Here is a 56363-nt window from a genome sequence, read left to right as displayed (position 1 = left end):
GGAACCGGTTCGCCGTCCATCGCGCGGTGCCCCATCGTGCGCGACGTCGAGAAGCCGAGCGCGCCGGCTTCGATCGCCTCACGCACCAGACGGCCCATCGCCTCGATGTCGTCGGGCGTGGCGGGCTGGTTGCGGGCGCCCCGGTCGCCCATCGCGTAGGCGCGGATGGCGCCGTGGGCGACCTGGCTGCCCACGTCGACGGCGAATGTGTGCTTGCCGATCGCGTCGAGGTACTCGGGGTAGGTCTCCCAGCCCCAGGTGATGCCCTCGGTCAGCGCGGTGCCGGGGATGTCCTCGACGCCCTCCATCAGCTCGATCAGCCATTGCTCGGTGCCCGGCCGCACCGGGGCGAAGCCGACGCCGCAGTTGCCGGTCACGATCGTCGTGACGCCATGCCCGCTGGACGGCTCCAGCAAGCTGTCCCAGGTCACCTGGCCGTCGTAGTGGGTGTGGATGTCGACGAATCCGGGGGCCACCACATGTCCTGTCGCATCGATGGTTTCGGCCGCTTCCCCGCCCAAGGCGGGGCCGTCAGCGGAGCGTCGGACGACGTCGACGATCTTGCCGTCCTTGATGCCGATGTCGGCGCGGTAGCGCTCGGCGCCCGTCCCGTCGACGACGGTTCCACCGGTGATCTTCAGGTCAAACATGAGACTCCTCTTCGCCGCCGCGGGCTGTGTCGGAGGGCTGAGCAGAAGGCGCGCAGCATTTCGCTACGGTAGGTAGCGTAACTCTTGGTGCGCCGAAGGCAATAGCTTCAGCCGAATTCGCGAGGCTTAGAGGGAACTCTTCAGGGCGGCGACGGTTTCCAGATCGTCGAGCGCGGCGACGCCCCGCCGCAGGCCCTCCATGGCGATGTCTTCGACCTGCATTCCGCCCATCCCGGTGGTGATCAGCGGGGCGACATAGGCGTACAGCGCGCCCTGGCGGAACCGCAACCACAAGTCGTCGCGGTCCAGCTCGGGGCCGCCGGCGGCCACCAGCGCCCGCCGGTAGTCGTCGAGCAGGTCGCGTTGGCTGGCCTGCCGGTCCTGCGGGGTCAGGCTGGTGATCAGGGTGTAGGCCAGCTCGCGGCTGGGGTGCCCGCGTCGGACCGCCTGCCAGTCCAGCAGTCCGGCCTTGCCGCCGTGGAAGTACATGTTGCCCGGATGGGCATCGCCGTGCATGACGGTGTGCGGGGGAGTGTCGATGAGCGCGGCGACGGCGCGGTAGTTGTCGGCGATGAAGGTGCCCTTCTCCACCGGAATCGTCGTGCGTGCGGCAAGGCGCTTGATCGAGGTGTGCATCAGCGAGCCGGTCAACAGGGACGTCACGTCGCCCGACGGCGTGTAAAGCCAGCCAAGGGGCCCACGCCCGTCGCGCGGCAACCGGCCCCAGAACGTGGCGTGCAGGTCGGCCAGCAGTTCGACGATGAGGCTGGCCTGGTCGGTCGACAGCGGGTGCAAGGTGTCCGGGAACTCGTACGACTCCGCCGGGAGATCCTCCAGCACCAGCAGGTACCGGCCCGTCCACGGATCGAACGTCGCGCCGTAGCAGTAGGGGACGCCGATGACCTGCGGCGCGAGCTGGCGGTAGAAGCGCACCTCGGTGTGCCCCAGGCGGCCGAGTTCACCCATCAGGCGGGTGGCGGCGCTCTCCGCCGCGACCTTGACGAACACCGACTCCGGGACGTCCTTGCCGGTCAGCACCAGCCGGCCGCGCGAGGATGTACCGGCGTCCCTGCTCAGCACGCGGACTGACCGGACGGTGGTTCCCATGACGCGGGAAAGGACCGCGGGGTCGATGTCTTCGACCGTCCGCGGCAACCCGAGCCGGCCGCCCACCACCGCATCGGTGGCCACCCGCCCGGCGCCCCGGCCGAGGTGAGCGGCCAGCCCAATGAAGGAGAAGGCTTGTCCCACAGGAGTTTTCATGTCCATCCATCCCGGTTTGCAGGCCGGCGACGCTGCAGTGTTCTCAGCACCAACGCCGTCGGAGAAAACCATTCGAACGTCTGGACATCAGACAATATACGATTATTGTCTGATCTGTGGAACCAGGGCCCTCACGACGAGCTGTTCGACGAATTCGCGTTTGTCGGCTAACGGGCGGTATCGCCACGAGGGGGCAAGCAGAAACATCGTCGCGGTGTGCAACCACTGGACGATCGACCGGAACTCGACATCGGGGTAGAGCAGCCCCGCCGCCTTCCAGCGGTCCAGCAGTGGCCCGTAATGCCGCAGTAGCAGCTCGACGATCGGTTCGGAGCCCTTTTCGAGCGCCGCGGCCACCGCGGTGCTCTCGGCGGCGAACAGCGCTTCGTTCAACGGGTTGCCCTCCACCGATTGCACCCGCGCCAGCACCATCTCGGGCACCGATCGAACGGGGTCGTCGGGCGCGGGCAGCGAGCGCACCAGTTCGCCGAGCGCGGTGTCCACACGCGTCAGCATCAGTCCCAGCAGCACATCGTCGCGGCCGGGAAAGTAGCGGTACACCGTCGAGCGCGACACTTCAGCCTCGTCGGCGACCTCGCCCATCCGGAACTGGGTGTTTCCGCGCCGCACGATGCAGCGTCCCGCCGCATCCACGATGCGTCTGCGGGCCTCCTCGTCGTCGAGGATCGCGCGGTCGTCGCCCCACCGCCGGCTCGGTTCCATGGCGGCGATGTTACGGGATGCGTTGTGCTGCTTCGATATCGGATATGCCAGCCCGGACCGATCGGAGTCCGACGATGAATCACCTTGCAGCGCAGGGAGAAAACCTAGCCAGAAAGGCCGTTTGATGGCGTATTCCGCCGCGGACGAAGCGTTCACCCACCAGCTCCCGACCACCTTCGACCAGGTGCACGACCCGGACCCGACGTGGTCGGATCGGTGCTACTTCTTCGCCGCATCACCGGACGGCACCATGTTGCTGGCCAGCGGCTACGGCAACAACCCGAACACCGGCAGCGGGCTGGGTTACGTGAAGGTCAGCCTCGCCGACGGCCGGCACTGGGACCTGCTGTCGGGGCGGCCGGTCACCGGGGACGACCGCGGCGAGTTGAGCGCCGGACCGATGCGCTGGACCTGCGTCGAGCCGCTGAAGAAGTGGCGATTGGACGTCGAGCCCAACAACTCCGGAATCGAGTGGGAGCTCTACTACGAGCCCACCGCCCCGATGTGGGAGCTGTTGCCCATGAAAGTGCGAGGCAAGGACGGCCAGATGTTGGCCGACATGTACCACATGAAAGAACCCGGGCGATGGAGCGGCTGGGTGAAGATCGACGGCGAACGCGTCAGCGTCGACGGCTTTCACGGCGGCCGCGACCGCACCTTCGGCGTGCGGGTCTCGGACAAAATCGACTTCTGGTTGTGGCTCGACGCCGGGTTCGACGACCATGCCATCGAAGCGTGGATCATCGAATCCTCGGACGGCACAGTTAATTACGTCGACGGAGGCATCACCTACGGCGACGGGACATTATCGAAACGATTCGTCAAGATCGAGCACGAGGTCGAATTCGACGGCGACCGCAAGCGGCCCAGCCGCGCGGTGCTCGTGTTCACCGACGAAGACGGCGAGGCGCACCGCGTGATCGCCGAGGCAACCCACCAGCAGGTCAACGCCTACTATGGGCTGCCCATGGCGCACTGCCAATACGAAGACTTGGGTGGCGGTGCTTACTTCATCCACTTCACTTGGGACAGCACCGATCTCGAGCAGCTGTCCGAGACCGAGGGCAATTCGATGGCGCTCGACCAATTGATGCGGTTCGAGTTTGACGGCGAGACCGGTTGGGGCATTTTCGAATTGCTCCTCGGAGGCCAGGGCTATGCCCGCTACCCCAACTGGACGGCGATGGATATGTCCGCGTTCACCCAGGACAAGACCCCAGTTGATCGCTTGCAGGACGACCACGACGGGGTTGGGCAGTGACCTTGGACGCCGATATGGAACGACGGTTGAGCGACTGGGTGCGCGCCCAGCTGCCCGATGCCGACGACGTCCGTCTCGAGGGCATCGACCGGGTGAGCTTCGGGCACTCAGCGGAGATGATGACGTCGAGCGTCATCACCCGGCGCGGCGGTCGCGACGACCGGCAAGACGTGGTGTTGCGGCTGCGACCCCAACCACCCGCACTGCTGGAGCCCTACGACCTTGCGCGCCAGTTCGCCATCCTGCGCGCGCTGGCGGACACTGCGGTCCGGGTCCCGCGGGCGCTGTGGCTCGAACACACCGGCGAGGTACTCGGTAGGCCGTTCTTCGTGATGGAACGGGTCGCCGGCGAGGTGTACGAAATGGAGGCGCCGGCCGGTGCCGCCGACCAGACGGTGGTTCGGATGTGCCAGAGCCTGATCGAACAGCTGGCCGCAATCCATACCGTCGACCTCGCCCGGACCGGGCTGGACACCCTGGACGTCGGCACCAACCACCTGGACCGCGAATTGGGCCACTGGGCCGCGGAGATGAACCGGGTCAAGCGCGGCCGCCTACCCGCCCTCGAGCGCCTCCATCGGGCCCTGCTCGCCGACAAGCCCGAGCCGTGCCCAACGGTCACGCTGGTGCACGGCGACGCGAAACCGGGCAACTTCGCCTTCACCGCCGGCGAGGTGAGCGCGGTCTTCGATTGGGAGATGACGACCATCGGCGACCCGCTCACCGACATCGGCTAGCTCGAGATGCTGTGGATGCAGCCGGTCGGAATCAACAGCCACCCCGCGGCGCTGTCCATCGACGCCCTGCTGTCGCACTACGAGTCGACCAGCGGGATCAACGTCACCAACCGGCCTTGGTACCGGGCCTTCAACGCCTACAAGATGGCCGTCATCTGCCTCATCGGCGCGATGCTGGTCGAGGACGGCCACAGCGACGACCAAAAGCTCGTGCTCGCCGCCTACGGCACCTCGCTGATGACCAGAGCCGGGCTCACCGACCTCGGAATCGACGAACCTCTCGACGACGGCCCGGTGCTGCCGCGCGAAGAACGCATCGCGCAGGTGCTGGCCGGGTAGGCGGGGCGTTCAGACGTGGCAGGCCCGGACGGTCAGGTCGGTCCAGGTCAACATGACGCGGGTGCCCTGCGGAGTGTGATCGATGACCGCTTCGTCGGCAAGCGCCTCCATCAACGGGATACCGCGGCCGCGCAACTGCTGCCGGCCATGCACCGGTGCCCTCTGCCGCCAGCGGCCGCGATCGGCGACCGTCACCGCGAGGGTGTCGGCGTCGCCGTCATAGGCCGCTCGCACATCGACCGTCCCGCGCCGCGCCGCGTCGACGTAAGCAAACTCCGCGGCGTTGGCGATCGCTTCGTTCACCGCCAGGAGCACATCGCTGAAGCGGTCGGCGCACAGCGAGAAATGCCGGTTCAGCCACGCTCCGAACTCGGCGCGGGTCCGGGCGGCGCTGCGCGCGTCGGCCGACACGCGCGTTCGCAGGAAGCGGGTCCGGTCTTCGATGTTCGACACGTTATGAGGCTGATCGGCTCATTCACCGGCGATGTCGCTCAGCGCGCCGTCCAGGCTGTTGTAAAGCGCGAGCACGCTGTCAATCCCCATCAACTTGATCGGCCTGCTGGTGGCCGAGCCGTTGGCGACGACGGCGAACTTCGTCGGCGGTTCGACCTCGCCGTGCGCGGTCACCAGCACGGTCATCCCGGCCGAGGCCAAGAAACCGACCTTTGACAGATCGACGATCAGCGCCGCGGGCTGGGTGGCCAGCGCGGTCTGGATGGCGTCGGCCAGCTGCGGCGAGCTGAGCATGTCCACTTCACCCGAGACGGTCAGCACGACCGCCCCATCTACCTGGTGTCTGCCGACTTCAAAAGCGGTTGGATCGACGACGTCGCCGGATTGTTCGCCCATGGTCTATCACTCACATTCGGTCCCGTGCGGGACACCGTTAGCTCTCATACAGCCACTGCCATATCCGGGGGCTGCTGATTCAACCCCTCGGGAACACGCATGCCTACGGACGAGATGCGCCCCGTCGATCTGCGCTGCTAAGTGCAGATACAGCTACAAGTGTTTGGTCAATGGTAAGACATGCGGCAATCGCGGCGACGGGTGACGCGGTGCCGGGCAATCCGGCGGCCCGGCGGAGCCGCGCCCAGGTGTTCGTTTTTCGGCGGATCGAATCGGCGGCGGCCGTATCGCCGCAGCCAGGCCAAGCGTGGGGTGGAGCCCCGGACTGACGGCCTGCCTGCCCCGGCCGGCGCTGGCCGAATATGATCGGCACGATTCAGGCTTGAGCGCGCGCGGTCTCTGCGGCCGGGCGTGCCCATTACGAGGGAGTGAAGAGTTCAATGTCGAACCAGCAGCAAGCGGACCGGATGACGTCGGGCAAGGGGTTCATCGCGGCGCTCGACCAAAGCGGCGGCTCGACGCCCAAGGCGCTGCGCCTGTACGGCATCGAGGACAGCGCGTATTCCTCCGACAAGGAGATGTTCGACCTCATCCACGAGATGCGTTCGCGGATCATCACCGCCCCGTCGTTCACCGGTGACCGGGTGCTGGCGGCGATCCTGTTCGAACAGACCATGGACCGTGAGATCGAGGGCAAGCCGTCAACCACCTACCTGTGGGAGACCAAGGGCGTGGTGCCGATCCTCAAGATCGACAAGGGCCTGGCGGACGCGTCCAACGACGTCCAGCTGATGAAGCCGATGCCGGGGCTCGACGACCTGCTGGAGCGCGCCGTGGGCAAGGGTGTGTTCGGCACCAAGGAGCGGTCGGTGATCGGCGGCGCCAACGCCGAGGGCATCGCCGCGGTGGTCGCCCAACAATTCGAGGTCGCCCGCCAGGTGCTCTCGCACGGGCTGGTGCCGATCATCGAGCCGGAGGTCACCATCTCGATCTCGGACAAGGCCGAGGCCGAGGCCATCCTGCGCGACGAGATCACCAAGCAACTCGACACCGTGCCCGAGGGGCAGCGCGTGATGCTCAAGCTCAGCCTGCCCACCGAGGCCAACTACTACCGTCCGCTGATCGAGCACCCGAAGGTGATGCGAGTGGTCGCGCTCTCCGGTGGCTACTCGCGCGAGGAGGCCAACGAACTGCTGGCCAAGAACAGCGGCCTGATCGCCAGCTTCAGCCGCGCGCTCACCGAGGGGCTCTCGGTCGACCAGTCCGACGAGCAGTTCAACACCACGCTGGACAAGGCGATCCAGTCGATCTACGACGCTTCGGTCGCCGGCTGAGTTAGTAGCGGTGTCGGGCCATACGGGGCGGCCCCTGTCCGCCGTCGCCGTCGTCCGAGACCAACGCGGGCACCATTTCGCTGGTCACCAAGCCGTCGCAGCTGGTCAATTCGTCGATGACATCGAAGGATTCGGCGATGTTGGCCGGGGTGTCGATGACGATGGTGACGACGGGCACCCGGCGGCTCAGTGAGAGCAGCTTGTCACCGTGGGGTTGGTGGTCCCCGTGAAAACCCCAGACTCCGCGCAGCACGGTCGCGCCGTCGACGGCCTTGCCCTGGCGCAGCCGCTGGACGATCGCGCGGTGAATCGGCATGCCGCCGTGATGCGCCGACTCGGAGGTGTAGATCGTCAACTGCTGAAACAGCGGCAGGCCGCGCTCGTCGACCCCGGGCAGGGCGTGCGGTCGCTCCAGCAGTTCGCCGTCGCGCTTGCACACGCGGACCCGTTCGAGGGTGAACAGGGGTTTGCGCAGCAGCCCAGCGATTTCCGGCAACACCCGACCGATGCGCTCGCCGGAACCGACGACCACGATCATCATCGGAACATCGGCGTTGCGGCCAAAGAAGTTGGCGCGCTGGCGTTCTCCGTGCGCGACGCCGTCCACGCCCAGCAGCACCGTGGCACCGGCGAGGCCGCGCCGGTGCATCAAATCGCACAGCGCGATGTAGGCCGGCGTTCCGTTGACGCGTTGCTTGCGGCCAACGTAGATCGTCAATTTGACGGCGTCGCGCAGATCCTCGGGTAACTGCGGGGATCCGATGTCGTCGTGCAGGAGTCGCGCGCGCTCCAAGGTGACCAGGCCGCGTTGTTTGATCTTCAGCACCGGATCGAGCAGCGCCTCGATCGTCGTTCTGGTGTCGACCGCGATGATCGCGACGGGCGGATCCTCGGACAACGTCAGGGACGCATCGGTGCGCAGATGGTGTCCGGTGCCGAAACCGCCGATACCGCGAAGCAGCACGCCACAGGCGACACGATGCTGGGCGTACAGGCCGAGCAGCACATCGGAGACAAAGCCATCCCCGGTCCGCCTCCGCTCGGCCAGATAGGTGGTGAGCTTCAGGCAATCGTCGTCCACGGCCGCTCCCGTCGCCTTGCCGGAGAGCCTACCGTTCGCAGACGTCAAGCGTCACAGGGACGTTCGAAGCGGTCGGTCAGCTCATCGCAGCGGTTCGGTCGGTACCCCGTAGCGGTCCTGATAGGTGCCTACCCGCTCCCGGACCTCACCGGCGTCGAGCCCGGTGTCCGACCAGGTATACCGGCTGTGCCCGCCGTCGGAGGGATGGGACGCGAGGAACTCGCGCATCTTCTGCTCGGTGTCGGGCCGCAACTCACGGTCCAGCCGCTGGTAGATGTCTTTGATCGTGGTCCACGGATCGGTCATGAAGTCGGCGAACTGCACGTCGATGACGCGCCCCGCGGGCACCGCGCCACTGTCCCGCAACGCCATTTCGCGCTCCAGCCCGACGACGATCTCCTCGTAGGACTGGGCCGCACACTCGGTGATGCAGGATTGGTCGCTGCACATCCGGCGCAGGTGATGGGTGAGCGCGGCGATCGACGAGATGACGTTGACCGGATCGCGGTGCGTTTGCACGATCAACGCGTCCGGGTATTCGGCCAGCAAACCGTCCAGCTGCCACAGGTGCGCCGGAGACTTCAGCAACCACTGGCCGGGCACGCCGGACTGTAAGTGTTGCAAGAATATTCGGTGAAAACGATATGCGCCCGCGTGGTCCGCCTCGTACAGCAGCCAGCGGTAGTAGCCCGGCAGCCGATACTGCACCGAAAAGATCATGCTGACGAACTCGGCCGCGGTGATGCGCACGCACTCCTGCCCGACCAGGGCGCCCATCGGATGAAAAGCCAAGAACCCGGGCATGATCTGTTCCGACATGTCGATGCTGGCCTGTATCTGGGCGATGCGCGGATCGTCGTGATAGGTATCGGGCTGCGGGACCGGGCAGGGCTCGTCGACCTCCCAGGTCAGCGGGGCGCGCAGCTGGGGATCCTGGGCGAGCAGGTCGTAGAGGATCGTGGTCCCCGTACGCGGCTGGCCGACGATGAAGATCGGCGCCGTGACCGCCTGGCCGGCAACCTCGGGATGCTGCTTGCGCCAAGCGGTTACGCCGAGCCGGTTCTTCAACGCACGCATGATGTCGAGGTGAGCGATCTCGACGCCGATGCCGGATAGCCGCGCATCGTTGATCAGCCCGTCGGTCAGACGGTGCAGGCCGGGACGCCAGCCCTCGGCGCCGAAGTCGTCGCTCCCGACTTCCTCGCAGGCGGCCGCTATCAGTCGTTCCGGGGCGAAGCGGTCCCGCAGTGGCATTACCGCTCCTGTCCTTGGCGCACCGTTACCGTGACTTCGGGTGGGCTCGGATTGTCCAGCCAGCGCACGATGACGAAGCCGCGATGCCGGCCCCCGGTGTCGAGCCAATGGCCAAACCCGAAGTCTTGCGCGGAGATTGCGATCCGCACGCGCCCGTCGGCATCGGGTCGAACGCCGCGATTCGTCAGCGAGCTGTGGCGACGGCGGGGCTCCAGGCATTCGTGCCAGATGCTTTCCAGCGTGACGTTCCAGTACCGCGTGTCGGGCGGCACGATGTCGAGGACGAGGGCCTGGCCGGGCTCGAGGCGAAAGGTCCCCATCATGTAGAGGTTGTCGGGCGTCGTGTCGGCCGCGCCCAGATCCGCGGCCAGGGCCGTCATCAAGGTGTTCGGGCTTTCCAGGAGTTCCGGCTTGATAGTGCGGTGCAGGGTCGTGAGCTTCATCAGGGACCACGCCATGGCGGTGAACTGGTCGGCGAGCTCGTCGTCGGTCAGCGTCCTCAGCGGCCCCGGGTCGAGCGCCTCGATGCCCAGCGTCGCCAATTCCTCGCCGGCCCGGTCACCGATGTACTCCCGGACCACCACCGACGACGCGTCGGCGGGGATTTGCACCCACTGCGCGCCGGCCACATCGGGCGGTTCGTCGGCGGAAAGCACGAGCGCGAATTCGCCCGAGTCCTTGCCTGGCTCGAGCGTCAAGTCGGTGTCGCTGACGTAGCCCGCCATCCGACGCGGGGTCAGTCCGGTGCCGGCCAGGATCTGAAAGCCGAGGTATGCGCTGGTGCCGCGGGAACCGGTGATCCGGTAGCGGCGGTCCCCACGGATCATCGCCAGGTAGTAATTGCCGTCGGGATTGGGGCCGCCGACCATCCGGTTGTCCGAGCACATATCGAAGAACGACGGTCGCTCCGGGTCGGCCTCGACCGACATCTGCGCGCACAGCGAGGACACTCGGGCCACCATGCGCAAACCTTCGGCCAGTTCTCGCTCGGACTCGGCGTCCTCGGTCACGATCTTGCTGACGTCCGTGAGCATCTGCTGGAAGAACTGCAGCGCGGCGCGCGCCTTCGGGGCGGGCTGATCGGGCGGATCGGCAGTATGAGACATCGTCTCATGCTAAGACTATGTCTTAGGACTTTGGTGCCGATTCGCGAGAACGGGGTGGGGGCATGCCTGGCACGTCTGGGTTCGCGCCCGCTTCGATGCCTGTGGCGTCGCTGGCCGAGCGGAAGCGAGCGGCGATGCGTCAGCGCATCGCCAGCGCCGCCGCCGAGCTGGTCGCGGCTCGCGGCCTGGCGGGCGCAACCGTGGACCGCATCGCCGACGCCGCCGATATCGGCCGCGCGACGTTCTTCCGCTACTTCAACTCCAAGGAAGACGCCGTGGCCGAGGGCATGAACGCCCACTGGCTGAACCGGATCACCGCGGCGCTGGCGGCGCAACCGCCGAAGCTCGGCGCGATCGAGGCGGTCATCGGCGCGTTCGGGGAGCTCGCCCGTGGCTTTGCGGAGATCGAAAACCAGGTCCACGAATTGGCCACGCTGACAAGATCATCCGAGACGCTGGATGCGTGGACGCTGCACATCTATGTGCGCTATGAGGTGGCGATCGCCGAGCTCGTCGCGCCGCGGATACCGCGGCTGGCCGCGCAGGATCCCCGGCCCCGCCTGATCGGCGCGTTGGCGATGGCGACCGTGCGCATCGCGCTCGACGACTGGCTGAGCCACGGCGGCTCACTGCCCGACCGGGTGAGCCAGGGTCTGGCCGCGGTTGCCGTCGACCAGTCGGCGGCCGTCAGCCGCCGGTGAGGGCTTCCACGATGAGCCGGGTGGTCCGCTCCGCCCGGCGCCGGGAGTAGGGCTGCGCGCCGGACAGGATCGGATACACCACGCCGCCCACGATGGCGTCCGCAGCCGATTCGGCGGTGGCCGCATCGATGCCGTCGGCCAGCAGCCGGGCCCGCACGCGTTCGTGCAGCGGGGCACTGAATCCGGCGCGCAGTTTGACGGCGGTCTCCTCGTGTTCCATGCACGCGACGGTCAGCGTTCGCAGCATCGCCGAGCCCCGCGGCGTCGTCAGGCTGGTGAACAGCTTGCCCACCCAGCCCACCAGGTCTCCCGCCAGGCTGCCGCTGTGGTTGACCGTCGACAGAAGCTTGTCGGCGTCTTCCAACATGACGTCGGCGACCAGCGCGGGGCGGGTGGGCCACCAGCGGTAGATGGTCTGCTTGCCGACGCCGGCGCGGGCGGCCACCGCCTCGATGGTCAGCCCGTCGAACCCCCGCTCGAGCAGCAGTTCACGCGTTGCGGTGACGATCGCCGTGCGCGACTTCTCGCTGCGACGCCGGGGCGAGGTCGCCGGCGTGCCCACCTCGGTGAGATCGCTTGGCATCTGGTGGTCCTCACTACTGCGGTGGCCCGCTTTACATCTCCTGACTACCCCCGGTAGTCTGCCACAAGACGAGACGGTCCGTCTTGTCAACCTCGTCATAGGCGTCGGAAGGGTAGCAATCCGTGCGGCCAACGTCAGTCACATTGCGGCCGCCCGCATGACCCTGGGACTGAGCCCGGAGCAACAGGAGCTCAGCGACGCCTTCTCGCAGTTCGCCGCCCGCAATGCTCCCATCGCCACGACGCGCGAGGGTTTCGAGGAGCTCGCGGCGGGCCGTCTTCCCGGATGGTGGGATGCGCTGGTCGCCAACGGCTTTCATGCCGTGCATCTACCCGAGGACCTGGGTGGTCAGGGCGGACGGCTGGTCGACGCGGCATGCGTGCTGGAGTCGGCGGGCAAGTCGCTGTTGCCCGGTCCGTTGTTGACGACGGTGGCCGCGGGAGCGATCGCGTTGCTCGCCGATCCGACACCGAGCGAGCAATCACTGGTGCGTGACCTCGCGGCCGGCCTCACCGCCGCCGTCGTGCTTCCGGGCGACGGTGACCTGCACGCGCGGGCCGGCGAGGGGGGATGGAGCGTCAGCGGTGCCTCGGAGGTCACGCCGGGCGTGTGCGCGGCGCGGATCATCCTGGTCGGCGCGCGGACCCAGGACGGCGTCGTCTGGGCGCCCGTCGACACCCAAAAGCCCACGGTGACAGTCGAACCCGTCTCGGGCACCGACCTCGTCGCCGACGCCGGGATCTTGCGCCTCGACAACTACATCGCAACGGACTCCGAGGTGCTCACCGGGATCGACCCCGAGCGGGCACGCTGTGTGCTGCTGGGACTCGTCGCCAGCACGACCGCCGGCATCGTCCAGTGGTGTGTGCAGGCCGTCACCGCCCACCTGCGCAGCCGCGAACAGTTCGGCAAGGTGATCGGTACCTTCCAGGCGTTGCAACACAGTGCGGCAATGCTGTTGGTCAACAGCGAGTTGGCCACCGCGGCGGCCTGGGATGCGGTGCGCGCCGTCGAAGAATCACTCGATCAGCACCGGATGGCCGCCGCCGGCGCGGCCGTGATCGCAATCTCGCCGGCCCCGGATCTGGTGCTCGATGCGTTGACGATGCTCGGCGCCATCGGTTTCACCTGGGAACACGACGTCCACCTGTACTGGCGGCGGGCCATCAGTCTGGCGGGATCGATCGGTCCGGCGAACCGCTGGGCGCGCCGGTTGGGGGAGCTCACGTGCGCCCAGACGCGCGACATGTCGGTGAATCTCGGCGACGCGGAATCAGAATTCCGTTCCTGGGTGGCCGAGACGCTCGATGCGGCCCTGCAGTTGCGCAACGACAAACCCGCACCGCACGGCGACTACGAGCACCTCGCCACCGGGCCGCAACGCACGTTGATCGCCGACGCCGGCCTCATGGCGCCGCACTGGCCGGCGCCCTGGGGCGTCGATGCGGATCCGTTGAAACAGCTGATCATCGACGAGGAGTTCGCCAAGCGACCCGGTCTGGTTCGTCCGTCGCTGAACATCGCCGAATGGATCCTGCCGTCGGTGCTGGCCGCTGCACCAAAGGACTTGCAGGAGAGGCTTATCCCTGCGACCCAACGCGGCGATATCCTGTGGTGCCAGCTGTTCAGTGAGCCGGGCGCCGGCTCCGACCTCGCGTCGTTGGCCACCCGCGCGACCAAGGTCGATGGCGGCTGGCGGATCAACGGCCACAAGATCTGGACGTCGCTGGCCCAATATGCCGACCTGGGTGCACTGCTCGCGCGGACCGACCCCGAAGCCAGCAAGCACCGCGGCATCGGCTATTTCATTCTCGATATGCGCTCCCCGGGGGTGGAGATCCAGCCAATCAAGACGGCGACCGGCCAGGCACACTTCAACGAGGTATTCCTCAACGACGTCTTTGTTCCCGACGAGATGCTGCTGGGTGGCCCGACCGACGGTTGGAGTCTCGCGATCGCCACGATGGCCGAAGAGCGTTCGGCCATCAGCGGATACGTCAAGTTCGACCGCGCTGTCGCACTGCGCCGGCTGGCCGCTCAGCCCGGACCTGACCGCGACGACGCGGTGCGTGAGCTCGGCGGGCTCGACGCCTACACCAACGCGATCAGGGCGCTCGGGGTGCGGGAAACCATCCGCTTGCTCGACGGTCAGGCCTCCGGCCCGGCGTCCAGCATCGCCAAGGTCGCGATGAATGTGCTGCTGCGGCGTACCTTCCAGGCCACGCTGCAGCTAAGCGGGCAGGTCGCGATGGTCGACGACCCCGACAATGCGGTCGTGGAACCTTATCTGCATCTGCCGGCCGAGCTGATCGGCGGGGGAACCAGGGAGATTCAGCTCAACATCATCGCGCAGATGATCCTCGGATTGCCCCGAAAGTAGGACACCTCATGGGATTACGCGGAGAAGCCGCGATCGTCGGATATGTCGAACTTCCGCCCGAACGCATGACCAAGGCGTCACCCGCGCCGTTCGCCATCGAACAATGGGCGGAGCTCGGCGCAGCCGCACTCGCCGATGCGGGACTGCCCTTCGAGCTGGTCGACGGCATCGTGGCGTCACACCTTGCCGAGTCGGAGATTTTCGTGCCCTCCACCATCGCCGAATATCTCGGCGTGGGCGCGAGATTCGCCGAGCACGTCGATCTGGGCGGTGCCAGCGCCGCGGCCATGGTGTGGCGCGCGGCCGCGGCCGTTGAGCTCGGCATCTGCGAGGCCGTGCTGTGCGCGCTGCCCGCCCGGTACATCACCCCGATGTCGCCGAAAAAACCCAGAACGCTCGGCGACGCCTTGTATTTCGGGTCGTCGAGCAACCAGTATGGCTCTCCCCAGGCCGAATTCGAGATCCCCTACGGAAACCTCGGCCAGAACGGGCCGTATGGCCAGGTGGCCCAACGCTATGCGGCGATCTACGGCTACGACGAGCGGGCGATGGCCAAAATTGTCGTCGACCAGCGCACCAACGCCAACCACACCGAAGGCGCGATCTGGAAGGACAAGCCGCTCAGCGTCGACGACGTCCTGGCCAGCCCGGTCATCGCCGACCCGCTGCACATGCTGGAGATCGTCATGCCGTGCGTGGGCGGCGCCGCCGTCGTGGTCGCCAACGCGGACGTCGCCAAGCGCTCACGCAATCGGCCGGTGTGGATCAAGGGATTTGGCGAGCACGTGCCGTTCAAGACGCCGACCTATGCCGAGGATCTGCTGCACACCCCGATCGCCGCGGCCGCCGATACGGCGTTCGCCATGACCGATCTGTCCCGGGACCAGATGGACATGGTCTCGATCTATGACTGCTACACCATCACGGTGCTGCTCTCGCTCGAGGATGCCGGCTTCTGCGAGAAGGGCAAGGGTATGGAATTCGTCGCCGGCCACGACCTCACCTTCCGCGGCGACTTCCCGCTCAATACCGCCGGCGGCCAATTGGGGTTCGGGCAAGCGGGATTGGCCGGCGGCATGCATCACGTCTGCGATGCCACCCGTCAGATCATGGGCCGCGCCGGCGCGGCCCAGGTCGGGGACTGTCACCGCGCCTTCGTGTCCGGCAACGGCGGGATCCTGTCCGAGCAGACCACGCTCATCCTCGAGGGAGACTGATCACCGATGACCACCTTCGAGCGGCCTATGCCCGTCAAAACCCCTACCAGCGCACCGTTTTGGGACGCGCTCGCCCAGCATCGCATCGTGATCCAGTATTCGCCGTCGTTGCAGGACTACGTCTTCTATCCCAGGGTGCGTGCCCCACGCACGCTGGCCGACGACCTGGAATGGCGCGAGATCTCCGGGATGGGGACGCTGTACTCCTACACGGTGGCCCACCGGCCGGTCAGCCCCCACTTCGCCGACGCGGTGCCGCAGCTGCTCGCCATCGTCGAATGGGACGAGGGGCCACGGTTTTCCACCGAGATGGTGAATGTTGACCCGGCCCGCCTCCAGGTGGGGATGCGGGTGAAGCCGGTGTTCTGCGACTATCCGGAACACGACGTGACGCTGCTGCGTTACGAGCCCGCCGACTGACGTTCAGGTCGACGACCGCACCACGAGGTGCGCGATATCCGTCAACTCGGGGGAGGGCGGGGCGGGTTGCCCCAGCCGGTCGAAGACGGCGGCAAGGGCAGCGTCGGCCACCGCGCTGGGATCGAATTGAACGGTGGTCAGCGGTGGCGTGCTGACCATGCCCATGGGGCTGGCGTCGACGCCCATCACCGCGAGGTCGCTGGGACAGCGCAGCCGCGCTTGATGGATGCCGTAGAGGACGAGGCAGGCGATCTCGTCGCTTTGGGCGCAGACGGCGGTCACCCCGTCGCCGACCCACCCGGTGACCACGTCGGCGGCGTTGTCCAGGGTGACCTGGTCGACTCGGACGGGCGGGAGGTCGCGCAACTGCGCCGCCCGGGAAACGCCTTCGAACCAGTAGTCGCCGAGCGGACGCCATCGGTCAATCCCGGTGTAAGCGAACGCGATTCGCCGGTGACCACGCTCGACGAGGTGTTCGACGCGCATCTCGCCGACCGACAGGTGAGGGTTTTTGAGCGCGGGCAGTGTCCCGATCTCGATGTGCGGGATGCCGGCTTTGGTCACCGCGTCACGGGCGGCCGCACTCAGCGGGAACAGGCTGGTGATGGCCACCGGGTCCAGGTTCTCGATCGCGTCGACGACGTGACGATCGTCGTCGGTCTCGAAAATCTGTACTTGAAGTAAGCCTTCGCGCGCCAGGGCCGCGGTCATGCGGCTGCCGGCATGCATCGGCATCTCGCCCACAGCGACGTGGGGCACCACGTAGAGCACCACACCGCTTTTGCCGCGCGCGAGATTACGGGCGGCGAGGTTGGGCCGGTAACCCAGGAGTTTGGCCGCCCGGTAGACGGCATCGCGGGTTTCGGGGGAGATCCGGCGGCCCTGCGCGTTGTTCAGCACATAGCTGACCGTGGCGGTCGATACGCTCGCCAACCGGGCCACGTCTGCGGTGGTCGGACGCGCCGCTTTGCTGGTGCTCAACTTGCGTTACCTTCCGGGCCCGGTCATGCCCCATGGTGGCATGCGACGCCCACCGGCACCGCACGATGCCGCGCCGTGGGGCCCAACGAACGAGTGCTGTGTGGACTATTAGTCCGTTCTTGCCGGACGATGCGGGCCGGTCGGCTGCGACCACCGACGACGCAGACGTGCGTGCGTGCCGTTGGCGTACAGCGCAAGCCGCAGGCAGGGCGCCCAGCCACGTGCAGCCCGTCCGGTTGACACTGTGACGAGCGCCATTGTCTACTAGTCGCTATAGATCCACCGAGGAGCGCGGCATGAACAAAGACGATCTGATCCTGATCAGCGTGGACGATCACATCGCCGAGCCGGCCGACATGTTCGACGCCCACGTTCCCGCCACGTACAAAGATCGCGCCCCTCGGGTGGTCCTCGAACCCGACGGCATCCAGCAGTGGTACTACGGCGAGATCCGCGGCCGCAACATGGGCCTGAACGCCGTGGCCGGCAAACCCCGCGAGATGTACAACATCGACGCCTCACGCTACGACGAGATGCGGCCCGGCTGCTTCAACGTCGACGAGCGGGTCCGCGACATGAACGCCGGCGGCCAGCTGGCGGGGTTGAACTTTCCGAACTTCACCGGCTTCTCCGGCCAGGTCCTCAACCAGGGCCCCGACCGCGACGTCAACCTGGTGATGATCAAGGCCTACAACGACTGGCACGTCGACGAATGGTGCGGGGCGTATCCGGGCCGGTTCATCCCGTGCGGCATCCTGCCGCTGTTCGATGTGGCCGAGGCCGCCAAGGAGGTCAAACGCCTGGCCGACAAGGGTTGTCACGCGGTGACGTTCTCGGAGAACCCGGAAGCGTTGCAGATGCCCAGCATTCACACCAAATACTGGTATCCGCTATTCGAGGCCGCCTGCGAGAACAAGACGGTGCTGTGCACCCACGTCGGCTCGGCCTCGCGCTCCCCGCAGGTGTCGACCGACGCTCCGCCCAGCGTGCAGATGACCGCCTCGTCGATGATGAGCATGTTCACCTTCACCGAACTGATCTGGGCCGAATTCTGGGCGGACTTCCCGCAGCTGAAGTTCTCGCTCACCGAGGGGGACGTCGGCTGGATGCCGTACTTCCTCTGGCGCGCCGAGCACGTGTACAACCGTCACTCGGGGTGGACGCTGGCGACGTTCCCGCCGGGCTACAGTGGTCCCGCCGATGTGTTCAAGCGGCATTTCTACACCTGCTTCATCAGCGACAAGGTCGGCGTGCAGAACATGGATTGGTTCAACGAGGACATGCTGTGCTGGGAGTCGGACTTCCCGCACTCCGACAGCAACTGGCCGTTCGCACCCGAGGACATCATCGCCACCATGGGCCACCTCGACGACACGGTCATCAACAAGATCACCCACGAAAATGCCATGGTCGCTTACTCATTCGACCCCTTCCGGCACATCCCGAAGGAGCAGGCGCGGGCCGGCCGGCTACGCGCGCAGGCCACCGATGTCGACGTCGTCACCCACGTCGGCCGCCAGGCCAGCCAGCGCGACCGGGACGCGTGGACCCGGATGACACAGTTCGCTCTGCAGGCAGGCGGCGCCACCCCCGTGACGGCGGAGGTGGCCGGCATCGCCGGGCGCGCCACCACCCTGGGCAACTGAACGTGGCGGGTGCGGCGCCGTTCGCGGATTGGCGCGTGCTGGAGCTATGCAACGGCCTGGCGGCGTCCTACTGCGGCAAGATGTTCGCCGACGCCGGCGCCGAGGTGGTGAAAATCGAATCCCCGCAGGGGGATTCGCTGCGCGACTGGTCGGCGGGAGGCCCACCCGGGGCGTTGTTCGGCTATCTCGCCGCGGGCAAGAAGTCGGTGGTCAACCACGGCCAGCCCGAGGTCGTGTCGCTGCTCGCCGGCGCCGACATCGTGCTCACCGACCTGACCGACGGATGGACGCTCGACGACATCATTGCGCACACCGCGGCCGCGGCGGTGGTGGTGACAGTGACACCGTTCGGCACCACCGGTCCCTACGTCGAAAACCAGGTGGCAGCCAACGAATTCATCCTGCAAGCGTTATGTGGATCGATCGCCGGGCGCGGCTGGCCGGACGACGAGCCGGTACAGGCCGGTGGTCGGCTCGGCGAATGGCTGGCGGGCACGTTCGCCGCCGCGGCGGCCGCGGCCACCGCGCGGCATGCCGCCCGAAGCGGCCGGGGCCAGGTCATCGACGTCTCGACGTACGAGGCCATGGTGATCGCCATGGGCGGCCTGTCCGCGATGTCCGCGAGCGTGCTGGGGGCCGATTCGCTGTTGCACGAACGCAGTTTGGAGCTGCCGTCGATCGTTCCCACCGCCGACGGCATGGTCGGCTTCTGCACCATCACCGCGCAGCAGTTCCAGGATTTCCTGGTGATGATCGACCGCTCCGATCTCGTCGACGACGCCGAGCTGGCGTCGTTTGCCGGGCGGGTGGAGCGCCGCGACGAGTTCCTCGACGCGGTCACCGCCTGGACACGGAGCCGCACCACCCAGGACATCGTCGACCTCGCGGTGGCGTTCCGGATTCCGGTGGCCCCCATCGCGTCTCCCGAGATGCTGCCCAAAGTCGATCACTTCGTGGAGCGCGGCGTGTTCGTCGAATCGCGGGCCGGGGTGTTGGCACCGCGGGTGCCGTATCGCAGCGAGGCGATGGTAACCAGGCCGCCGGGGGAGCCACCGGCGCTGGGCGCCGACAACGGACGGCTGCGGTGGCCCGCGCGACCCGAGGCGCCCAGCAGCGCCGAGGCCGACGCCCTTCCGTTGTCCGACGTGCGGGTCACCGACTTCACCGCGTTCTGGGCCGGCCCGGTCGCCACCCAGCTACTCGGCGCCCTGGGGGCCGACGTGATCAAGATCGAGGGGGTCCGCCGGCCCGACGGCATGCGGTTCTCCGCGGGCCGCCCGCCCGACTGGGATCAGTGGTGGGAGTGGGGCCCGGTCTTCCTGTGTAGCAACAACAACAAGCGCGGCGTAAGCATCGATCTGGGCACCGACGCCGGACGAGATCTCGCGCTTGAGCTCATCGCCGCAAGCGATCTCGTCATCGAGAACTTCTCGCCCAGGGTGATGGCGAACTTCGGCCTGGAATGGGACGCGGTGCGCGCGGCGAACCCGCGCGCCATCATGGTGCGGATGCCCGCGTTCGGCCTCGACGGCCCGTGGCGCGATCGCGTGGGCTTCGCACAGACGATGGAGCAGGCGACGGGCATGGCGTGGATGACCGGACACGCCGACGGGCCGCCGGTGATTCCGCGTGGTGTCTGCGACCCGATCGCCGGGCTGCACGCAGCCTTCGCCGCCGTGGCGGCGCTGGTGATCCGCGACCGCGAGGGCGCCGGAATGCAGGTGGAATCGACCATGGCCGAGGCCGCGCTCAACGTGGCCGCCGAAATGCTGGTCGAGTATTCACGCAACGGAATCGCGATGCGCCGCAACGGTAACCGTGGGCCCGAGGCGGCCCCCCAGGGGGTGTACCGCTGCCGCGGCGACGACGAATGGGTTGCGCTCGCCGCGATGGACGCCGCCGCCCGCGCGTCGCTGGCCGGGCTCCTCAACCAGCCTGAGCTCACCGGCTGGGACGAGCGGGCCGACGACATCGACAAACTGATCTCCGCCTGGGCCGCGGCGCGCTCGGTGCCCGAAGCGGTCGGCGCGCTGCGCGCAGCCGGCGTGGCCGCCGCGCGCGTCACCCCGGCCGCGGCGCTGCTGACCGATCCGCACCTGCACGCCCGCGGCTTCTGGGAGACGGTCGACCATCCCGTCGCGGGCTCTTTCCTGTGCACCGGAATGCCTTTCGCGTTCCTGGGCCGGCCGAGGCGCTGGATCCGGCGGGTACCACCGCTCTACGGGCAACACACCGGTGAGGTACTCACCGACATTCTCGGGCACACCGAACGCGACCTGGCCGACTTGCGGCGGTCGGGCACCATCAGCGACCGGCCGGCGGGCCTGTGACATGGCGGTCAGCCTGTGCGTGCCGCCCCGCGACGGGGAGTTGTGCGCGCCGGTGCGTTTCTTGGTCCGCGGGGATTCCGTGGTGATGGAGCTGACCGCCCGCCACCGCATCACCAGCGTCGAATGGGACGAGGACGAAGACGCGGTGGCGATGGTCGTCGAGATCACCGACCCGCAGACGGCTCGGCCCGTGGACGTGCGGATCGATGTCTTGGAAAAGGATACCGAAACGGCGGCCGATAGCGGGCACCCCGACACACCCGCCACCATGATCGGCACCATCACCCGCGACGGGAGGCGATACGAGGTCAGGGGCACCTACCTGGGTGTCGTCGCGGACGAAAACTGAACGGCGGCACAAGGAATGGGATATCAGTGACTATGGCGAAGCGGACCGCTGCGATCGTCGGGGTGCATAACACCCGGCAAGGGCGGCGGCTGGACGGCGAAACGTCGCGGGGCCTGGCGATCAAGGCGATCCTGGGCGCGCTCGACGATGCCGGCCTGACCCTCGACGACGTCGACGGCATCAGCGCGAGCCCGCAGTCGACCTCGTTGATCTACGACCTGCGCCTCGGCCCGGCCTGGCAGGGCCTGGCTTTCGGGGTCGGCATGATCACCGAGGCGGCCACCGCCATCGAGCACGGCATGGCCGACGTGGTGGTGCTGGTCGCGGCCCAAGCCGGCGAATACCGTGACCACGAGGCCACCGCGCCGTGGACCCGGCCCGAGAACGAATTCGTCGCACCCTGGGGCATGTTCACCACCGCCGAGTTCGCGCTCATCGCGCGACGCCACATGCACGTCTATGGCACGACGCGCGAACAACTTTCGATCGTAGCCTCGACCATCCGCAACAACGGGTCACGCAACCCCGAAGCGGTCTACTACCAACGCGGACCGTTCGCGCCCGACGACATCACCGCATCGCGCCCCATCGCCGACCCGTTCCATCTCCTGGACTGCGCGACCACATCCGAAGGCGGGTGCGCGCTCGTCGTGGCCAACGTCGACGCCATCGACGTCGCGAGCCAACCCATCTACGTCCTGGGCAGCGGCGCCGATTTCCACGGGCCGTCCTACCAGCACCCGCCGGCGTACGACCTCGCCGGGCGGCGCGGCGACCACGTTAATGGCGTCGTGGGCCGACGTGCGGCCGAGTGCGCGTTCAATCACGCCGGGCTGCGCCGCGATGACGTCGACGTCCTGGAACTGTATGATCCGTTCTCCTTCGAAATCATCCGCCAGCTCGAGGCTTTCGGCTTCTGCGGCGACGGCGAGGGCGGCCCGTTCGTCGCCGACGGCCACGTCGCCATCGACGGTAGCCATCCGATCACCACCGACGGGGGGACGATGTCGTTCAGCCACGCGGGCTCCAACCCGCAGATGATACAGCGCGCGATCAGGGCCGTTCAGCAGTTACGCGGCCACGCCGGTGATCTTCAAATCCCCGATGCGCACATCGCGTTGTGCAGCAACGGCGGAGCGGGCGCCCTGTTCACGACGGTGCTGATTCTGGGAGACGAGCCACGGTGACCTCTGATCCATTGCGGCCCCAAACCGGCCCCGTCCCGCACGCGAGCAGCCATGTCAGCGTGCCGTTTTGGGACGGCTGCCGGTCGAAACAGCTGCGCTACCAGCGTTGCGCGGCGTGCGGCCTGGCGAACTTTCCCCCGACCGAGCATTGCCGCCAATGCCTTTCGGACGACCTCGACTGGCGGCAGGGCAGCGGCCGCGGCGAGATCTACAGCTGGACCGTGGTCTACCGGCCGGTGACGGCGGAGTTCGAACCGCCCTATGCGCCGGCGATCATCACGCTCGACGAGGGCTATCAGATGCTGACCAATGTCGTCGGCGTGCCCCCGGAGGACATTGAGGTCGGCCTGCGCGTGCAGGTGCAATTCCACGACGTCGGCGCCGACGTGACGCTTCCGTACTTCACCGCGGAAGGGACCGACAGTTCGTGAGTCCCCGGACCAGCAACGGACTTCCGGTCACCGCCTACCTGGTCCTGGGCGTGCTGGCGGCCAACGACGAGCAACTCACCGCCGGTGAGATCAAGATGCGCGCCGAACTGTCGGTCGGCCACTTCTACTGGTCCCCGTCGGTCAGCCACGTGCGGCGCGAACTGACCCGGCTGCTGGCCCGGGGCATGGTCAGCGAGACCGGCGCCCAATCCGGCAAACGCGCCATCACCCTCTACGAAACCACCGAGGCCGGGCTCGACGCGTTGCGCCGCTGGGTGCAGCACTTCCCGGGGCAGGACCAGGTGGTGATCAAGCACCCGGTCATCCTCAAAACCTGGCTGGCCCGTGGCGAGGATCCCGAACACGTCCTGGACACCCTGGACCGCCATCTCGACGCGACGCGGGCCCGGCTCGACGAGGCGCTGTGGTCGCGCCAGCGATCCCACGAACTCGGCATCACCGAAGATCCGGACCAGCGGTACTCCTTCGCCGTTCTGGACTACGCGATCCGCGGCCTGTACGCGGAGATCTCCAACATCTCGCAGCTGCGCGACGAGATCGCCGGCGGCACAAGTCGCGACCCCGTCAAACGGGTGTCACGATCGAAGGGGCAGATTCGCCGTCGGACGCCCCGGAGCCCTGGCTAGCGCTATACGCCGTTCCCCGGGATTCCCGCTCCCACAACACTTCTCCCGCACCGACCGAGGTTCCCTCGGCGATCAACTGGCGTTTGAGCACCTTGTGCGTGGCGGTGCTGGGCAGGTCGGTCGCGATGCGCACGTAGCGCGGGCGGGCCTTGGGAGACAGGTCGGGCTGCGCGTCCAGGAATGACTCGAATTCGGCGGGTGCGAGGGTGTGGCCGTCGTTGAGCACGATCGCCGCCATCACCTGATCGCCGACATGACCGTCCGCGACGGCATAAATCGCGACCCGGTTGATCGCGCTGTGGCGCAACAGGATTCGCTCGATGGGGGCGGCGGCCAGGTTCTCGCCGTCGACCCGCATCCAGTCGGCGGTGCGGCCGGCCAGGTAAATCCAGCCGTCGGCGTCGCGGTAGGCCAGGTCACCGGACCAGTACATGCCGTGGCGCATGCGCTCGGCGTTGGCGTCCGGGTCGTTGTAGTAGCCGGTGAAAAAGCCTGAGCCCGCCGTGTTCACCAACTCGCCCACCGCTTCGTCGGCGTTGACGAGGGCCCCGTCGGCGTCGAACCGTGCGACCGCGCATTCGGTGACGGTTTCGCTGTTGTAGATCGCCACCCCGTCGGCCCCGCGGCCGATCGAGCCCTTCGGCGTGCCGGGTTCGCGGATCACGATGACGGCGTTCTCGGTCGACCCGAAGCCGTCCTCGACCTGCACGCCGAAGCGGCGCCCGAACTCCTCGATGTCCTTGTCGTTGGCCTCGTTGCCGAACGCGACCCGCAGCGGATTGTCGGCGTCGTCGTGGCGTTCGGCGGTGGCCAGGATGTAGGCCAGCGGCTTTCCGACGTAGTTCATGTAGGTCGCGCCGTGGCGGCGGATGTCGTCGAGGAAGTTGCTCGCCGAGAATTTCGCCGGCACGATCGCCGCACCCGAGCACACCGCGGGCGCCCATCCCGCGACCACCGCGTTGGAGTGAAACAGCGGCATCGACACGTAACAGGTGTCGCGGTCGGTGAGGGTGAATCGCTCGGCCAGGCTGAGCCCGGCGACCGCGGCCATGAAGTGGGATACCTGCACCGCCTTGGGATTTCCGCTGGTCCCCGAGGTGAAGATCATCATGAAGGGATCCATCGCGGTGACCTGGCGATGAGGCGTCAGCTCCCCGGTGCCGTCGATGAACTCGGCCCAGTGCGGCGTCGAGGTGTCGAGGATTTGCGTGTCGGCAAGGTCCAAACCGTCCAGCAGCGGCCGGTGTTCGACGTCGGTCACCACGAACTGGCAGTCGGCGCGGCGGATGTCGGCGGCCAGCGCCTCACCGCGCCGCGTGGTGTTCAGGCCGCACAGGACGTAGCCGCCGAGCCCGGCCGCCGCCATCTGGCTCAACATCTCGGGTGTGTTTCCCAGCAGGGCGCCGATGTGCGCCGGCCGGTCCGGATCGGCGGCGGCCAACAGTGCCGCGGCCCGCGCCGTAGATCCCTCCAGGTACTGGCGCCAACTCCATTGCGCGTCACCGTATTTCACCGCGATCGACGGATCGGATAAGCGCTTGCGCAGCAGCGCTTGAATCGTGTCGTCAGCCATCGGTCCGATTCACCCTCACTATGCCTGTCCTACGAGACGAGACGGTCCGTCTTATAGTAGCGGTCGCGCGGAGGTCGGCGTGCCGCCTATCCGCCGACCATCATCAGGCCGCCGTCCACCGCCAGCAGTTGCCCGGTGATGAAGCCCGAGCCGGGTCCGGCCAGAAACACCAGCATCGGCCCGAGGTCGCGGGCGGGCTCGCCCAGCGTCCCGCCCAGCGGGATCATCATCTTCATCTGCTGATCGATCAGCGCGGCGGCCTCCGGGCCGAGGAAGTCCCGCAGCCGGTCCGCGCCCGGCGTCTGCACCGCCGGGGCAAGGGAGTTGACGGTGACATTGTCGGCGGCCCAGGCTTTGGCGGCCGACCGCGTCCACGCCTGCACCGCGCCCTTGGTCGCCGCGTAAACAGCCGAAATCGGGCTGCCCATAACGGCTTCCGAAGAGCCGAAGTTGATGATCCGTCCGCCCTTGGGGTCTTGCTCCTTCATGACGGCGTAGGCGGCCTGATTGGTGAGGATGGTCGCCTTGACGTTGGTGTCCAACAGAAACGAGACCTCGTCGGCGCTGATGTAGCCGGGAATTCCCGCCTGCCAGAGTCCCGCGGCGTTTACCAGAACGTCGAGCCCGCCCAGGCGTTGCGCCGCGTCGGTCACCATCGCGGACACGGCGTCGGCGTCGCGCACGTCGCACTGCAGCCAGCTGGCCGCCAGGCCCTGTGGCGGCGGTGTCTGGTGATAGGTGGCGGCGACCTCGGCGCCCGCGTCGGTGAGGACTTGCACGGCCGCCGCTCCGATGCCGGTGGCGGCGCCGGTCACCAGGATCCGCCGGCCGAGCAGTGCGTTTTCCATGCCCGCGAGCGTAACGCCACGGCGAAATATCGCTCGAATTTCCGCCGTGGCGTTACTGTCGCGAAGCAGAACGCGCTAGGTGCGTACCGCCACCGTCGACAGCAGATCGGCGAGCCGGTCGGGCTGATCGACCATGGAGAACGTCCGCGCCCCCGCAATCACCTCGAGGCGGGCGTCGGGAATGGTCGCGGCCAGCCGGGCCCCGTCCTCCTGCTCGAAGAACACATCGTCGGCTGACCATGCGATGAGGGCCGGCTTGTCGAAGTCGTAGAGCCGGGTCGCCACCGTCGTCGTCACCTCGGTGCGCATCGACAGCGTGAACTGGCGCAGGTCTTCGGCGACTGCCGGCAGCGAGAGTGCCGGGCGCACCCAGAGCTCGGTGAGATCGTCGATGTTGGTATGCGCCAGGCCATCGAATGCGCGCTTGCGTACGGCCGGTGCCCGCATGGCCTGGGCGACGGCCCGGAACGTCGTCTTCGACTTGGCCGCCAGAATCACCGGTTTGAGGATGGGTGGCGGAAAGTGTTCGAACGCATCGCAACTCGTGAGGACCAGCGCGCCCAGCCGCTCGCGATGGTGTACGGCCACCAGCTGGGTGACGACGCCACCGGTGTCGTTGCCGACCAGCACCACGTCCTGCAGGTCGAGCGCGGCGAGCGCCTCGGCCACCATGCCGGCGACCCCGGTGATGGTGCGGTCGGCGCCGCGACGCAGCGGTTCCGGGTGCGCGCCCAGCGGCCAGGTCGGGGCGATGCAACGCAGGCCGCGACCGGCGAGGCGTTCGCTGACCTGGCGCCACAGCTGGCCGCCCATCATGTACCCGTGCACGAAGACGACGGGCCGGCCGTTCTCGGGTCCGGTTGCTTCGTAATGGATTGTTCCGGCACTAATGTCGATCGTCGGCATGTGAGGGCTCCTAGTCAGAGATACACTTACAAACAGGCTGTCTGTTCGTAAGTTACCAACAGGTTGTATGGAAAGCAAGAGACGCACCCAGGAAGAGCGCTCCGCGGCAACCCGCGACGCGCTGATCGCGGCTGCCCGCAAACTCTGGGGGCTGCGCGGATACGCGGAGGTGGGTACGCCCGAGATCGCCGCGGCCGCCGGGGTCACCCGGGGCGCGATGTATCACCAATTCGCTGACAAGGCAACGCTATTCCGTGAGGTTGTCGAGGCCGTCGAGCAAGATGTGATGGCGCGGATGGCCATGGTGGTGGCCGAATCGGGGGCGGCGACGCCAACGGCCGCGATCCGGGCCGCGGTCGACGCGTGGCTCGAGGTCTCCGCCGATCCCGAAGTGCGGCAACTGGTCTTGTTGGACGCGCCGAGCGTGCTGGGCTGGGCGGGATTTCGCGATGTCGCCCAGCGGTACAGCCTGGGAATGACCGAGCAGCTGCTCACCGAGGCGATCCGGGCCGGCGAGTTGGTCGAGCAGCCGGTGCGGCCGCTGGCGCACGTGTTGATCGGCGCGCTCGACGAGGCGGCCATGGTCATCGCCACCGCCGATGACCCCGACCGCAGTCGCCGGGAGACCCGCCAGGTGCTGCATCGGCTGATCGACGGGATGTTCGACGCGCGCTGACGGGGGGTTCAGTCGCGAACTCCAGCGACGCCCGCGATGACGCCCTGGATGAGCCGGTCGAGGCGTTCGGGATCGTCGACGGCCGGCTGGCCGGCGACGAAGGTCAGCATGATGCCGTTGATGAATGCCAGGGTGGCGATCGCCTGGTCGTCGACCAAGGCCGGTTCCGGTGCGCTGCCCTCGGGGTGCCATTGGGTGACGACGTCGCGGGCCAGGGCGTAGAGCCTGTCCGCCGACTCGCTAAGGGCCGCAGCCAGTTCCGGGTCCCGGCCGGCCAGCAGCGCCAGCTCGTAGCGGGCCTTGGCGCGAGTCAGCCAGGGTTCGCTGTTCACGTACATGACGATGCGGGCCAGACCCGCGGTGCCGGTGAACTGGGTGGCGTGATTCTCGGCCAGCTCGGCCATCATCGAAAAATCGGCGACGTCGAGTTCGGCAAGCCGGGCGGCCATGGCGTGCACCAGCGCCTTGCGGGTCCTGAAGTAGAACGAGGTGGTCCCGGCCGGCACGCCGGCGTGGTCGTCGACTTTCGGGTGACTGACACCGTGCACCCCGTTGCTGCCCAGCAATTGGATCGCGGCGTCGGCGAGTTGGCGGCGCCGCTCGGGCGCGTTGTGCTTTCTGCGTGCAGCGATGCGCCCCAGTTTATCGGCGCCAACCTTGGCCGCGCTCTAGAACTGGCCGCAGTTCGGTGCGGTGGGCTCCCCATTGAAGCGGGCCGCTATCCACTGCATGGCCGGTTCGCCGTCGACCAGCATGGGCAGGGCGTGGTTGATGATGAGCTTGTTGAGAAAGGGCGGCTCTTCATTGGAGCGGAATTCGACGTCGGCGTCCTGGGCGCACCAGTCGCGTCCGAGTTGGTTGGCCGCGGTCCACGGCACCAGCGGGTCGTATCGGTTGCTGTTGATCAGCACCGGCGCGTTGGGCTTGTAGCGCCCGATCCGCTGCGCCTCGAACAGGCTGCTGAACGGCTCCTTGTTGACCAATTGGTCGATGTCCTCGGTGAAGTAGGGCTGGATGTGGCGAAACATGAAGTCCAGCAGGGTCTGACCGACGCACTGACGCGATACCGATTCCAGCATCGCCAGCCCGCGCGGGGTCATCTTGGAGCGGATGGTGTCGGCGAATTCCGGGTAGGCGGCCATCACGCTGTTGAGCGCGTATCCGACGACGCCGACCAGCACGCTGCCGTCCGCGTAGGGCAGGAGTTCCTTGAGGTTGGCGGGCGGCGCCCCGGCGTAGGTGCCTACGATATGCAACTCGGGGGCATAGTGCGAGGCGAGTTCGGCCGCCGACGCCGTCGCGCCGCCGCCCTGCGAATAGCCCCAAAACGCCACGGGCCCGTGTGGATCCAGCGACGTGCCGGGCAGCCGCATGGCGGCGCGGGCGGCATCGAGGACGGCCTGTCCCTCTGCCACCCGGCCCACATACGTGTGCATCGACGTGGTGCCCAGGCCCTCGTAGTCGGTCATCACGATGGCGAAACCACGGGCGACCATGGTGGCGACGAACAGCTCCTCGTAGTTGAACATGATGTCCCAGCCACCCGAATAGTGGATGCCCTGGTTGAACATTCGCGACGGCGCGCACTGATTGCCCTGGCCCTGGGTGCCGGGTGCGTAACTGATCAACGGGCGCGGCCCACCGCCCGGCCAGTCGTTGTAGGGCTCGAAATAGGTGCCGGTCACCGCGATCGGGTTACCCCGGGTGTCGGTGCTGCGGTACATGATTCGCGTACCGGTCGCCAGGATCGCGCCCAGCTGGCCCGACGGTTCCAGCACCAGCCGCGACGGCTCGGTCCTGATCAGGTCGCCGGGCTGCCCGGGCGGCAGCGGTTCCGGCGCCGTGTAAAAGTCGACGTACTGCGGTTCGTCCCCGCCGTCAGCTCGCGCGAATCCGGCTCCCAACAGTGCCGAAGCAGTTATCAGCAGTACTGCGAAAACTCCCCCGGCCCGATGCATTACGGAACGGTAACAATGGGCCGCCCGCCAGTGGAAGAGCAATCTCTAATTTTTTAGAGATTGGGCGCTCTTAACGATGATTCCGGGTAAAGAATTGTGCGGGTAGCCGCCGTCAGGGGGTCTTGAGAAACACGTCGTTGAGCGTGACGGTGCGAAGGTTCCGGTCGCGGATGATGTCGACGAGCTGCGGATAGACGTGCGTCACCGGCAGGTGATTGAGGTGCCCGATGACGATGGCTTGCGGCGTGAAGTACTGATCGGCCATCTGCACGATGTAGTCCTCGGTGATCAACGTCGAATCCGACAGCGAGCCCGACCACAAGGTGGGGACTTTGTAACCGAGGTCGGCGGCGACGGCGTCCACCGCGGCGTTGCGCTTGGCGTACGGCGGGCGCCAATAGGGCTTCGCGCCGATGCCGTACATCTTTTTCAGGAACGCGTCGTTGCGGGTGAGCTGTTCGGCGACTTGCTCTTTCGGCAGGGTGGTCAGGTCCGGGTGTGACCAGGTGTGGTTACCGAGTTGAATCTGCCCGCTGTCGACCAACGGCCGCAGCAACTCCACGTTGTCGGTCCACGAGTCATAGATCCCGTTGACGAAATACGTCAGCCGCACGCCGGTGTCCTGGGCGAACTGCGTGTAGGCGCGGACCACTTCGCTGTTCACGCCGTCATCGACGGTCAGCGCGAGCAGGTCGCCGTCGCCGGGGATCCTCATCAGTGCGCCCCCGCCGGGCAGCGGGATGCGGGCGCTGAGCGGCGGGGGCGGCAGCAGGGCCTGCGGGGCGGTCGGGCCGGAAGTCGGTACGCCGACACCCGGTGTCTGGGCGAACGTCCGCGGCTGCGGGTCGACGATGAGCCGTGCCGCCCCGACGCCGGCGACTACCGACGCGGCGAGCGATCCAAGGAACTGGCGGCGGTTCATGGCTGAGACGAGACGGGGTCGATCGAATGGAAGTGCGGGCAGAAAAATGGGGAATTCGGCCCGCTTATTCGGAATTGGATTGCGGCGCGTCGGGTAACAAGCGGGTCCCCGCAGGAACCGCTGTTAGTGCAAAACACCCAGGCCACAGCAGCGAACCGTACCATTCGAGGGCCCAATAAGTCGGCTGCGTGACGGGAGGGTCAGCTGTGAATTCTTGGTGGCGCCCATTGCGGCCGGTGACAGCGGACTGACCGGCGGGATTAGTGCGATTGCCCGGCGCCCCGCTGCAGCAGCTGCACGGGTTCGGCGTCGGGAGTTCCGAGCGTGGAAGCCAGCCACGGCAGCGCGGTGGCAAACGCCTGGGCCGCAAACGGCCAGTCGTGTTTACCCTCCTGGGTGACCACCGCACAGGCGATGCCGTGGGCGGTGCCGACCGCGCACAGCGACTTCGCGGCGGCGTCCTGGCCTTCGGGGTTGGCGGCTGGGTCGGCGCTGGACGCGGCCAGGGTGGGGCCGGCCTGTTCGGCGACGTTGCGTGTCTCCGACGAGACCGGCACCTCAAACCATCCCGACAGGTCCGTGTAGTGACCGTGCTTCGTCATGACGGTGACCGGGTCGAAGGCAGCCCACGCGGCCTGATCGCCGCCGAACAGCTTGGCGACGGATTGGTCTTTGGGGCCGACGTTGGGGCCGCGGTCGCCCGCGATGTCCACGAACGCGCTGAACAGATCGGGATGCATGACGGCCATGTCGACGGCGCAGGTGCCACCCATCGACCAGCCGGCGACGCCCCAGTTGGTGCGATCCCCGCTGACGCCGAAGTTCGACACCATGAACGGGATGACGTCCTTGGCCAGGTGATCGGCGGCGTTGCCACGGCTGCCGTTGACGCACTCGGTGTCGTTGTCGAATGACCCGGTCGGATCGACGAACACCAGCACCGGAGAGAACCCGTGATGCCCGGCGGCGAAGTTGTCGATGGCGGTGAAGGCGCCGCCGGGCCCCAGCCAGTCGGCCGGGGTGTTGAACGCCGAGCTGATCATCATGACGGCCGGTAGCCGGGGCGGGGGATTGCTGTTGAACCAGGCCGGAGGCAGATAGACCAACTCGCGGCGGTGGGCAAAGTGGGAGGCGGTGGCGTCGATGTCCACCGGCACCACCACGCCCTTGGTCGGCCTCGTTCCGGCGATCTGCATCTCGGTGACGCGCAGCCGATCGATCTGGTCGGGCAGCGGCACCGAGGTCAGTTGATTCCACGCGGCAAGCGCGGTGGGGAAGTAGCCCACCCAGCCATTCAGCGCCATGGCCGCGCACAGGACGCACAGCGGTATCGACAGCACGGCCAGCCCACGGCGCCACCAGCGCACGCCCCGCCAGCCCACCAGGAACACCGCGGCGGCCAGGCCGCTCATCGCGATCCACAACCACAGCGTCGTCGGCGCCGGGTCCCCGGCCACCCCGAGCGACGTGATGTACCAGCGCGACAGCACGGTCACCGCGACGGCCGCGATCAACGCCAGCGGCAGGACGCGCTTGAGCCAGCTGCGCGCGCGCCATTGGATCGCGACGATCAGCACGAGTAGGGCCAGGCCCTGCACGGCCGGCGGAAACCAGCCGTGCAGCAGGGACAGTTGCCCGAAGAACTGCTCCAACGGTCGTGACCTTTGCTAGATCGATCGCTGCGCGAGGGTGAGGGGATTGTCACTCGGCCGGTCGGGTCTGGGAAGACGGCGGCCGGACCCACTATCCCACACGATCGCGGCCCGCCGGCCGACCGTTGCCGTGCGGCTCACACGTCGGCGATGACGCTGGTGAACGAGCGCAGCCGCAGGCTGTTACCGACGACGAGGACGCTGGAGAGCGCCATGGCGGCGCCGGCCAGCATCGGGTTGAGCATGCCGAGCGCGGCGAGGGGGATCGCGGCGAGGTTGTAGCCGAAGGCCCACACCAGGTTGGTCTTGATGGTGGCCAGCGTCCGGCGGGAGAGCCGGATCGCGTCCACGGCCGCTCGTAGGTCGTCGCGGATCACGGTGAGGTCGGCCGCCTCGATCGCCACATCGGTGCCGGTGCCCATGGCCAGCCCCAGGTCGGCGGCGGCCAGTGCGGCGGCGTCGTTGACGCCATCGCCGACCATGGCGACCACCTTGCCCTCGGCTTGCAGACGTTTGACGGCCGCGACCTTGGCGGCGGGCATCGCGTCGGAGATCACCTGGGCGATGCCGAGCTCGTCGGCGACGCGGCTGGCGACCGTGTCGTTGTCGCCGGTGAGCAGCACCGGGGTCAGGCCCAGTGCTTTGAATTGCCGCACGGCTTCGCCGCTGAACGGTTTGACGGTGTCGGCGACCACCAGGATCCCCCGGGCCAGCCCGTCCCACCCGACCGCGACGGAGGTTTTGCCCTCGCCCTCGGCGCGGGCGCCGGCCGCCGACAGCGCGGCATCGAGGCGCAGCCCGCGCTCGGTCAGCAGGCGCGCGCGTCCGACGACGACTGCATGGCCGTCGACCGTGCCGTGCACGCCCATGCCGTGGACCCCGGTGAAGTCGTCGACCGCCGGGAGCGCGCCGAGTCGCGCCGTGGCGCCCCGCGCGATCGCCTGCGCGACGGGATGTTCTGAGGCGGCTTCGAGGGCCCCGGCGTAGCGCAACAGCGTGGCGCGGTCGATTCCGGCCCCGCCGATCACGTCGACCAGGGTCATCCGGCCGGTCGTGACGGTGCCGGTCTTGTCGAGCACGATCGTGTCGATCGTCCGGGTGGACTCCAGCACTTCGGGCCCCTGGATGAGGACGCCGAGCTGGGCCGCCCGTCCGGTGCCGACCAGCAGGGCGGTCGGAGTCGCGAGCCCCATCGCGCACGGGCAGGCGATGATCAGCACCGCGACGGCCGCCGTCAACGCCGTGGTGAGCGAGAAGCCCGCCGCGAGCCAGCCCACCAGGGTCGCCACCGCGAGCACCATCACGGCGGGCACGAACACGGCGGAGACGCGATCCGCGAGACGCTGCACCTGGGCCTTGCCGGACTGGGCGCGCTCGACGAGCTTGGCCATCTGCGCCAACTGGGTGTCGTCGCCAATCCCGGTGGCGCGCACGATAAGCCGGCCGCCGGCGTTGACGGTGCCGCCGATGACGGAGTCACCCTCGCCGACCTCGACGGGGACGGATTCCCCGGTCAGCATCGAGGCGTCCACGGCCGAGGACCCCGCGACGACGATCCCGTCGGTGGCGATCCTTTCACCGGGACGCACGACGAACTCGTCGCCGACCGCAAGCCGCTCGATCGGCAGACGGGTCTCGGTGCCGTCACGCAGGACCCCGACATCCTTGGCGCCCAGCGCGAGCAGTGCGCGCAGCGCGGTGCCGGCGGTGCGCTTGGCCCGCTTCTCGAAATACCGGCCGGCCAGGACGAACAGGGTCACGCCCGCGGCCACCTCGAAGTAGACGTGGCACGGGGTGTCGTCGCGTCCGATGGTCAGCTCGAAGTCGTGCTGCATGCCCGGTTGGGCGGCCGTCCCGACAAACAGCGCATAGAGGGACCACAGGAACGCGGCCAGGGTCCCGATCGAGACGAGGGTGTCCATGGTGGCGGCGCCGTGTTTGAGGTTGGTCCACGCGGCCGCGTGGAACGGGAGCCCGCACCACACGACGACCGGAGTGGTCAGGGCCAGCGATACCCAGTGCCAGTGGTGAAATTGCCACGCGGGAACCATGGCCATGGCGATCACCGGGCCGGCCAGCACGATCGCGGTGATCAGACGTCGGCGCAGCGACGTCAGCTCGGGGTCGCGCTCCGGCGAGCGTCGCGGCAGGGCGGCCGTGTAGCCGGCCTTTTCGATCTCGGCTATCAGGATCCGCGGGTCGTAGCCGGCGGGGGCGGTGACGGCTGCCTTCTCGGTCGCGTAGTTGACGGTGGCGGCGACGCCGTCGAGCTTGTTGAGTTTCTTTTCGATCCGGGCCGCGCAGGAGGCGCAGGTCATTCCGGTGATCTGGAGCTCGATAGGGGGTGTGGCCGGGTCGTGGCCGGTGGGCAGGGTGCCCTCGTCGATGTGTCGTGGGGGCGTGCTCATGCGACCAAGACGGCCTCGTAGCCGGCCTCGTCGACCGCGCCCAGGACGGCGTCCGCGTCGATGGGGCGCGAGCTGGTGACGACGAGGCGGCCGGTGTCGGCGCTGACCGTCACGCCGTCGACGCCGGGGATGCGCGCCACCTCGGTCTGGACGGCGGCCTCACAGTGCGCGCAGCTCATCCCGCTCACCCGATATTCGCTGGTGGGCATGCCGCTCCTTTTCGCTACCCCGCTGCAGGTCTTGACCCCACCATTCTGCCTGCTGGACGGTTGGGGCTACGGGCGCAGGTGCGATCCGCCGCCGGCCAGGCCGTCGGTCAGACGTACCCGACGCCGATGTCGACCGAAACCTGGGTTGCGGTGACCAATCTGGATTGGTCGCAGGCGAGCCAGGCCACGGCGTCGGCAATGTCCTCCGGCTGCGCGATGCCCTCGGGCAGCAGCGGTTTGTGCATGCCCCGCAGGTGGGGGTAGTCGTCGGCGGCCGCTTGCAGCGCTTCGCGCATCCGGCCGGTACCCATCGGGGTGGCGACCGCCCCGGGGTTGAGGCTGTTGACGCGAATGTTGTAGCGGCCGAGTTCGGCGGCGAACGCCCGGGCCATCCCGACCACGGCGTGTTTGCTTGCGGTGTAGTGGATCATGAACGACTGCATGTTGATGCCGGCCGCGGACCCGATCAGGATGACCGAGCCCCCGCGCCCGCCGTCGATGATGTGCCGCACGCCCGCCATCACGGTGTTCCAGGTGCCAATCACGTTGGTGTCGATGGTGTCTCGGAACGCCTGCGCGCTGATCTGATCCCAGGGCGCGGGGCTGCAGATCCCGGCGTTGGCGACGATGACGTCGAGCCGGCCCAGCTCTGCCACCGCGCTGTCCACGGCGGCGGTCAGGGCGTCCAGGTCGCGGATGTCGGCCTCGGCGGTGATGATCTTGCGACCGTTGGCGCTCACCAGCCGCGCGGTCTCGGCCAGGTCGTCGGGCGTGGGTGAGTCGTAGGGGACGCTCGGCGGCAGCGGACCGGCGAGGTCGACCGCAATGATGTCGGCGCCTTCGGCCGAAAGGCGCACGGCGTGTGCCCGGCCCTGCCCGCGCGCGGCGCCGGTGATCAGCGCGGCCTTTCCCGGGAGTGACTGGCTCATGTGAGGTGTGGGGTCCTTTCGATCGCGCGCGATCTGGTCGAGCGGGTGGGGCGTTCCAGCATCCGTATGAAGCTACCGCCGATCATGCCCAGCGCACAGACCGGGATTCGAAACACCTTGGAAAACAGCGCACTTCGCCGCACGGTCGCCATGCCGTCCACTGTCAACCGACTCGGAGGAAGTCTCCGAGCTGCTGGGCGAGGCGGGACGGGCTGTGGCGCGGGATCCGAACGTTCCTGAGCCGCAGACCCAGACGGGATTACGCTGCCGGATAGCGGAAAGGAGATTTTCAATGACCGTCACTGTTGTAGACCGGGGACCCCGCCAGGTGAGTCGCAGAGTCGAAGTGGCCGCGCCGGCGGCCGACCTCTATGCCATCGCCGCCGATCCGCGGCGGCACCACGAACTCGACGGGTCGGGCACGGTGCGCGACAACATCACCATGCCGCCGCAACTCCTTGAGGGCTCGAAGTTTTCGACGAACATGAAGATGTTCGGTCTGCCCTACCGCATCACCAGCACCATCACGGTACTGAAGCCGAACGAAGTGGTCGAATGGCGCCACCCGTTGGGTCACCGCTGGCGGTGGGAATTCGAGGCGCTCTCACCGACCCTGACCCTGGTCACCGAGACGTTCGACTACCGCGATGCCGGTGCGCTGAAGAACAAGCTGAAGTACTACGAGCGGATGGGATTCCGAAAAGCGAACGCCTCGGGTATCGAGGCGACGCTGACCAAACTGCGGGACCGCTACGCAGGGTGATCAGTCCGCCGGCGGATCGGCGGCGCCCCATCCGATGACACCGGACACCCAATGGCTGAGCTTCGAGGCCTCCTCGTTGCGGTGCAGATGGCGCGGGGGTGTCGCGTAGGTGGCGTACGGGCGGCACCGGATGACGACGCGGTTTTCGCGTTCGCACATCTCCTGGATGTTCGGGCGGGCATCGTCGCCGAGCGGCTGGCCCGACATTCGGCCGGCGACCGCCATCATCACGTCGACCGCCAGATCCCGGTCTTGTTCGACGGCGGCGTCTGCGTAGACCTGCAGGTAGGCGAACGGCCACCGTTCGTCGAGGACGCACAGGCTCACCTTGCCGTCGCGTGCGACGACGCGGGCTTTACCCCTGCCGGCCATCGTTGAGACGAGCAATTCGTCGGTGTCGGTGGGGATGTAGTACACGATCGACATGCCGGGGCCGTCGTGGCGGCGACGGTAGCCGAACACGCAGGTGCGATGGGTGCGCACGAATTCGCGGCGTTCGGAGGGAAGCATGTCGCGGTCGGTCGGAGCGGTGAAGGGCGCTGCGGCCAGGGGGAGGAGCATGACGAATTGTCCTTGTCGTCAAGGGTCTTGAAGCGACCGCCATTTATGGATACAGTGTCTTCGTAATGTCGGACGATGTCAACCGGCCCCCTCCGCGCCGATCCCGTGGCCGCCCGGCCCTGCCGGTGGACCGCATTGTGGGTGCGGCCGTCGACCTCCTCGACGAGCAGGGGGCCGACGCGCTGTCGATGCGGTCGCTGGCCCAGCGGCTGGAATCGGGCACCGCCACGTTGTACCGCCACTTTTCCAATCGATCCGAATTGGTGTCCCTGGTGATCGATCAGATCCTCGGCGAAGTCGAACTCGACGCGCGGGTGTTGGCCGCGTTGCCGTGGCAACAGGCCTGTATCACGTTCGCGCAACACATGTTTGACGCGTTGAGCCGGCATGGCAATGTCGCGCCGCTGCTGATCGAGTACGCGCCGACGGGGCCCAACGCGTTGGCCAATCGCGAGCGATGTCTGGCGGTCTTGCTGCACAACGGCTTTGCGCCGGCGGTCGCGGCCCACGCCTACGCCACGCTGGCCCGCTACGTGCTGGGCTTCGCGATCCAGCTACCCAGAGCGCCGGGGGACGGAGGTCAACACGACGAGGAACTCTCGGCGGCGTTTCATCGGCTCGATCCGGCGCGCTATCCCGCGACGGTCAGCGTGGCCGACGACCTCCCCGTCCCGTTGGCCGAGGAATTCGCTTTCGGATTGCGGCTCATCGTCGCCGGGCTCGAACGACTGCGGCAGTGAACGCTTTCGCTGCGTGAACCGTGGCTTTGGGTGGATGCCCGCGTCCGCGCGCCCGAAAGGACATTCCTCGATGAACGGAAACATGCTGAGCCGTTGCGGCCAACTCCTCGGTCGCTACGGACTGGTCGTCGTCCTGGCGTGGATCGGATTGGGCAAGTACGTGAAAATGGAAGCGCGCGTGCTCATCCAACACAGCCCTCTGATGAGCTGGCTCTACGACGTCTTCAGCGTCACCTTCGTCGCGCGCGCACTCGGAACGATGGAAATCGTTGCCGCCCTACTCATCGCGCTGCGGCCACTATGGCCGCGGGTCTCGGCGGCGGGCAGTGCGCTGGCGGTGGTGCTGTTCTTGGGCACGCTGAGTTTCCTGGTCACCACCCCCGGCGTGGTTATGACCCACGCCCACGGCGTCCCGGTGCTCTCCGCCCAACCCGGCCAGTTTTTGCTCAAAGACCTGGTGCTGCTCGGGGTTGCGCTGTGGACACTGGGCGATTCGCTGACGGCGGGCGCCATCGCACGGGCGTACCCTGCCTCCAACGATTGACTATATAGTCGTGGCCACGGAGAGGAACCCGAGTCCGTGACTGAGACCGTTGGCCAGGCCCTGGACGTCGACGCGCTACGACGCAGGTATGCCGAAGAACGCGCGCGTCGCTTACGCGCGGACGGCATCGCCCAATACGTGGAGATGGCGGGCGCATTCGCCCGATTCGCCGAGGACCCCTGGGCGAACGGCGACATCACCCGTGCGCCGCTCACCGACGAAGTCGACGTGGCCATCATCGGCGCCGGGTTCGGAGGGCTGCTGACCGGTGCGCGGCTGCGCCAGCTCGGCGTGCACAGCGTGCGGCTGATCGACAGGGCGGCCGACGTCGGCGGCACCTGGTACTGGAACCGCTATCCCGGAATAGCCTGTGACGTCGAGTCTTACGTGTACATGCCGTTGCTCGAGGAACTCGGCTACACCCCCACCGAAAAGTACGCCAAAGGTCCCGAGATTTTTGCACACTGCCGGCGCATCGCCCGGCATTACGACCTCTACCGCGACGCCTGCCTGCGGACAGACGTGCGGGAAATCCGTTGGGATGAAGTCGAATCGCGCTGGATCATCCGCACCGACCGGGGCGACGAAATGCGGGCCAGGTTTGTGTCCATGGCCAACGGCTACCAGGCCAAGCCCAAGTTGCCGGGCATCGACGGACTCGGTGCGTTCGGCGGGCATGCGTTTCACACGAGTCGTTGGGACTACGCCTACACCGGGGAGGCGTTGCAGAATCTGGCCGGCCGGCGCGTCGGCATCATCGGTACCGGCGCCACCGCAATCCAGTGCGTGCCGCACCTCGCCGCCGCGGCGGGGCGGCTCTACGTGTTTCAGCGCACGCCGTCATCGGTGGACGTGCGCGCCAATTGCGCCACGGATCTGCAGTGGGCCAGCACATTACAGTCCGGTTGGCAACGTGACCGGATCCAGAACTTTCAAATCCTCACCGCCGGAGGCCAGGCCGACGAGGATCTGGTCGCCGATGCGTGGACCAGCATCACCCGCAAGCTTCCGGTCATGCGTCACGACGGAGACGGCCTCGCCGATCCCGAACAACGCGGCCGCGACATCGAGCTGGCCGACTTCGCAAAGATGGACGAGATCCGTGCGCGGGTCGACGCGATCGTCACCGACCCCGCCACCGCCGAAGCGCTCAAACCGTGGTACGGCTACTTCTGCAAAAGACCCTGCTTCCACGACGAGTACCTGCAGACGTTCAACCGTGACAACGTCACGCTCGTGGACACCCGAGGCATAGGGTGCAGCACATCACCGAAACCGGCGTGGTGGCCGACGGGGTGACTTACGAACTCGACTGTCTGATCTTCGCAACGGGTTTCGAGGTCGGCACCGACCACTGTCGCCGCACCGGATTCGAGCTGATCGGCCGCGACGGCGTGACGCTGACCGAGCACTGGGACGACGGCGTCCGCACCTTCCAAGGTCTGTGCACGACCGGATTCCCGAACTGCTTCATCGAAAGCATCGCCCAGGCCGGCCTGACGGTGAACTTCCCGTATCTGCTCGATGTCCAGGCCACGCATGTCGCCTGGATCATTGCAGCCGCGCTCGGCGGCGGCATCACCGAAATCGAGCCCTCGCCGGGCGCCGAAGCCGCCTGGGTGGACACGGTGGTGGCCCGGTCGGCGGCGAGCGCGGAGCGCGCCAAGACCTGTACGCCGGGCTATTACAACCGGGAGGGAAAGGCCGACGCCAAGACCCGGCAGGGCAGCTTCTTCTTCGGCGCACCCACCGAGTACGCCGACATTCTGCAGCAATGGCGGGACGACGGCGACCTCGCCGGGCTGCTGGTCCGCCGCGGGCAGGACGGGCCGTGACAAGCCGAAAAGCCGAGTGGCTCTATGCCATTGGGCGCGTGCGGGCGGCGACGCGGCGGCGGTCGCCGAAGGTGGCGATCATCGGCGCGGGCTTCGGTGGTCTGGGAGCCGCGGTCGCGCTTCGGCGCGCCGGCGTCGACGACCTGGTGATCGTCGAGGCCGCCGACGGTGTCGGCGGTACCTGGCGACGCAATACCTATCCCGGCGCGGCCTGCGACATTCAAAGCCATCTGTACTCGTTCTCGTTCGCGCCCAACAGATCCTGGAGCCGCACCTACGCCCGGCAACCCGAGATCCTCGCCTACCTCGAATCGGTGGCCGACGAATTCGATCTGCGTCGCCACCTCATGCTCGACACCACGGTGCGCACCCTGCGCTGGAATCAGCACGCCCGTGCCTGGGAATGCCGGTTGGACCGCAACGGTAATTCCGCGACGTTGACCGCCGATGTCGTCGTGTGCGCGATCGGGCTGTTCGGTTCCGCTCGGCTGCCCGACATCGACGGCCTGACCCGGTTCACCGGCCCGGTCCTGCATACCGCGCAGTGGGATCATCAACTCGATCTCGCGGGCCGCAACGTCGCGGTGATCGGGACCGGCGCCAGCGGGGTCCAGGTGGTGCCCCAACTGGCGAAGACCGCCGGTCGCGTCACGGTCTTCCAGCGCACGCCGCCCTGGATGGTGCCCAAGGATGACCGTCCTTACAGCGCAACCGAATTGGCCCGATTCAGGCGCAGCCCGGTCGCGCTGCGGCGCACCCGCTGGCAGATCTGGAAATTTCAGCACGACAACACCGCGACCTTCGCCGACGACCCCGTGGTCACCGCGCGCACGCAGATCGCGACGTCGTTTCTGGATCGCACCGTCGACGACGAGCCGCTACGCCGGGCGCTGACACCCGACTACCCGTTCCGGTGTAAGCGAGTCTTGTTGGGCGACGACTATTACCGGGCGCTGCAGCGCGACAACGTCGAGTTGGTCACCGAGCCCATCGCGCGCATCGAGGAGGCGTCGGTGATCACCATGTCTGGGCGCGACATCGACACCGACATGGTTGTGCTGGCCACCGGCTTCGAGACGTCGCGCTACCTGTCCGGCATCGAGGTCATCGGCGTTGGTGGGCGTCGCCTGCATGACCACTGGGGTGACGATCCGAGCGCCTACCTGGGCGTGGCGGTCAGCGGGTTCCCGAACTTCTTCATGCTGTACGGCCCCAACACGAACCAGGGCGGCAACTCGATCGTCTACATCCTCGAGGCCGGGGCGCGCCTGGTCGCCAGCGCGGCGAGCCGGCTGGCGCGTCGAGGCGGATATCTCGATGTGCGTCCCGAGGCCGAAAGGCGGTTCAACGACCGACTTTCCGCGGACCTGGAACGCACCATCTGGACGCAGTGCGACAGCTACTTCCGCTCGCCCACCGGTCGGATCGTCACGCAATGGCCCTACACGGAGCTGGAATACGCGCGGCGGACGTGGCGGCTACGACGCCGAGAATGGATGCACCGCAGGTCCGCGCCATCGCGGGATGACGCGACGTCGGTCGATGGTGAAACACGATGTGCGCATTTATCTTCAGGCTGAGCTGGCCGCGGCGACCCTGGCCCGCTCGGTGATCGAGGCGATCACGCCGCCGTCGTTGAGGATGTCGGTGCCGGTGAGATAGCCGGCTTTGTCGCTGGCGCAGAAGGCGAGCAGCTCCGCCATTTCCTCCGGCTTGCCCCACCGCGGCACGGCGGCGTCGGCCACCATCGCGCCGGCTCCCGCCTGCTCCTCGAGCCGGCCCATCTCGGTGTCGATCGACCCCGGGGAGACCGAGACGATGCGCAGACCGCGCGCGTTGAAGCGCTCCGCCTGCGACTGGCTGTACCACTTCACGAAGCTCTTGCTCAGGGCGTAGGCGAGACCGGAGCGCGCCTCTTCGGGAGCGATGTTGCACGCCGCCATCATGGCGTCCATGAAGGCATCAGTGTCGGGGCCGTCGTCGAGCGCCAGCGGAAATTGGCTAGTGGGAATGATTTCCGCGGGCAACATGTGCGCCGCCATCGAGGCCACGTTGACGATCACCGTGCCCTCGCCGGCGCGCGCGTAGAACTCCTCGTCGACGTTGACGGTGCCGACCGCGTTGGTCCGCATGACGTAGTCGGCGGGGCCCATGCTCGGGCTGACCCCCGCGGTGTGGATGACGGAGGCGAGGGTCCCGAGGTCCGTGGCGGTGCCGAGCAGGTCGGCGACGGCTCGCCGGTCGGTGACGTCACAGTTCACGACCGTGGGAGTGATCCCGAGCTCGTGCAGGGTGGTGGCAGCGGACGTCAGCCGGTCTTGTCGGACGTCGCAGAGCACCACGGTGTGGTCGCGGCCGACGATTTTCGCGGTGGCCAGCCCCATCCCACCCGCGCCGCCGGTGATTACGGACACTCGATTCATACGTGGACCGTATACGGTGCTTGATCGTGGGGCGTTACGGGTCCGGCACCGGATGTAACGGGTGACCGGTATGGCGGACGGCCGTCCCGAAGAACGGCGCCCGGACGGTAGCGGCCAGGTGGCGCCGATAGTGGATCAGCGCGACGATGGCCACCGCCGTGTAGACACCGCAGAGCAGCAGCCGGCCCTGCGTCGAGACGATCGGGAACTGCACGATGAACAATCCCAACAGCGCCAACGCCGCGCCCCGGTGGAAACGCAGTCCCAGGATCAGCGCCACGCCCATCATCGTCTGGGTCGCGGTGAGCAGCATCTCCTCCACCTGGCGGGAGTCGAGGTACAGGGAGAACCCGCCGCCACCGAGCAGGTGGGCGATCGGCAACGACCCGATCAGCAGGGTCCACTGGTTGACCTTGGAGGAGATCAGCGTGGCGATGGCCGCCGTGCCCTTGCCGCGGGTGGCGAAAATGGTCGCGATGATGAACTCGGGCGCTTCGGAGGCCAGCGGGGCCAGCCACTGAACGAGCAGGAATCGGTCGACGCCCAGTTCGGTACCCGCGGCCACCAAGTTGTCGGCAAACGGCTTGGCGCACAGCAGAATCACCGCGCCTGAGGCAACGAAGAGGCCGACCACGGCAATGCGCCGGCGGGCATCGGGCAGTTCGCCCAACGCGGCGGCGGTGCCAACCAGATCGGGCTCTTCGACTTCGCCGTGGCCGATCTTGTACAGGTAGAACCCGAACCAGGCCAGCAACGCCAGCCCGAGCCCGAAATGGATCTCGCCGCTGGCCGGTACCGCGAACGCGATGATGCCCGCGATCAACAGGAATCCCAGCTCGACGCGGTTTGCTGGCTCCAGTGTCAAACCGGTGGGTTTCGCCGATCCCGACTTGCGCGCCACCAGGATGCTGACTAGCACGACGACGGGCCAGCCGAGGCCCATCAGCAGCCGGTTGGATCCGGTCATGTTGGCCGCGGCGTACTGCGTGTATTCGGTGTTGTGGCCGGACACGTACGCGTAGTACAGGTCGACGGCGTATTCGGGCAGGACCGCGATCAATGCGAGCAGCGCCGTCGCCAGGCCACCGGACACATCGATCTGGGCGGCCTCCGCGGCCCACGCCAGCAAGAAGCTGGCCGCCACCACCGCGGCCCCGAAGATCAGCAGGGCGGCCACCGCGCCGACATGCAGACCGGCGATCCGGATGACTACGGCCGGGGCGACGAATGCGCCGGTGATCAACCCCGAACGGGTCAGGGTGCGGCGCCGCCACTGCGCCGTCATCGTGACGTCGGCAGCGGGCCTGTCTACGGCGAGCATCGTCATCCTTCGCGGGGAGCGGCGATCGGGTGGTGGGTACTTCGGCTCGGTTGCCGTGGCGAACTGAGTACCCAAGCTACGCGTGCCCCACACCCCTCAGCAACGCGGTGGGTGGGCAAAGTCCGCGATGTGCCCGAGCCTATATTTGCTGACCAGTGAGCCATGTGAGTAGAAGTTAGGGTGACCTGATTTCCAACTTTGGCAAACCTCGCCACGAGTAGTACGACGCGCAGCGAACGGCTCGGGTTCCCGCGAGACCCCGCGAGACCCCCGCTAGGCCCCCCGCTGTCCTAGGGGCCCATGGCCGCGGCGGCGGCCTGGGCGAAGAGCTCGACGGCCTGGTTGCGGCTCAGCGACGCGAGTAGCTGCGCGGCGGCGCGCATGGTGTCGCCGACCATCAAGGTCGGGCCGTTGCCCAGGTTATCGAAGGCCTCGGCGATGACGTCGGACACGGCCACCGCGTCCGACGGCGCCTCGTCGGGCGAGCCGAGCTGGCCGCGGCTGTATTCGAGCGCGCGCAGGGCGGGTGTATTGGTCTTGCCCAGGATGAGGCCCAACACGTCGACGCCCTTGCCGTGCAGTTCGGACCACAACGCCTCGGCGAAGACCATGTCGAAAGCCTTGGAGGCGCCGTAGGCGACCATGTTGGGCCCACCGGCCAATCCCGCACCGGAACCGAAGAGGACGATGCCGCCGCTGCCCCGCTCCACCATCGCGGGCGCGAAGTGGTGGCACAGCTGCATGGGCACCATGCAGTTGCGTTGGACCATCGTCTCGGCGGCCTCGATCGAATTGGCAAGAAACGGTGTGAAGTTCGGGTCGGCACCCGCGCAGTAGACGAGCATTCCGATCTCCAGGTCAGCGGTGGCGGCGGCGATCGCCGACGCGGCGCCCGGCTGCGCGAGATCGATGGCGACAGTGCGGGTTTGCGCCGACGTCTTGTTCTCGATCCCGGCCGCGACGCGGTCGAGAACGCTTTGGCGGCGGGCGAGGAGAACAACGTTGACGCCGCGTTCGGCCAGTTCTTCGGCGAACGCCGCACCCACGCCATCGGACGCGCCGGCCACCAGCGCCCACGGCCCGTACTTCGTCGCGAACGTCATGTGACTACTCCCGCTCCCTTATTGACCGAAGGTGGCGACGCGCACCTGGGTGAACCGGCGTTGCGCAATGCGCCAGCCAGCGGCGGTCCGCACGATCTCGTCGTCGTAGAAGCCCCACGCGTTTACGCCGGCTTGGTTGTCACCAAACATGATCACCGCGTCGACATAGGTTCGGGCAGAAGCTTTGTCGCCGTCGACAGCGATGACCTGGTTGGATAGCCGATGCAGGGTATGACCCGCCATCGCGTGCGTCTTGTCCATGAAGTCGGTGACTTCGTCCACACCCCGCCAGCGGCCGATCTCGCCATAGTCGAGTTCGCAGTCATCGGTGAACACCGTGCGAAACAGCGGCCAGTCGCGCCGGTCGATCCCGGTGGCATAACGCACCAGCAGGTCCGAAATGTCTTGCCGGTCATCTCTTTCGCTCATGAGCGATCTCCGTTCGGACGGACGATGATCCGGGGCGGACCGTCGGACCTGCGAGCCAGCTCGAGGGCGTCGGGCACCTCGTCGAGGCCGATGGTCTTACCGACGCTCGGTAGCGGGTCCAGCCGCCCCGACGCGATCGCGTCGAGGGTGCCGTACCAGTCCTGCGGATGCGGCCCGCCGCCGAACTGGATGGTCACCCCTTGGCGGGTGGCGGTGGTGATGTCGAGGGTGTCGCCGGTGTACCAGCCTCCCGCACAATAGATTCGAGTACCCATCTCGGCGGACTCGACCAACTTCTGGATCAGCCCGGGCGCGCCGACGCATTCGAAGACCACGGCGGGCCCGGGCAATCCGCGCTGCGCGCGAACGTCGTTGAACGCCTCGAACGGGGACTTCTCGCCTGGGTCGACCACGACATGCGCGCCGAAACGGTCGCGGGCCAGTTCGCGCCGGTCGGATTTGTAGTCCGCCACGATGATGGGCTCGATGCCGCGGCTGACCAGGGCGGCGACGGCCGAAAGCCCGATCGCCCCCGCGCCGATGACGACGGCGACCTCTCCCTGTTGCAGCCGCGCTGACCGCACGTAGAACTCGCCGACGGCGAACGCGTCGGTCAACGCGACGGCGTCGCTGGACACGTCACCGGGGATCGGCTTGGCCGCCACCTCCGAAACCACCAGCAGCTCACCGAAACTGCCTTGGGCTTCGGGGTGTTGACCGATGATGCGCATTCCGCCGGCCCCGCCGTCGACCAGCCGCACCGGCATGGCGGTCACGCGCGTTCCGACGGCGAACTGGTCGGTGCAGCCGGGTCCGTGCCCGATGACCTCACCCACGAATTCGTGACCGAGCACGAGGTCGCGCTCGGTGTCGTACAGCGAGCGGCCCGTCGGGTCGTCGATGGCAAGCTCGGGGTGGTCCATGAAGTGCACGTCGGACGCGCAGATCGCGGTGCTCAACGTGCGCAACAACAACTCACCCTGGCCGGGCTTCGGATCCGGCGTCTCGCGGACCTGCAGCCGACCGTGTCGCAACACCACCGCGCGCAAATGGCTTACTTTCTCGAATAGTCGATATAGGATCTCGAATGTTCGTACAACTGTAGAAATCTCGTAGTGGAGGAGTCAAGCGATTCGCGGATCGACGTCAGCGCCGACCGCGCGGGTGCTCGATGTGGTCGAGCTGCTGGCGCGGTCGGGAAACGCGCGGTTGCGGTTCTCCGACGTGGTGCGCGAGCTCGAGCTCACGCAGGCGACGGCGCACGCCATCCTCAAAACGTTGTGCGACCGTGGGTGGGCCAGTCGCGATCCGATCGCGAAGACGTTTGCCCTGGGGCCCGCGCTCGCGGTGGTGGCCGCCCGCACCGACACCGCCCGCCCGCTCGCGCACGGGGCGCGTTCGGCGGCGCTGCGCCTGTCCCGCAAAGTCGGCTACGCCTGTTCGGTAGTCGAGAAGTTCGGGGATTCCCTGGTGGTCACCGCCTTTGAGGGCGAGCCCGCCACCCAGCCGTCGGGAATTCCGGGTGATCGCATCCCGTACGCGCCGCCGTTCGGCGTCGCGATGGCGGCCTGGGACACCGAGGAGGAACAACGTGCCTGGATCCGCCGGGGCGCGGGCAGCAATGGCGACCGCACGCAGCGCCTGCAACAGGTGCTCGCACACACGCGGGAACGGGGATTCGACGTCGACTGGACGACACCCGCGCTGGCACAGGCGGTCCAGGTGGTCGGCACCTTGGACAGCAGCGAGATGCCGACGCCGGTGCGTCACATCATGGACCAACTGCTTGTCGAGTTCACCACCATCGGCTTCCTTTCCGACGACAACCCCGGCCGCCGCAAACAACCCGTGGTGACCATCGCCGCACCGGTCTTCGATGAGCAGCGACGCGTTTCGTTGATGGTGGCCGTGCACCCGCTGTGCGCGCTGAGCGCGCGGCAGATCCGGGACATCGGGCAGCACCTGACCGACGAGACGACGGCACTGAGCGGATCGCAACCACCACCGGCGGGGTAGCCTCGCCTCAGGCGAAAAGTCGTGGCGCATAAGGCCGCGCTTCTGACGCGCGCCCTCTTGCGCGGTCGGCCACCCGCGGTCGATGATCGGCCATGCCCAAAGAACGCGGCCTCAATCGATGGGAGCTGGTTACCTGCGCGTTCGCGGGCCACGTCACCTATGCGCCCGACGAGCACGCGCTCGCCGAACGGCTGAGCGGCTCCACCGGGCTGGGCGAGGTATGGCGCTGCCTGCGGTGCGGCGAATACACCGTCGGCCCGCCGCACGGGCGCGGCCATGCCGAGGATGCGCCGATGATCATGCGCGGCAAGGCCTTACGCCAGGCCATCATCATCCGCGCGCTAGCGGTGGAACGGTTGTTCCGTGCGGTAGTGATTGTGCTGGCGGCCTACGCGGTGTGGACATTTCGCGGAGCGCGGGGCGCCATTCAGGCCACCCTCGACCGGGACCTGCCGATTTTCCGCGCCGCCGGCTTCAAGGTCGACCAGGTGACCATCGTGCACGAGCTGGAGAAGGCGCTGGCCGCCAAGCCGTCCACCCTGGCGTTGCTGACCCTGATGCTGGCCGGGTACGCACTGCTGGAGGTCGTCGAAGGCGTCGGCCTGTGGCTGCTGAAGCGCTGGGGCGAATACTTCGCGGTGATCGCCACCTCGGTCTTCCTGCCGCTGGAGATCTACGACCTGGCCAGGGGCATCACGATGACCCGGGTGGTGACCTTCACCATCAACGTCGCCGCGGTGATCTACCTGCTGATCTCCAAACGCCTGTTCGGCCTGCGCGGCGGGCGCGCGGCCTACGACGAGGAACGACGCGGCGAGCAGTTGCTCGACGTCGAGCGGGCCGCGACGAGGACCTGAACCTCAGGCCAGGTTCCTATTCCGGGGCCTGCCTGGGATGAATGAAAATGCCCTCGGCTTCCACGGTGACGCCATGCTCGTCGGCCAGGTGACCGACGGCGAAAGTCTTGACGCCCTCGACACGCTCGACATGAGCCTGGGCCCGCAGCGGCCGTCCCAGCGCCGTGGGGCGCCGGTATCGCAGGGTCAGCGTGCCGGTGAACGCGGGCTTGTCGGGCTGGTGTGCGGTCGCGCCGAGCACATGGTCGAGCACCAGCGCGCACACACCGCCGTGCACGGTGTCCGGTGGGCCCTCGTAGGCCGCGCCCAGAACGAACTCCGACCACACCAGACCGTCGGGTTCATGATGGATGACCAGCGGCGGTGCGATCGGGTTACGCAGGCCGACCACGGCGTTGCCCCACGCGATGGTCTGGCCGTCGGGATTCCGGTGCACGCCGAACGGCCCGGGCTTCAACGACTCGCTTAATTCCGCTGCGGCACTGTCGATCCTGGACGTAGCCGCCGCTACCGCCGCGGGGTCGGCGTCGGTGCGGATGCTGATGTCGATGAGCCGGCGGAGCGATTCGGTCAGCGGCGCGTAGACCGACTCGAGCGCGCTGAAATCGATGCAGGGCGTTTGGTCATGCATCTTCGCAACTTAACTCAGGTGTCCACCCAGCGGGCAACGCCCCTCGGAGTATCCGGCCGCCCGGGCATACTGCTTTGGGAACGGAGGAGTCCAATGGGAACCTATGCGATCACCGGATCGGCTTCCGGGATGGGGCGCGAGACCGCGCAGCGCCTCCGCGACGGCGGGCACAACGTCATCGGTGTGGACATCAAGGACGCCGACATCGTCGCCGATCTGTCGACGCCACACGGGCGTAACGAGGCCGCCGAGCGCGTCATGGCCGCAGCGGGCGGCAAGCTCGACGGCGCCGTGCTGGCGGCCGGTCTGGGCCCCAGCCCCGCCCCGGATCGTGTTCGCCAGATCGCCCAGGTCAACTATTTCGGGGTCGTTGAGCCGCTACTCGCCTGGCGGAATGCACTGGCCGCCGCCGAGCGTGCCAAAGTCGTTGTCGTCGCCAGTAATTCGACGACGACGATACCGGCGGTGCCGCGCCGAGCCGTGAAAGCGCTGCTCGCGCACGACGCCGGTAAGGCGTTGCGTTCGGTGCGGCTGTTCGGGCCGGCCGCGCCGACCATGATGTACGGGGCCTCGAAAATCGCCGTCAGCCGTTGGGTGCGGCGACACGCCGTGCTGCCCGAATGGGCTGGGTCAGGCGTGCGCCTCAATGCCCTGGCGCCCGGTGCGATCATGACTCCGCTTCTGGCCGAACAGTTGTCGGACCCACGACAGGCCAAGGCAGTGCGGTCGTTCCCGGTTCCGGTCGGCGGCTTCGGCGACCCGGGCCACATGGCCGACTGGATGTGCTTCATGCTGTCGGACGCCGCCGATTTCCTGTGCGGCAGTGTCATATTCGTTGACGGCGGCACCGACGCCTACTTCCGTTCCGACAACTGGCCGGCGGCGCTGCCGGCGCGCCACGTCTTGGGGTACCTACGTCGGTTCAGGCGCTTTCGCTAAGTCCTGCTGTTGTGTGGCTTTCGTTGCACCTCGAATGTGCGTTATCCCACAGTGCGACTTTTCGTGATGTTCACCTCGGCGCGGCGTCTCCGCAGAACAGCTGTGGTGCAATTGAATGAATCGGCGCACGGCCGAAAAGACAAAGGATCAACTGTGGTCACACTTCCGTCCTGGGTAAGCCAGGGCCCCGCCAACCTCGAGATGGTCGCGCCGCTCAAGGCGCGCGCCTGCGAGGCGTTGTATGCGGCGCTCGGAAGCAAGCGGCGCCCGGCGTCCGCCGGGCCGCGCATCATGTCCAGAGGCGTCGAACGCTGCTGACGCCAGGTCGGGCAGACTGGCCCAACGGTGCATGAATACGCGAAGCATGACGACTACTGGAACCACAACTCCGTTTATCACCGCTGGCTGATTGATATCGCCGCGCGTCATCGCGGCGATGTCCTCGACGTCGGGTGCGGGGAAGGGCTGCTGGCTCAGCGGTTAGCTGCGGTGTCCCGCAGCGTCGTCGGCATCGACGCCGACCCGATCTCGGTGTGGCGCGCGGCGCAGCGACTCCAGCCCCTCGGCAACGCCGCGGTGGAACACGTGCGGTTTGAACACCTCGATGAGGACGAGCGGCGCTACGACCTGATCACGTTCGTGGCCAGTCTGCATCACCTACCGCTGCGGGATGCGCTGCGCAAAGCGCGTCAAATGCTGCGGCCCGCAGGGCAACTGGCCGTTGTCGGGCTGTCCGCCAACAAGAGCATTGCCGACTGGGTGTGGTCCGGGCTGTGCATGCCGGTGGCGCGAGCCGGGGGGCTACTGCATCGCGAGACCCGCGACATCGGCGTGCCCGTTGCCGATGCCCGGGAGGGCCTCGATGAGATCCGGTGCGTGGCCGCCGACGTCTTGCCCGGGGCTGTGATCCGGCGGGGTCTCTATTACCGCTACCGTCTACTGTGGCGAAGCCGCTGAGCCCGTTGACTTTTCGCGTTCGCGGCGGCGCGCCCGGGACGCCCGCAGATTGACGGCGTTGCCGCATGTCTTGACGTCATGCCAGACCCCGCTGTTGTTCTTCGAGCGGTCGTAGAACGTCGACCCGCAACGGTGGTTGTGGCAGCGCTTGATCCGCCGCCAGGTGTCGGCATGCTGGCTCAGCAGGATCTCGCCCCACAGCGCGGAGGCCAACCACCGCCAACCCCCGCCGCTGGGATCAAGCCGCACCTCACCGGTATCGGACAGCGCGAACGAGGCGACAACGCCGTGGGCGCCCCGCGGGCTCGGCGGTTCGCCGTCCACCATCCGCTCGATAGTGGCCCGCACCGCGCGAAGCCTGCCCAGATCCGCCTTATCCAGCGCCGGCGGCGACGCGGCCACGCCGCGCACCGACGACCATGCCCGCACCGCGCCGGCGGCCCACTCGTGCGCCAGCTCCGGGTCGCCCAGCAGGTCCGGGCCGTACCCGCCGATGCCCCTCGTGTTGAGGAAATCCTGTACCAGGCCCAGGCCTCCGGGCGCCGCGGCGCAGCCGTATCGCTGTGACGCAACCCACGGTGATGACATAGGCAAATACTACTTGACTGCGTCGCTAGGGACAACTAGCTTGACGTAAGCAAAATACTTTTGCCTCAGTCAAAGGAGCAGGATTATGGTCAACGTCAAGGGATCGACGGTAGTGGTCACCGGCGGACAGCGCGGTCTCGGCACGGCCATCGTTGCCGAGTTGTTGGACAGGGGCGCGGCGAAGGTCTACGCGACGGCGCGGGTGCCGAAGCCCAGCCAGGACCCCCGGGTGATCAGCGTCGAATTGGACGTCACCCAGCCGGATTCGGTGGGCGCGCTGGCGGCCAGGGCAACCGACGCCGACATCGTCATCAACAATGCCGGCGTTCTCGGCGCCCGGACCCTGCTCGACAGCGACATCGACGAGGTGCGAGCGGTCTTCGAGACGAACTACTTCGGCGCGCTGCGCGTCGCCAAGGCGTTCGCACCCGTCCTGGCCGACAACGGCGGTGGCGCCCTTGTCGACGTCGCCTCGATCCTGTCCTGGATGCCCGGATCCGGTGCGTACGGCGACTCCAAGGCGGCGCTGTGGTCGATGACGAATTCCCTGCGCATCGAACTGGAGAAGCAGGGAACGCTGGTGGTTGCCGCGCATCTCAGCTTCATCGACACTGACATGACCTCCGGCTTCGACGCGCCCAAGAACGACCCACGCCAGGTGGCGCGCGTGATCGTCGACGGCATCGAGGGGGACGACGCGGAGGTACTGGCCGACGACGCCACCCGCTACCTCAAGGCGGCGTTGTCCGGACCGGTGGAGGCGCTGCCCCGGATGCCGTGAACGCCCGGACGCTGCAGTTCTGCGCGAAGACGGACTGCCCACCGCGGAAAGTGACCACCGCGGTGGGCGGCCCGCCGTGTTTGGATAGCGGTATGTCGGAAGTTGAAGGCGTTGTGAGCGCCACCCGCGTGATGTCGGCCAATGCCGCCCGTATCTTCGAGCTGATCGCCGACCCGTCGCGCCAGCCGAGCTGGGACGGCAACGACAATCTGGCGTCGTCGGCTCCCGGTCAGCGTGTGCGTCGGGTGGGCGACGTCTTCAAGACGACACTGACCAATGGTGCGGTGCGCGAGAACCACGTCACCGAATTCGTGGAAGGCAGCAAAATCGCTTGGTGCCCAGCCGAACCCGGCAAGCAGCCGCCCGGCCATCTGTGGCGCTGGGAGCTCAGCCCGGTCAATGCCGAGCTGACCACGGTGACCCATACGTACGACTGGACGGCGCTGACCGACGCCACCCGTCTCGAGCGCGCTCGTTCGATGACGGTGGACATGTTGCGCGAGTCGATGGATCGGCTCGCCATGCTGGCGCAGAGCGCCGACTGACAGGCCGCCGAAAAAAATCAGCCCTTCTTGGCGCGCACCCACTGAAACGTGCCAAGGTTCTTGACCCGCACGCTGGCAAATCCGTTGTCTTCCAAGGTGTCGCCGATCTCGTCGTCGTCGAACGCGTGCGCCCCGACATTCGGCAGCATCCGCCAATACCGGGCCAGTCGCCCGGCTGTCGGGACCATGACGGCCAGCCTGCCACCGGGCCGCAGCACGCGCGCGATCTCGGCGAGCGCGGCCTTGGGGTCCGGAACCAGCTGCAGCACGGCCGTCGACACCGCCGCGTCGAAGGTGTTGTCGCGCAGCGGAAGCCGTTGCGCATCGGCCTTGATGAAGCCGACCTGCGGGCCGGCCTCATTGCGGACGGCGCGGGCCAGCATGGGCTCGGAGATGTCGACGCCGAGGGCCAGTCCGTCCGGGCCGGCAGCCCGTGCCAGCGACGCGGTGACGTTGCCCGGTCCCGAGCCGACGTCCAGCGCGATACCGCCTGGCGGGATGTGCAACCACTCGAGCGGCAGTTGCCAGGCGCTGATCCACTGGCGGGCAACGGCCTGGGCGTTGTCGTAGAGCATCGACCCGACTGTCGACGCCCACGCGGCCTGAATCGGGCCCGTGTTCTTCCCGACGCCATGGTCAACCGAGCCGGCGCCGAGCAGGTCGAGATAGCCGCGGCTCACGTCGGGATTCGCCGGCGGATCGATGAGCAGCTCTAGCGCTCGCTGGAGCGCGGGTGGCAGCGAGATGTGCACGTCGGTCATGCGTACTCCTTCGATCAACTGCCAAGCTGAACGCCAGAACTCGCACAGTGGGTTTGGCGAAGATTCCCCCGTTGGGCAGCCTACGCCGGGGAGTGACCGGCTACCGCCGGACGGCGGTGGTGCCGGTTAGCGGCCGATGATCGGCACCAGATAGCGGGCGGCGTACTCGCGCACCGCTGCCGGGTCGGAGGTGTCGAGCCGGTCGGTGGGAAAGACGATGATGCCGAGCGCGACGCGCAGCAGGACGTCGGCGATGTTGTCCAGGTCGGTCTCGGACATGTGGGCGCCGCACCGCCGCAGGGTATGGGCGATCCCGTCGGCGAACCGGCGAATCGGGAAGACGTGCGAGCGGGAGAACATGCCGAACAGCTCCGGCTCGCTTTCGGCGATCCGCGAATACAGCGGTGAATCCTGCACCAGGCGCACCCCGAGCGCGAACGCCTCGATGACGGCCTCTTGCGGGTCACACCCCGCCGTGGCCTGATCCAGCGTGCTGAAGAAGAGTTCGGCCTCGCGCCGCACCACATGTCCGATCAGCTTCTCCTTGGTCGGAAAACGGCGGTAGATGGTGCTGCGGCTGACCCCGGCCCGGGCGGCGACGTCGTCGATATTGGCCCGACGCACGCCGTAGGTCTCGAACACGCCGCGCGCCGTGTCCAGGATGGTGCGATCTAGGTCGGTGAGCGCTTCGGCAGAAGCAGAGATAGCGGCAGAGCCCGGTTCGGACTGCATGATTGGCGGCATCGTATCAACTCCATGGCGCGGTTCATCGCTGCCATTTCGGCGGCGGCAAGCCGAGCGGTCCCACCGGCGATGTGCAATGCCATCGGGCGGTTGCTAGGCTTTGGAACAAAGATACGACTTTGTGTCACTGGTTCACAATGCTCCGCCGGGGTTCGGCGCAGCCGCGTGCCATGAGGAGGTGGGCATGACCGCCCAGAACGACGAGCTCGCCGGCGTGAGCATGGGGTCGCGGTTCGACAGCGGCGTGCGCGAGGCCGTGCCCATGCCCACCGACCGACCGGACTGGTCGACCGGGGACGAAACCTCACCGCGCCTGGGCCCCGATTCGTTGATCTGGAAGTTTTACGGAGACAACCGAACCCAGCTCTTCGGATTCCAGCGCACCGCCGGGGTCGAGAACTGCATCGAGCAGCTTGCGCAGGGTGTCCTGGATCACTCCGTGATCTTCAGCGACACCCTGGGCCGGGCCAAGCGGACCGCGCCTCCCCTGATGAACACCATCTACTCCGAGGACCCCCACGGATGGGGCCGCAAGGTGCGCGACTTCCACAAGACGATCAAGGGCACCATCAGCGACGGCTCGAGGTATCACGCGCTGAATCCGGAGCTGTTCTACTGGGCCCACGCCAGCTTCGTCGACCAGGTCATCTACAACACCGACATGTTCATCCGCCGGCTGTCGCACGCCGAGAAGGAGCAAATCTTCAACGAGGGCAAGGTGTGGTACAGCCTCTACGGCGTCAGCGACCGCGGGCAGCCGCAGACCTACGACGACTTCGTGGCTTACTGGGATGAGATGCTCGACCGGTTCGTGCCGCACAAGACCGTGCTGTATGGCACCGGCTACATCCGCAAAGGCATCCCGGGTCCACGCTGGATGCCCAAGCCGATCTGGAGCGTGGTGTCGGCGCCGCTGAACGCCTATACCCGCCTGGTCGTCGTCGGGACGCTGCCGCCGCAGATGCGGCAGGTGTGCCAGCTACGGTGGGACGCCAAGAAGGAGAAGCGATTCCAGCGGCTCGCCGCGTTCATCCGGGCCCTCAATCCGCTGATCAACCGGCTCCCCGTCAAGGTGCTCTACACCCCCTGGGCGGCCGAGGCGTGGGGCCGCGCGGGCGTCGACCCGCGCGGGCTGCACAACCGCGCCGCGTCATAATCAGGTCTCCGGCGGGCTGGTCCTCGCCGCAGCGCAGCAGTGACACCGCGCGGGCGTATAGGGCATCGTGGGTTAGCCGGCTTCGCAATGGGGCATTCCGCAACGTCGGTCGGGTGGGCCGGTCGAGCGAATCCGAAGGAGAACCGCGATGCAGATGACGGGCAACACCGTTCTGGTCACCGGCGGTGGCAGCGGAATCGGTCGCGGTCTGGCCGAATCTTTTCACCGGCTGGGCAACCAGGTGATCATCGCCGCCCGGCGCAGCGACCAGCTACGGGCCGTCGCAGAGGGCAACCCGGGCATACAAACCCTGTCGCTCGATCAAGGCGATGCCGCCGACATCCGGCGATTCGCCACCGAGGTGACCGACCACTACCCGGACCTCAACGTGGTGATCAACAACGCCGGCATTCAGCGGGTCGAGGATCTCACCAGCGGCAATGTCGGCCTGGCCGAGCAGTCCGTTGCGATCAATCTGCTGGGCCCCATGCGGCTGACCTCGTCCTTGCTGCCGGCGCTGCTGCGCAAACCACACGCCACGATCGTCAACGTCACGTCCGGTCTGGCGTTCATGCCCAGCGCGCTCACACCGACCTACTGCGCCTCCAAGGCCGCGCTGCACTCCTACACCGAATCGCTGCGGTTCCAGCTGCGCGACACCTCGGTCCAGGTGATCGAGATCATTCCGCCGCACGTGCGCACCGCCCTGCAGGGCGAGCGGGGATTCGACCCCCGGGCGATGCCACTCGACGAGTACATCACCGAGACGATGACGCTGTTGCAGACGCAGCCACAGGCCAACGAGATCGTGGTGGAGCGCGTCAAGATGTTCCGCTATGCCGAGCGTGACGGAACTTATGACGACATCTATCCCCGGTTCAACGAGACGATCACCGCCATGTTCGGCAGCTAGGGCCGTTCCCTGAACGTCGCGGGTCCAAAGACGAAATTCCGTGTGACACGGGGCAATAAAACCCCATCAGCCGGTCAGCCGCTATTCTCCGAAACCTCCGTGCGGCGACGCGACCGACATTGCGCCCGGCCCGCCCGTGCCGAGGTGGCTGGAGGCGAAGGCGACGCCTTTGTCGATGATGGAGCCGTCGTCGGCGTAGGTGTCGT

Annotated in this window: 56 protein-coding genes and 3 pseudogenes (1 of these 59 running past the window's edge); 28 read left to right on the top strand and 31 right to left on the bottom strand. The window is 67.4% G+C overall.

The annotated features are described in order from the left end of the window. From A5775_RS10615 to A5775_RS10605, 3 genes are all read right to left on the bottom strand, one after another. A protein-coding gene (locus tag A5775_RS10615; protein ID WP_067251646.1) for an amidohydrolase family protein crosses the window boundary here: on the bottom strand, positions 1–650 show its 5' portion. The gene continues 1111 nt to the left of window position 1, outside the view; 650 of the gene's 1761 nt are visible here — the first part of the coding sequence; the start codon lies at positions 648–650; its stop codon lies beyond the left edge, outside the window. 126 nt (positions 651–776) lie between these two features. Next, positions 777–1913 carry a phosphotransferase gene (locus tag A5775_RS10610; protein ID WP_197512498.1) on the bottom strand — a complete coding sequence of 379 codons (1137 nt, stop codon included), beginning with the start codon at positions 1911–1913 and terminating at the stop codon, positions 777–779. Between the two features lie 102 nt (positions 1914–2015). Further along, complete coding sequence (locus A5775_RS10605; protein ID WP_067251641.1) at positions 2016–2636, bottom strand: TetR/AcrR family transcriptional regulator; 621 nt, start codon at positions 2634–2636, stop codon at positions 2016–2018. 124 nt (positions 2637–2760) lie between these two features. Here A5775_RS10605 and A5775_RS10600 point away from each other — a divergent pair, with 124 nt between their 5' ends. Both A5775_RS10600 and A5775_RS10595 read left to right on the top strand, forming a co-directional pair. Further along, positions 2761–3897 carry a hypothetical protein gene (locus tag A5775_RS10600; RefSeq protein WP_067251640.1) on the top strand — a complete coding sequence of 379 codons (1137 nt, stop codon included), beginning with the start codon at positions 2761–2763 and terminating at the stop codon, positions 3895–3897. A 14-nt stretch (positions 3898–3911) separates the two neighbouring features. After that, positions 3912–4973, top strand: a pseudogene (locus A5775_RS10595) (phosphotransferase family protein). A gap of 9 nt (positions 4974–4982) precedes the next feature. On the opposite strand, the gene A5775_RS10590 reads toward A5775_RS10595, so the two are convergent. Continuing rightward, on the bottom strand, positions 4983–5426 hold the full coding sequence (locus A5775_RS10590; protein ID WP_067251637.1) for an ATP-binding protein: 444 nt from the start codon (positions 5424–5426) through the stop codon (positions 4983–4985). 18 nt (positions 5427–5444) lie between these two features. Next, positions 5445–5822 carry an STAS domain-containing protein gene (locus A5775_RS10585; protein ID WP_067251635.1) on the bottom strand — a complete coding sequence of 126 codons (378 nt, stop codon included), beginning with the start codon at positions 5820–5822 and terminating at the stop codon, positions 5445–5447. 440 nt (positions 5823–6262) lie between these two features. Here A5775_RS10585 and A5775_RS10580 point away from each other — a divergent pair, with 440 nt between their 5' ends. After that, positions 6263–7156, top strand: coding sequence for a fructose bisphosphate aldolase (locus A5775_RS10580; RefSeq protein ID WP_067251633.1), 894 nt, complete (start codon positions 6263–6265; stop codon positions 7154–7156). 1 nt (position 7157) lies between these two features. Here the strand turns inward: A5775_RS10580 and A5775_RS10575 are convergent, their stop codons facing one another. The 3 genes from A5775_RS10575 to A5775_RS10565 all read right to left on the bottom strand — a co-directional run bounded on the left by A5775_RS10575 (position 7158) and on the right by A5775_RS10565 (position 10597). Continuing rightward, the gene (locus A5775_RS10575) at positions 7158–8237 is read right to left on the bottom strand and encodes a DUF190 domain-containing protein (protein WP_067251631.1); all 1080 of its coding nucleotides are present in this window, start codon (positions 8235–8237) and stop codon (positions 7158–7160) included. An 81-nt stretch (positions 8238–8318) separates the two neighbouring features. Continuing rightward, positions 8319–9491, bottom strand: a complete 1173-nt coding sequence (locus A5775_RS10570; RefSeq protein ID WP_067251628.1) for a sulfotransferase — start codon at positions 9489–9491, stop codon at positions 8319–8321. Then, positions 9491–10597, bottom strand: coding sequence for a DUF1214 domain-containing protein (locus tag A5775_RS10565; RefSeq protein ID WP_067251625.1), 1107 nt, complete (start codon positions 10595–10597; stop codon positions 9491–9493). Before A5775_RS10565 ends, A5775_RS10570 begins: the two co-directional genes overlap by 1 nt. Positions 10598–10659: 62 nt before the next feature. On the opposite strand from A5775_RS10565, the gene A5775_RS10560 reads away from it, so the two are divergent. Then, positions 10660–11298 carry a TetR family transcriptional regulator gene (locus tag A5775_RS10560; RefSeq protein ID WP_067251623.1) on the top strand — a complete coding sequence of 213 codons (639 nt, stop codon included), beginning with the start codon at positions 10660–10662 and terminating at the stop codon, positions 11296–11298. On the opposite strand, the gene A5775_RS10555 is transcribed toward A5775_RS10560, so the two are convergent. After that, on the bottom strand, positions 11285–11881 hold the full coding sequence (locus A5775_RS10555; RefSeq protein WP_067251621.1) for a TetR/AcrR family transcriptional regulator: 597 nt from the start codon (positions 11879–11881) through the stop codon (positions 11285–11287). The two genes, A5775_RS10560 and A5775_RS10555, sit on opposite strands and share 14 nt — an antisense overlap. 157 nt (positions 11882–12038) lie before the next feature. Between A5775_RS10555 and A5775_RS10550 the strand changes: the two genes are divergently transcribed. From A5775_RS10550 to A5775_RS10540, 3 genes are read left to right on the top strand one after another with little or no spacing between them, the layout of a single operon-like run. Further along, the gene (locus A5775_RS10550) at positions 12039–14261 is read left to right on the top strand and encodes an acyl-CoA dehydrogenase (protein ID WP_067251619.1); all 2223 of its coding nucleotides are present in this window, start codon (positions 12039–12041) and stop codon (positions 14259–14261) included. 8 nt (positions 14262–14269) lie between these two features. Further along, a complete protein-coding gene (locus A5775_RS10545; protein WP_067251616.1) occupies positions 14270–15478 on the top strand; it encodes a thiolase family protein in 1209 nt (402 codons plus the stop codon). Between the two features lie 6 nt (positions 15479–15484). Then, positions 15485–15898, top strand: coding sequence for a Zn-ribbon domain-containing OB-fold protein (locus A5775_RS10540; protein ID WP_067251614.1), 414 nt, complete (start codon positions 15485–15487; stop codon positions 15896–15898). A gap of 3 nt (positions 15899–15901) precedes the next feature. On the opposite strand, the gene A5775_RS10535 is transcribed toward A5775_RS10540, so the two are convergent. Further along, positions 15902–16879, bottom strand: a complete 978-nt coding sequence (locus A5775_RS10535) for a LacI family DNA-binding transcriptional regulator (protein ID WP_067251612.1) — start codon at positions 16877–16879, stop codon at positions 15902–15904. Positions 16880–17175: 296 nt separating this feature from the next. Between A5775_RS10535 and A5775_RS10530 the strand changes: the two genes are divergently transcribed. Genes A5775_RS10530 through A5775_RS10505 form a run of 6 tightly spaced genes read left to right on the top strand, consistent with a single transcriptional unit; the run spans position 17176 to position 23469 of the window. Further along, positions 17176–18525, top strand: coding sequence for an amidohydrolase family protein (locus tag A5775_RS10530; RefSeq protein ID WP_067251609.1), 1350 nt, complete (start codon positions 17176–17178; stop codon positions 18523–18525). A 2-nt stretch (positions 18526–18527) separates the two neighbouring features. Further along, complete coding sequence (locus A5775_RS10525; protein ID WP_067251607.1) at positions 18528–20855, top strand: CoA transferase; 2328 nt, start codon at positions 18528–18530, stop codon at positions 20853–20855. A gap of 1 nt (position 20856) precedes the next feature. Next, complete coding sequence (locus tag A5775_RS10520) at positions 20857–21204, top strand: hypothetical protein (protein ID WP_067251605.1); 348 nt, start codon at positions 20857–20859, stop codon at positions 21202–21204. 32 nt (positions 21205–21236) lie between these two features. Further along, positions 21237–22391 (top strand): thiolase family protein, encoded by a 1155-nt coding sequence (locus tag A5775_RS10515; protein WP_067251603.1) that lies wholly within the window; start codon positions 21237–21239, stop codon positions 22389–22391. After that, positions 22388–22822 carry a Zn-ribbon domain-containing OB-fold protein gene (locus A5775_RS10510; RefSeq protein WP_067251601.1) on the top strand — a complete coding sequence of 145 codons (435 nt, stop codon included), beginning with the start codon at positions 22388–22390 and terminating at the stop codon, positions 22820–22822. The genes A5775_RS10515 and A5775_RS10510 overlap by 4 nt, the downstream gene beginning before the upstream one ends. Next, complete coding sequence (locus A5775_RS10505; protein WP_067251598.1) at positions 22819–23469, top strand: PadR family transcriptional regulator; 651 nt, start codon at positions 22819–22821, stop codon at positions 23467–23469. Before A5775_RS10510 ends, A5775_RS10505 begins: the two co-directional genes overlap by 4 nt. On the opposite strand, the gene fadD1 is transcribed toward A5775_RS10505, so the two are convergent. From fadD1 to A5775_RS10490, 3 genes are all read right to left on the bottom strand, one after another. Further along, positions 23408–25042, bottom strand: coding sequence for a fatty-acid--CoA ligase FadD1 (fadD1, locus tag A5775_RS10500; protein ID WP_067251597.1), 1635 nt, complete (start codon positions 25040–25042; stop codon positions 23408–23410). The two genes, A5775_RS10505 and fadD1, sit on opposite strands and share 62 nt — an antisense overlap. An 86-nt stretch (positions 25043–25128) precedes the next feature. After that, positions 25129–25890 carry an SDR family NAD(P)-dependent oxidoreductase gene (locus A5775_RS10495; RefSeq protein ID WP_067251595.1) on the bottom strand — a complete coding sequence of 254 codons (762 nt, stop codon included), beginning with the start codon at positions 25888–25890 and terminating at the stop codon, positions 25129–25131. A gap of 75 nt (positions 25891–25965) precedes the next feature. Continuing rightward, positions 25966–26796: an alpha/beta fold hydrolase gene (locus A5775_RS10490; protein ID WP_067251593.1), complete on the bottom strand. Its 831-nt coding sequence runs from the start codon at positions 26794–26796 to the stop codon at positions 25966–25968. 67 nt (positions 26797–26863) lie between these two features. Here A5775_RS10490 and A5775_RS10485 point away from each other — a divergent pair, with 67 nt between their 5' ends. After that, on the top strand, positions 26864–27472 hold the full coding sequence (locus tag A5775_RS10485) for a TetR/AcrR family transcriptional regulator (RefSeq protein ID WP_067251591.1): 609 nt from the start codon (positions 26864–26866) through the stop codon (positions 27470–27472). Between the two features lie 8 nt (positions 27473–27480). On the opposite strand, the gene A5775_RS10480 is transcribed toward A5775_RS10485, so the two are convergent. The 7 genes from A5775_RS10480 to A5775_RS10450 all read right to left on the bottom strand — a co-directional run bounded on the left by A5775_RS10480 (position 27481) and on the right by A5775_RS10450 (position 35550). Next, a complete protein-coding gene (locus tag A5775_RS10480) occupies positions 27481–28113 on the bottom strand; it encodes a TetR/AcrR family transcriptional regulator (protein WP_255362112.1) in 633 nt (210 codons plus the stop codon). 27 nt (positions 28114–28140) lie between these two features. Next, on the bottom strand, positions 28141–29430 hold the full coding sequence (locus tag A5775_RS10475; RefSeq protein ID WP_197512496.1) for a lipase family protein: 1290 nt from the start codon (positions 29428–29430) through the stop codon (positions 28141–28143). A gap of 112 nt (positions 29431–29542) precedes the next feature. Next, entirely contained in the window at positions 29543–30352 is an 810-nt protein-coding gene (locus tag A5775_RS10470) for a polysaccharide deacetylase family protein (RefSeq protein ID WP_067251585.1), read from the bottom strand. A gap of 260 nt (positions 30353–30612) precedes the next feature. Further along, positions 30613–32004, bottom strand: coding sequence for an alpha/beta hydrolase family protein (locus A5775_RS10465; protein WP_067251583.1), 1392 nt, complete (start codon positions 32002–32004; stop codon positions 30613–30615). 137 nt (positions 32005–32141) lie between these two features. Beyond that, complete coding sequence (locus A5775_RS10460; protein ID WP_067251581.1) at positions 32142–34412, bottom strand: cation-translocating P-type ATPase; 2271 nt, start codon at positions 34410–34412, stop codon at positions 32142–32144. Then, a complete protein-coding gene (locus A5775_RS10455) occupies positions 34409–34621 on the bottom strand; it encodes a heavy-metal-associated domain-containing protein (protein WP_067251578.1) in 213 nt (70 codons plus the stop codon). The genes A5775_RS10460 and A5775_RS10455 overlap by 4 nt, the downstream gene beginning before the upstream one ends. 107 nt (positions 34622–34728) lie before the next feature. Then, complete coding sequence (locus tag A5775_RS10450; RefSeq protein ID WP_067251576.1) at positions 34729–35550, bottom strand: mycofactocin-coupled SDR family oxidoreductase; 822 nt, start codon at positions 35548–35550, stop codon at positions 34729–34731. A 292-nt stretch (positions 35551–35842) separates the two neighbouring features. Between A5775_RS10450 and A5775_RS10445 the strand changes: the two genes are divergently transcribed. Further along, complete coding sequence (locus A5775_RS10445) at positions 35843–36313, top strand: SRPBCC family protein (RefSeq protein ID WP_067251573.1); 471 nt, start codon at positions 35843–35845, stop codon at positions 36311–36313. On the opposite strand, the gene A5775_RS10440 is transcribed toward A5775_RS10445, so the two are convergent. Continuing rightward, positions 36314–36874 carry a pyridoxamine 5'-phosphate oxidase family protein gene (locus A5775_RS10440; RefSeq protein ID WP_067251571.1) on the bottom strand — a complete coding sequence of 187 codons (561 nt, stop codon included), beginning with the start codon at positions 36872–36874 and terminating at the stop codon, positions 36314–36316. A 65-nt stretch (positions 36875–36939) separates the two neighbouring features. Between A5775_RS10440 and A5775_RS10435 the strand changes: the two genes are divergently transcribed. The 4 genes and pseudogenes from A5775_RS10435 to A5775_RS10420 all read left to right on the top strand — a co-directional run bounded on the left by A5775_RS10435 (position 36940) and on the right by A5775_RS10420 (position 41573). Continuing rightward, positions 36940–37614: a TetR/AcrR family transcriptional regulator gene (locus tag A5775_RS10435; RefSeq protein ID WP_067251569.1), complete on the top strand. Its 675-nt coding sequence runs from the start codon at positions 36940–36942 to the stop codon at positions 37612–37614. Positions 37615–37684: 70 nt separating this feature from the next. Continuing rightward, positions 37685–38158 carry a YkgB family protein gene (locus A5775_RS10430; protein ID WP_067251707.1) on the top strand — a complete coding sequence of 158 codons (474 nt, stop codon included), beginning with the start codon at positions 37685–37687 and terminating at the stop codon, positions 38156–38158. 36 nt (positions 38159–38194) lie between these two features. Next, positions 38195–39993, top strand: a pseudogene (locus tag A5775_RS10425) (flavin-containing monooxygenase). Beyond that, complete coding sequence (locus tag A5775_RS10420) at positions 39990–41573, top strand: NAD(P)/FAD-dependent oxidoreductase (protein ID WP_067251567.1); 1584 nt, start codon at positions 39990–39992, stop codon at positions 41571–41573. The pseudogene A5775_RS10425 and the gene A5775_RS10420 overlap by 4 nt, the downstream one beginning before the upstream one ends. On the opposite strand, the gene A5775_RS10415 is transcribed toward A5775_RS10420, so the two are convergent. The 5 genes from A5775_RS10415 to A5775_RS10395 form a co-directional block, all read right to left on the bottom strand. Then, positions 41565–42416 (bottom strand): SDR family oxidoreductase, encoded by an 852-nt coding sequence (locus tag A5775_RS10415; RefSeq protein ID WP_082952958.1) that lies wholly within the window; start codon positions 42414–42416, stop codon positions 41565–41567. The two genes, A5775_RS10420 and A5775_RS10415, sit on opposite strands and share 9 nt — an antisense overlap. 34 nt (positions 42417–42450) lie before the next feature. After that, complete coding sequence (locus A5775_RS10410; RefSeq protein ID WP_067251563.1) at positions 42451–43743, bottom strand: sodium:proton exchanger; 1293 nt, start codon at positions 43741–43743, stop codon at positions 42451–42453. 284 nt (positions 43744–44027) lie between these two features. Then, the gene (locus A5775_RS10405) at positions 44028–44840 is read right to left on the bottom strand and encodes an SDR family NAD(P)-dependent oxidoreductase (RefSeq protein WP_067251561.1); all 813 of its coding nucleotides are present in this window, start codon (positions 44838–44840) and stop codon (positions 44028–44030) included. A gap of 18 nt (positions 44841–44858) precedes the next feature. After that, positions 44859–45269, bottom strand: a complete 411-nt coding sequence (locus A5775_RS10400) for a nuclear transport factor 2 family protein (protein ID WP_067251559.1) — start codon at positions 45267–45269, stop codon at positions 44859–44861. Further along, positions 45266–46309: a zinc-binding dehydrogenase gene (locus A5775_RS10395; protein ID WP_067251705.1), complete on the bottom strand. Its 1044-nt coding sequence runs from the start codon at positions 46307–46309 to the stop codon at positions 45266–45268. The genes A5775_RS10400 and A5775_RS10395 overlap by 4 nt, the downstream gene beginning before the upstream one ends. A 124-nt stretch (positions 46310–46433) precedes the next feature. Here A5775_RS10395 and A5775_RS10390 point away from each other — a divergent pair, with 124 nt between their 5' ends. Together A5775_RS10390 and A5775_RS10385 are read left to right on the top strand one after the other, a co-directional pair. Further along, complete coding sequence (locus tag A5775_RS10390; protein ID WP_067251557.1) at positions 46434–47285, top strand: helix-turn-helix domain-containing protein; 852 nt, start codon at positions 46434–46436, stop codon at positions 47283–47285. A gap of 92 nt (positions 47286–47377) precedes the next feature. After that, positions 47378–48142 carry a DUF2127 domain-containing protein gene (locus A5775_RS10385; protein ID WP_067251555.1) on the top strand — a complete coding sequence of 255 codons (765 nt, stop codon included), beginning with the start codon at positions 47378–47380 and terminating at the stop codon, positions 48140–48142. Between the two features lie 16 nt (positions 48143–48158). Here A5775_RS10385 and A5775_RS10380 read toward each other — a convergent pair whose 3' ends face one another. Continuing rightward, positions 48159–48773, bottom strand: coding sequence for a PaaI family thioesterase (locus A5775_RS10380; protein WP_067251553.1), 615 nt, complete (start codon positions 48771–48773; stop codon positions 48159–48161). 93 nt (positions 48774–48866) lie between these two features. Here A5775_RS10380 and A5775_RS10375 point away from each other — a divergent pair, with 93 nt between their 5' ends. The 3 genes from A5775_RS10375 (at position 48867) to A5775_RS10370 (ending at position 50669) form a co-directional block, all read left to right on the top strand. Further along, a complete protein-coding gene (locus A5775_RS10375) occupies positions 48867–49712 on the top strand; it encodes an SDR family oxidoreductase (protein ID WP_067251550.1) in 846 nt (281 codons plus the stop codon). A gap of 153 nt (positions 49713–49865) precedes the next feature. After that, positions 49866–50030 carry a hypothetical protein gene (locus A5775_RS25640; RefSeq protein ID WP_197512492.1) on the top strand — a complete coding sequence of 55 codons (165 nt, stop codon included), beginning with the start codon at positions 49866–49868 and terminating at the stop codon, positions 50028–50030. Between the two features lie 27 nt (positions 50031–50057). Further along, positions 50058–50669 (top strand): bifunctional 2-polyprenyl-6-hydroxyphenol methylase/3-demethylubiquinol 3-O-methyltransferase UbiG, encoded by a 612-nt coding sequence (locus A5775_RS10370; RefSeq protein ID WP_067251549.1) that lies wholly within the window; start codon positions 50058–50060, stop codon positions 50667–50669. Here the strand turns inward: A5775_RS10370 and A5775_RS10365 are convergent. After that, a complete protein-coding gene (locus tag A5775_RS10365; protein WP_067251702.1) occupies positions 50649–51194 on the bottom strand; it encodes a CGNR zinc finger domain-containing protein in 546 nt (181 codons plus the stop codon). The two genes, A5775_RS10370 and A5775_RS10365, sit on opposite strands and share 21 nt — an antisense overlap. Positions 51195–51342: 148 nt before the next feature. Between A5775_RS10365 and A5775_RS10360 the strand changes: the two genes are divergently transcribed. After that, positions 51343–52038: an SDR family oxidoreductase gene (locus tag A5775_RS10360; protein WP_067251548.1), complete on the top strand. Its 696-nt coding sequence runs from the start codon at positions 51343–51345 to the stop codon at positions 52036–52038. Positions 52039–52130: 92 nt separating this feature from the next. Next, positions 52131–52583, top strand: a complete 453-nt coding sequence (locus A5775_RS10355) for an SRPBCC family protein (RefSeq protein ID WP_067251700.1) — start codon at positions 52131–52133, stop codon at positions 52581–52583. A 17-nt stretch (positions 52584–52600) separates the two neighbouring features. Here the strand turns inward: A5775_RS10355 and A5775_RS10350 are convergent, their stop codons facing one another. Together A5775_RS10350 and A5775_RS10345 are read right to left on the bottom strand one after the other, a co-directional pair. Next, positions 52601–53344, bottom strand: a complete 744-nt coding sequence (locus A5775_RS10350; RefSeq protein WP_067251545.1) for a methyltransferase domain-containing protein — start codon at positions 53342–53344, stop codon at positions 52601–52603. Positions 53345–53470: 126 nt separating this feature from the next. Then, positions 53471–54076 (bottom strand): TetR/AcrR family transcriptional regulator, encoded by a 606-nt coding sequence (locus tag A5775_RS10345; protein ID WP_067251698.1) that lies wholly within the window; start codon positions 54074–54076, stop codon positions 53471–53473. Positions 54077–54272: 196 nt separating this feature from the next. Between A5775_RS10345 and A5775_RS10340 the strand changes: the two genes are divergently transcribed. Continuing rightward, positions 54273–55244: an oxygenase MpaB family protein gene (locus A5775_RS10340; protein WP_197512490.1), complete on the top strand. Its 972-nt coding sequence runs from the start codon at positions 54273–54275 to the stop codon at positions 55242–55244. Between the two features lie 148 nt (positions 55245–55392). Next, positions 55393–56157, top strand: a complete 765-nt coding sequence (locus tag A5775_RS10335) for an SDR family oxidoreductase (RefSeq protein WP_067251540.1) — start codon at positions 55393–55395, stop codon at positions 56155–56157. A gap of 81 nt (positions 56158–56238) precedes the next feature. Here the strand turns inward: A5775_RS10335 and A5775_RS10330 are convergent. Then, positions 56239–56363 (bottom strand): annotated as a pseudogene (locus tag A5775_RS10330) (cutinase family protein); the annotation flags it as partial.

It is taken from the genome of Mycobacterium sp. 852002-10029_SCH5224772, from assembly GCF_001667315.1.
Lineage (GTDB): Bacteria > Actinomycetota > Actinomycetes > Mycobacteriales > Mycobacteriaceae > Mycobacterium.
This window is presented reverse-complemented; position numbering and strand designations above follow the sequence as displayed.

Coding starts and splice junctions, on each gene's coding strand:
- A5775_RS10610 (WP_197512498.1), bottom strand. CDS start 1,913: ATGAAAACTCCTGTGGGACAAGCCTTCTCCTTCATTGGGCTGGCCGCT.
- A5775_RS10605 (WP_067251641.1), bottom strand. CDS start 2,636: ATGGAACCGAGCCGGCGGTGGGGCGACGACCGCGCGATCCTCGACGAC.
- A5775_RS10600 (WP_067251640.1), top strand. CDS start 2,761: ATGGCGTATTCCGCCGCGGACGAAGCGTTCACCCACCAGCTCCCGACC.
- A5775_RS10585 (WP_067251635.1), bottom strand. CDS start 5,822: ATGGGCGAACAATCCGGCGACGTCGTCGATCCAACCGCTTTTGAAGTC.
- A5775_RS10580 (WP_067251633.1), top strand. CDS start 6,263: ATGTCGAACCAGCAGCAAGCGGACCGGATGACGTCGGGCAAGGGGTTC.
- A5775_RS10570 (WP_067251628.1), bottom strand. CDS start 9,491: ATGCCACTGCGGGACCGCTTCGCCCCGGAACGACTGATAGCGGCCGCC.
- A5775_RS10565 (WP_067251625.1), bottom strand. CDS start 10,597: ATGTCTCATACTGCCGATCCGCCCGATCAGCCCGCCCCGAAGGCGCGC.
- A5775_RS10560 (WP_067251623.1), top strand. CDS start 10,660: ATGCCTGGCACGTCTGGGTTCGCGCCCGCTTCGATGCCTGTGGCGTCG.
- A5775_RS10555 (WP_067251621.1), bottom strand. CDS start 11,881: ATGCCAAGCGATCTCACCGAGGTGGGCACGCCGGCGACCTCGCCCCGG.
- A5775_RS10550 (WP_067251619.1), top strand. CDS start 12,039: ATGACCCTGGGACTGAGCCCGGAGCAACAGGAGCTCAGCGACGCCTTC.
- A5775_RS10545 (WP_067251616.1), top strand. CDS start 14,270: ATGGGATTACGCGGAGAAGCCGCGATCGTCGGATATGTCGAACTTCCG.
- A5775_RS10540 (WP_067251614.1), top strand. CDS start 15,485: ATGACCACCTTCGAGCGGCCTATGCCCGTCAAAACCCCTACCAGCGCA.
- A5775_RS10530 (WP_067251609.1), top strand. CDS start 17,176: ATGAACAAAGACGATCTGATCCTGATCAGCGTGGACGATCACATCGCC.
- A5775_RS10520 (WP_067251605.1), top strand. CDS start 20,857: ATGGCGGTCAGCCTGTGCGTGCCGCCCCGCGACGGGGAGTTGTGCGCG.
- A5775_RS10515 (WP_067251603.1), top strand. CDS start 21,237: ATGGCGAAGCGGACCGCTGCGATCGTCGGGGTGCATAACACCCGGCAA.
- fadD1 (WP_067251597.1), bottom strand. CDS start 25,042: ATGGCTGACGACACGATTCAAGCGCTGCTGCGCAAGCGCTTATCCGAT.
- A5775_RS10495 (WP_067251595.1), bottom strand. CDS start 25,890: ATGGAAAACGCACTGCTCGGCCGGCGGATCCTGGTGACCGGCGCCGCC.
- A5775_RS10490 (WP_067251593.1), bottom strand. CDS start 26,796: ATGCCGACGATCGACATTAGTGCCGGAACAATCCATTACGAAGCAACC.
- A5775_RS10485 (WP_067251591.1), top strand. CDS start 26,864: ATGGAAAGCAAGAGACGCACCCAGGAAGAGCGCTCCGCGGCAACCCGC.
- A5775_RS10475 (WP_197512496.1), bottom strand. CDS start 29,430: ATGCATCGGGCCGGGGGAGTTTTCGCAGTACTGCTGATAACTGCTTCG.
- A5775_RS10470 (WP_067251585.1), bottom strand. CDS start 30,352: ATGAACCGCCGCCAGTTCCTTGGATCGCTCGCCGCGTCGGTAGTCGCC.
- A5775_RS10460 (WP_067251581.1), bottom strand. CDS start 34,412: ATGAGCACGCCCCCACGACACATCGACGAGGGCACCCTGCCCACCGGC.
- A5775_RS10455 (WP_067251578.1), bottom strand. CDS start 34,621: ATGCCCACCAGCGAATATCGGGTGAGCGGGATGAGCTGCGCGCACTGT.
- A5775_RS10450 (WP_067251576.1), bottom strand. CDS start 35,550: ATGAGCCAGTCACTCCCGGGAAAGGCCGCGCTGATCACCGGCGCCGCG.
- A5775_RS10445 (WP_067251573.1), top strand. CDS start 35,843: ATGACCGTCACTGTTGTAGACCGGGGACCCCGCCAGGTGAGTCGCAGA.
- A5775_RS10440 (WP_067251571.1), bottom strand. CDS start 36,874: ATGCTCCTCCCCCTGGCCGCAGCGCCCTTCACCGCTCCGACCGACCGC.
- A5775_RS10435 (WP_067251569.1), top strand. CDS start 36,940: ATGTCGGACGATGTCAACCGGCCCCCTCCGCGCCGATCCCGTGGCCGC.
- A5775_RS10430 (WP_067251707.1), top strand. CDS start 37,685: ATGAACGGAAACATGCTGAGCCGTTGCGGCCAACTCCTCGGTCGCTAC.
- A5775_RS10415 (WP_082952958.1), bottom strand. CDS start 42,416: ATGAATCGAGTGTCCGTAATCACCGGCGGCGCGGGTGGGATGGGGCTG.
- A5775_RS10410 (WP_067251563.1), bottom strand. CDS start 43,743: ATGACGATGCTCGCCGTAGACAGGCCCGCTGCCGACGTCACGATGACG.
- A5775_RS10405 (WP_067251561.1), bottom strand. CDS start 44,840: ATGACGTTCGCGACGAAGTACGGGCCGTGGGCGCTGGTGGCCGGCGCG.
- A5775_RS10400 (WP_067251559.1), bottom strand. CDS start 45,269: ATGAGCGAAAGAGATGACCGGCAAGACATTTCGGACCTGCTGGTGCGT.
- A5775_RS10385 (WP_067251555.1), top strand. CDS start 47,378: ATGCCCAAAGAACGCGGCCTCAATCGATGGGAGCTGGTTACCTGCGCG.
- A5775_RS10380 (WP_067251553.1), bottom strand. CDS start 48,773: ATGCATGACCAAACGCCCTGCATCGATTTCAGCGCGCTCGAGTCGGTC.
- A5775_RS10375 (WP_067251550.1), top strand. CDS start 48,867: ATGGGAACCTATGCGATCACCGGATCGGCTTCCGGGATGGGGCGCGAG.
- A5775_RS10360 (WP_067251548.1), top strand. CDS start 51,343: ATGGTCAACGTCAAGGGATCGACGGTAGTGGTCACCGGCGGACAGCGC.
- A5775_RS10355 (WP_067251700.1), top strand. CDS start 52,131: ATGTCGGAAGTTGAAGGCGTTGTGAGCGCCACCCGCGTGATGTCGGCC.
- A5775_RS10350 (WP_067251545.1), bottom strand. CDS start 53,344: ATGACCGACGTGCACATCTCGCTGCCACCCGCGCTCCAGCGAGCGCTA.
- A5775_RS10345 (WP_067251698.1), bottom strand. CDS start 54,076: ATGCAGTCCGAACCGGGCTCTGCCGCTATCTCTGCTTCTGCCGAAGCG.
- A5775_RS10340 (WP_197512490.1), top strand. CDS start 54,273: ATGACCGCCCAGAACGACGAGCTCGCCGGCGTGAGCATGGGGTCGCGG.
- A5775_RS10335 (WP_067251540.1), top strand. CDS start 55,393: ATGCAGATGACGGGCAACACCGTTCTGGTCACCGGCGGTGGCAGCGGA.